Genomic DNA, 57,671 nt, shown 5'->3' on the forward strand with positions numbered 1-57,671 from the left:
TGCGCCGGTGCAGGCCACGTCGTCCATCGCCGAACCGAATCAGGCTTTGCAGGCTGAACTGGATAAATTTACCCAGGATTTAACGGCCAAAGCGCGCAGCGGCCAGATTGACCCGGTGTTGGGGCGCGACAATGAAATCCGCCAGATGGTGGACATTCTCTCCCGCCGCCGCAAGAACAACCCGATTTTGGTGGGGGAACCCGGCGTGGGGAAGACCGCCCTGGTGGAAGGGCTGGCGCTGCGCCTGGCCAGCGGTGACGTTCCGGCCAGTTTGAAAGACATCGCGATACGCGCCCTCGATTTGGGCCTGTTACAGGCGGGGGCCGGTGTGCGCGGCGAATTTGAACAACGGCTGAAGAACGTGATTGCCGCCGTTCAGCAGTCACCGACGCCCATCCTGCTGTTTATCGACGAAGCCCACACCCTGATTGGTGCGGGCAATCAGGCGGGAGGTGCCGATGCGGCCAACCTGCTGAAACCGGCGCTGGCGCGCGGTGAACTGCGCACCATCGCGGCCACCACCTGGTCAGAGTACAAACAGTATGTTGAGCGTGATGCGGCACTGGAGCGACGTTTCCAACTCGTCAAAATAGACGAACCGGACGATGCGAACGCCTGCCGGATGCTGCGCGGCCTGAAGGCCCGTTATGCCGCCTACCACGGGGTGCATATTCGCGATTCGGCGGTGAAAGCCGCCGTGACGCTCTCGCGCCGTTATCTGACGGGCCGACAGCTACCGGACAAGGCGGTCGATCTGCTGGATACCGCCAGCGCCCGGGTGCGCATGGGCCTGGATAACGAACCGCAGCAAATGGTGCATCTCAGAGCGGAACGGGCGGCGCTGACCCTCGAGCAACAGGCGATTGAACGCGACAAGGTGCTGGATCCGGCGGTTGACCCGGCCCGCCTGGCGGACATCAGTGACCGGCTGCGGGCACTGCAGCAGCATGAGGTCCGGCTGGCGGTGCAATACGAGGCCGAGCGTGCGTTAACCGAACAACTGTTGGCGGCACGTCAGGACGGCAGCCGCCGTGAGGCGTGTGACGCACTGCGGGCGCAGTTGCACGATATCCAGCGCTGCAACCCGCTGTTGTGGCTGGACGTGGATGCCCGGGCGGTGGCGACGGTGATCGCCGACTGGACCGGTGTGCCACTGGGCAGTCTGTTGAAGGACGAACAGAGCGAATTGCTGCAGCTCGAACGCCAGTTGGCCAAACGGGTGATCGGGCAGGAGGCGGCGCTGGGTGAGCTGGCACAGCGGCTGCGTGCCGCCCGCGCCGGGCTGACGCGAGACAACGGCCCGCAGGGCGTGTTCCTGCTGGTCGGCCCGAGTGGCGTGGGCAAGACCGAAACCGCGCTGGCCCTGGCGGACACCCTGTTTGGCGGTGAGGCGTCGCTGATCACCATCAACCTCTCCGAATACCAGGAAGCGCACACCGTCAGCCAGTTGAAAGGGTCGCCACCGGGCTATGTGGGCTACGGCCAGGGCGGCATCCTGACCGAAGCGGTGCGCCAGCGCCCGTACAGCGTGGTGTTGCTGGATGAAGTGGAGAAAGCGCACCGTGACGTGCTCAACCTGTTCTATCAGGTGTTTGACCGGGGCGTGATGCGCGACGGCGAGGGGCGCGAGATTGATTTTCGCAACACGGTGATCGTGATGACCTCCAACCTCGGCAGCGATACGCTGATGACGTATCTGAACCAGCACCCGGATGCGCCGGAGAGCGAGTTACACCAACGGCTGTACCCGCTGTTGCGTGACCATTTCCAGCCCGCGCTGCTGGCGCGTTTCCAGACCCTGATTTACCGCCCGCTGGGCGCGGTGGCGCTCAAACGCATCGTCGCCATCAAACTGGCGCAACTGGCCCAACGGTTGCAGCAGCATTACGGCCTGCACTGCGTGATTGAGGCGTGCCTGATCGACGCTCTGGTCGAGGTCTGCCAACTGCCAGACAGCGGAGCGCGCAATATCGACAGCCTGCTCAATCAGCAGGTCTTGCCTGCACTGAGCAGCCAACTGCTGCAACGGCAGGCGGCCTCACAACCTGCTCAGGGGCTGACGTTGGGTTACAACGACCACAACGGCATCACCCTGACCTTCACGGATACGGTTGTCACGACAGACAGCACGGAGGCATTATCATGGTAAGTACCGCCGGTTCACTGTTTTTTGACCACAGCCAGCACAAGCTAAAGGTGTGGGGCATTACCGCGCCACTGGATGTGCTGGCGTTCAGTGGCGAAGAACACCTCAGCCAACCCTTTGCCTACCAGATTGCGTTTACCAGCCCGGAGAAAGACCTGCAGCCTGCGCAGATGCTGATGCAGGACGCGAGCCTTACGCTCAACGCGCCGCCGGTCACGTTGCCCATGTTGGGATTCGCCGTGCCGGAGCCGATGCCGCTGCGTACCCTGCATGGGGTGATCAGCGGGTTTAAACGCCTTTCCACCTCGCGTGACGAAAGCCGTTATGAAGTGACGCTGGTCCCCCGTCTGGCGCTGTTGGCCAACAGCCATCAAAACCGTATTTACCAGCACCTGTCGGTGCCGGAGATTGTGGAAAAGGTGCTGCGTGAGCGACATGGCTTCAAGGGGCAGGACTTCCTGTTCACCCTGGCCCATACCTACCCGAAACGCGAACTGGTCATGCAGTACGGCGAGGATGACCTGAAATTCGTCAGTCGCCTGTTGGCCGAAGTGGGGATCTGGTTCCGCTTTACTGCCGCCCCCCGTCTCAAGATTGACGTGGTGGAGTTCTATGACGACCAGCGGCATTACCAGTTTGGCCTCACGTTGCCGCTGCGCAGCCCCTCAGGCCTGGACAGTCAGGGCTCGGAATGTGTCTGGGCCCTGGAAACGGCGCACAATGTGGTGGAAGGCAAGGTCAGCACCCGTGATTACAACTACCGTGACGCTGGGGCGGCGATGGATGCGGAGGTGGATGTCAGCCGGGGAGACAAGACCACCTACGGCGAAGCCTACCACTACGCTGACAATTACCTGACCCTCGGGGATCAATACGCGCAGGAGCCGGACCCGGAAAGCGGCGTATTTTACGCCCGGTTGCGCCACGAACGTTACCTGAACCAGCAGACGCAGCTGAGCGGCATGACCACCTCGGCCAGCCTGACGCCGGGGCAGGAGCTGAAGGTGGTGGGGGCAGATGCGCCTGCGGTATTCCAGAAAGGGGCAGTGATCACCGGGATACGCAGCCAGGCGGCGCGGGATAAAAGCTATGAAGTGGCGTTTACCGCCATTCCGTACTCGGAGACGGTGTGCTACCGCCCGGAGCCGAGCGCCAAGCCGGTGATGGCGGGGACAATCCCGGCGAGGGTGACCAGTACCCTGGTGAATGACACCTACAGCCATATCGACAAGGACGGGCGCTATCGGGTGTCGTTCAACCTGGATCGTGACGAGTGGCAAGCGGGGTATGAGAGCCTGTGGGTGCGACTGGCGCGCCCGTATGCCGGGGACGTTTATGGACTCCATCTCCCGTTACTGTCGGGTGTCGAGGTCGGGATTGCCTTTGAAGGGGGCAATCCCGACAGGCCGTACATCGCGCACGCCCTGCACGACTCGAAACACCCGGATCATGTGACGATTGCCAACTACAAGCGCAATGTGCTGCGTACTGCGGGTCTTAACAAGATAAGACTCGACGATGAGCGCGGAAAGGAGCATATCAAGCTCAGTACGGTCTTTGGTGCCAGCCAGTTCAGCATCGGTCACCTGGTCGACAGTGCTCGAGAACAACGGGGGGCGGGGTTTGAGGCCCGAACGGACCTGTTCGGGGCGATACGTGCGGCGAAAGGGATCTTCATTACGGCAGATGCGCAGCCGAAAGCGCAAGGGGCAGTGCTGGAGATGGGTGCTGCGCTGGGTCAGTTGAGGCAGGCGGGCGACCAGATGCAGAGCCTCTCGGAGGATGCACAGGCGGCGAATGCAGACCCGGCGAAGGTCAATGCCCAGTTGGCGATGCTGAAGCAGGACATCGATCAGTTGAAATCGGCGGTATTGCTGATGAGCGCGCCGAAAGGGATTGCGGTAACCAGCGGGGAGCACCTGCAGCTGGCTGCAGCGCAGAACCTGATGGTGAACGCCGGTAACCAGGCCGATATCGGGGTGGTGAAGAACCTGTTTGTGGGAGTAGGTCAAGCGTTCAGCCTGTTTGTGCGCAAGCTGGGGATGAAACTGATTGCCAATCAGGGGCCAATCTCGGTGCAGGCACAGAATGACCAGATGGAGTTACTGGCGCGTAAAGCGATCAATATCACCAGTACCGAAGATGAAATCTGTATTACAGCGAAGAAAAAAATCACGCTGAACGCCGGTGGTACATACATCACGCTGGATGCGAACAAGATTGAGTCGGGTACGGCCGGCGACTATCTGATTAAAAGTGCCAGTTTTGCTTATACCGGCCCGGCCACGCAGAGTGGAGAGACCCCGGTAATGCCAATGAAGGCGGCGGACCCGATAGTACGTTCGTCATTCTCTTGATATAAGGAACAAAGCAATGCTTATCAGCCCCCCGAGACTACGTAACCAGAACAGCGGTGAAAGCGATGCTGACTGGGTTGAACGGATGATCCCGATCGATGTCCAGCGTAACTTTCCGATCAATGCCAGCCAAGCCTGGCATGGTGGTGTTCACCTGATGCACAGCGATATTGGCAGTAATGTGGAGTATATCCGTGCCATTGCGGACGGCACGGTCATTTCCCTGCGCCAACCCGACCAAAAGAAACGGGATATAGCGCCCCTGAACTACAACGGGAGCACCGATTGTGGCTATGTGTTGATAAAGCACGAAACGGAAATTGGCAGCGGTGAGGAAGGTAAGGTTCAATATTATTCGCTGTATATGCATATGGGTAGCATCAAAAGTGAAGTGAAACAGGGGAGCACTGTTTCTCGTAAAGACCCTCTGGGCCAGGTGGGACATATTGATGGTCAGAACGGCATCCATTTCCAGATATTCTGTGACGATGCCAATTTGAAAAAACTGGTAGGCCGCGAAACGACAGAACTGGATACCAGCAAGAATGGTCGCACTAATATCGTCTACGGTGATATGCATTTTTATCTGCCCACAGGCACCAAGTTTTACCCGACGATACCGGCGAATGACGGGGCAACGGCGACAGAAAGTACCGAACCGCTATATGTCACTATGCGTTTTGAGAAAGGTAGCTGTAGCATGATTACCCGTCGCAAAGTGGTCTTGAACGGCAGTTATGTGACTGTGGGGGAGGCATTAGTCGATGTGGAAGGGGATGAGTATGAACATAACCTTTGTAGCCATGCAGAAAAACTATACCCGGATAGCCCCAGTGCTGGTTACGAACTGTTGCGTTTTGGGCGGGTAATTAATACCGAATATGAAACTCTGGTACCGGCCAATGCTCCTCTGTGGCGCACAGTAAACTATCCAGGTGGGAGAGGTGTCGTCAATCTGGCCGACAGTAAGATCACCAAATTCAGCGATGGCGATTTTCCCCACTGGACCGGTTGGATACTGATTGACGATGATGCGGATGACAACAGCCAGTGGAACTCACCCACACTCTTTGCCCTCAATGGGCAAGACTTAAGTCGGACGATTTGCAATTTTCCGCTGGAATGGGATGAAGCAACGGCGGAGGGTCGTTATAGCTGGTTAAAATCACCGACAGAGGCGATTTCACTGTCTAACCATCAGACGGACCTTTTGGGGAAAGACCGTGTAGGTAACAAACAAGAAACTTCATACACACAAAGCGAATTGCAAACGTTTGATCAGCCAGCACCATCAGCCTATGAACTAGCCGGTGAAACGATCTCATTGGCAGACAAAGATTGGGATGAGTTGATGGCGCATATCAAGGCGCTATGTTTTGACACCAAAGGGCTTGGCCTGCCTTCTGGGCGCGTATGGCACTTTGAGCCCCGGCAGTTTATTACACACTTTAGGAAATGTTTATGGCAGGATGCTACGGTGATAGCGATGGTTATGTCAAAAATGAAGAGAGACATCCCATCAAATTTCACTGAATTAGCGAAAAAATACCAACCTGCGCTGAATAAAAGTATGCTGAAATATATCATCAATACGCCTGTTCGGCAGGCCCACTTTTTTGGGCAAGGTGCGATTGAGTCCGGTTTTTTAGCCTCGATGCAGGAAATCAGTTTAAAGCAGATAATATTGGATGGTAGACAGAAGGGGGATGGCCCTCAACCACTATCAAAAATGAATGAGGCAGACCTGGGACATTGGTATGGCGAGATACCGACAGAACAGGATAACTATTTTTCTGGTGATAAATATACCAATTCAGGCAGATTTATAGCTCATTCTTATAGCTGGATCCTTGGTAACTGTGGCGATATTGATGCACAGAAATTTAGAGGTCGTGGTTTTAAAATGTTAACTGGGCGGTCAAATTATGCACCTTATTGGGTTTATCGTGGCTGGTTGGCAAAAAGTAGTTTTGATCAGCATTGGTGGACTGACCGCATGTATAGAGAAAGGCGTGTCGCACAAATGAGGAAAAGGCCCGCAATCATTGAACGCCCACAAAAAGTAACGGAAAATGAGTACAATTGTGTTGATACAGGGGGATATTTTATTCGTAGCATAAAGTCGGGAACTGTGAGAGCTATGGATAAAGATAGAGGGTATATTTCTCCAACACCGCAGAACAGAGCTGATGAGGCAGAAGTTGTGAGGGTGGTTACAAAAGAAATTAATGGCGGTGACATGGATTTAGACAAAAGAAAACTATACACGGCTTTTGCTAAGGTAATATTACTATGATTAAGAATATCATTTTTTTATTATGTGTATGTTGTTTATGTGTTAATTATGCTCTGGCAGATGACCTGAGTGAGTATAAGGCAGTTATTCTTGATGGGGATGTTATTTATCTTAGTTCAACTGATCTTTCAATTGTAAAAATAGAAAACAGTAAAAATGGAACGATTGCGAATTGTAAAATAGCTAACTTTATACCGGATGATGCCAGACAAGGTGTAGGGCTGTTAATTTTAACGAGCGATAAGAAAGCTATTATTTTTTATTCATCATCACGTTATATGATAGTTGATGAACTGAGAAAATGTAAAGATGGAAACGTGGAGTTATATAAAAGTCCAGACCCCAAAAAATACACATTAGTAGATATTAATTTTAAACGTAAACTCTATCTCTCACTTTTAAACAGCAATATTAATATCTATCAGGCTATTATTGCTCACTTTGGTAGCGATGAAAATTTGATCAAAGCACCTGGTTTTGCAGGTTTTGATGATAACCTAGATGCACAAGGGTTTCCTCTTCCATTCCATGGTCAATCTGTTATATCCCCTGATGGCAAGTATGTAGCGCCTGTCGGTATATCAGCACAATGTAGGGATAATAATATTCCTGATTATCTTCAAAGTTTTCCAGGTGTTTGGGATATTGAAAAAAAGAAAAGAGTTACATTTAAAAGTAAGTTGGATGACTTGGACCAGTTGGCTAATGAGCAAGAGATAAATGATAAATGTAACGATTTATTTTTTGGGAAAAAGACCTTAAAAGAGTTACAGGGTAAGCTTAAATAGTTACCTTTCTTCTTAGAGATAATTGACGGTGAGGAAAAGTGAGTGCAGTTTTTGACAAGGTGTTTTTACTATGATTAAAAGTATTCTTTATTCATTATGTTTGGGCCTTTTACAAATGTCTCCTGCTCATGCGGATGATATAGAACAATATAAAAAAGTAACTTTGGATGGTGAAACTATTTATCTCACCTCACCAGATCTTTCAGTTGTGACAATAGTGAATGATAAACAAAAAAAATTTTCCAATTGTAAAATAGCTAATTTTATACCAGATGATGCTAGGCAAGGTGTAGGGATGCTAATTTTAACGAACGATAAAAAAGCTATTATTTTTTATTCATCATCACGTTATATGATAGTGGATGATTTAAAAAAATGCGTAAATGGCAAAGTAATACTGCATGGAAGCCCTAATCCTGAAAGTCAGTATAACATGGTTGTTGATATCAATTTTAATAAAAGACTTTATCTTTCACTTTCTGTTTTTGATGTAAGAACTAATGAGTATGAAGCAATCATATCTCATTTCGGTAGCAGTAAAAATTTAATTAAAGCTCCTGGTTTTTTTCAACTAGGAAAAAAAGGGAAAGGTTTTTTTCAACCAGAGCTTGGACAACCAGTTATATCCATCGATGGGAAATATGTTGCACCTAGTGGTACGGATGGACAATGCTTTAAGGTTAATGCGCCTTTCTATGGGGATAATTTTCCCGGTGTATGGGATATTGATAAGAGAAAGAAAGTTATGTTTAAACCAGTGATGAGTGATTCCGGGCGACTGGTAAATCAAGACGAAATGGATAAAAAATGCGATGACTTATTTAAAGGTAAAGCCACTCTTAAAGAGTTGGGAGGCGAGTTGAAGTAGATATTAATGTCGTTTACTGATTTTTCGTGTAAGCAGAGTTAATGAAAACTTTTCATATGGGAAAAGCTGTTGACCTTGATAGTATTGTTGGTAAGTGTGCGGAGGTGAGTGATTAAATGAAGTGTTTTTTAATATTGCTTTCCATTTTTTTTATTGATTACACTTATGCTAATCAAAGCTATAAGGATGTACTTTTCAAAAGTGCTACATTAAGTATTCCTACTAAGTGGAAGGTTAAGGTAGAAAATAATTGTTTGAGTGTTAATGATCCGAGTGCGCAAGGCTCAGGGGATTTTACAGTATGTAAATACATATCAAGTGAAGACAGTGATTACTTTATCAAGAATGAAGATGATAAATGGGAGGCTATGACTGAGGGGGTTCCCGTTTTAGCCGATGTAAATGTTATTTCAAAACTCACCGGCTTGAGTGCTATAGTCGAATGTAGATATAAAGATGATGCAGGGTATCATGTGGATCAATGTTTTCAAGCAGAGATATTTTTACCAAAAAATGCAGGTTTCACTTTTGTAGGTAAAGGTAACCCACATTTTTACGATGCTTATAAGAAAATATATTTATCATTTAAATTGAAAGGTATTGATTAAATCTTTCCCAGCATTGCGATAACACTTATGAAAAGTGGATGCAATTTCATTGTGGCGACTTGGGGGCGTATTGGATGAAAACTCTCAAAAAATCGAGGTTGTAGTCAAATAAATGAAGGTATTATTAATCAGTTCGTTATTTTTCTTATTTACAATTAACCTATGCTATTCATCTCAACCCGATTTGGAGATTTCTATCTTAGAGTTAAATAAATTAAAGATAAAAGAAAATAAGTCAGAAAGAATTTATAAATTCAATGTGTCAATCAATGGTTATGAAGTCAATTGTTCTGGAGAAAAAATGGTGCTGTGGGGGTATCCATTAAAATTTAATGATCAGAGTCCTGCTGATAATGGTTATGTTATATTTGATCTGAAAGATAAGAAAACAATAAAAAAGTCTAATGAGCCATGGGATCTTTGGTGCTGTATTTTTGTCTGATAATTCCAGAGTATTACTTGAAACAGGGTTTGGATATATTGTAAACATCAAGTCTGGGCGTGAAGAGGGATTTGATAATAATACACTAGAGAAATTAGCTAGCATTTCAGAAAACTGTCAAAAGCCAAAAGGTTGGAAGTATAATAAATTTCCTGAATGATTTTGTGTATTTTTAATAAAAAGGCTTCTATATGCGTTTTTTTGTACTCTTTGCTCTGGGATTACTCGCCACCGGATCGTCATATGCCGCACCATTAAAAGGTTTTTTCTTTAGTCATAAAGACTGGGAAGTGGCCTGCGACAATACGGGCACTTGTCGGGCTGCGGGTTATGGCGCAGGAAGTGAGGAAAAAGTCAGTATTTTATTAACGCGTCATGCGGGAACCAATGACAATGTGGAAGTAGAAGTTGCTTTTAATCAGCAAGCTGTGGGAGACCCTCCTAGAAAAAACGTGAAATTGTTTATTAATGATAAGTCAGAGGACATATTAAAGGAAAAGCCTGGAGGGTATTTTTTACTCAATTATGAGCAGGGAAAGTCTATCATTACTGCATTGCGTCAGAGTGATAAAGTTGAGTTCCTCGCCAATGGAGAGCGTGTGGAGCTCTCGACGGCAGGTTCGGATGCCGTTTTTTTGAAAATGGATGAGTTTCAAAAGCGTATCGGGACACTCAGTGCATTGCTGCGCCCTGGGAAGAATAACAATGATCATGTGTTACCCTCCATCCCCAAGCCTGAAATTATTACCCGGCCAGTTATTGCATCTCCAGAAATTAATTCATTATCTCCAGCGCAGTTACAAAAAATAGGGCGCTGGATACAACCAACACCTGAAATGTATTGTAGGGAGCTTGAGGAGGGGTATGAAAGGGTTTACGACATCATCCCGGTAGATAAAAATTATTCATTAATAAGAACAGAATGCTTTGACGTCTCCCGTTTTGCAATGTGGTTGATTGATAATGATTTCAAATCGCGTCCACAATTTATCACCCGTGATGTTGGAGACTATAAGGAGGGTAAGCTCTGGGAGTTCAGTGGGCCGATTCGAGCCTGGGTCTGGGATGGCAGGCACTTTGTTTTGAGTGACCAATACTATGATACCGTTAGGCTTGGGTCTGGCCTGTCCATCGGTGGAGTTTGGCACCTCCCAACCTTTGTCAGCAAGGTCCGCACTCAAGAAGACGTCGAGCGTGACAACATTGCGCTGAAAAAATTTTATAACGCCGTTATGAAAGAGAAAATGGCAAACCCAGAACTACCGACTTTAAGCAAGATTACTGAACAGTTCCCATTAAAAAAACCAATGGCGAGTTTTGAGATTTCGTATGCGGAAAACGCTCAGTTACCGGCAACCAAACCTTCTGCCGATATCACTGACGACGAGTGGCAGGCGTTTTTGCACTCCAATATTTCCACTTATACGGAAACTGGTACGGTAAACTTTCGGCTGGTTGACCTCGATAATGACGGTAAACGTGATTTAATTGTTGACGCCTATGTAGGGGGAACCGGCTTATTCAGGTTTACAGGTGTTCTTAAACGCGGTGATACCGAGTTTTACTCCACCAATAATGATGTTGACGACAATGAATCCAGTCTATCAGGAGAGCTATTTTCAGAAAATGGACGTGGTGCCAATCAGTGGAGTCAGTGGATTGAAATCAATGGTCAGGTCTACGCACTTTGGTTTAACGGTATGTTCGGTGAGGATAATCTTTATCTGATACGCCCGTTTAACAAAGCTGATAAAACGGCTGTGATTACCCTTCGCTATCATTATCAGCTAGATGCAATTGGTCCTCAGGAAGAAGGGAAACCGCTCACACCTGCGCTGAGTAATAAAGGCCGAAAGGATCTGTTGAAATCGCTTGAAAAAATGCAAAGAAACTTGTTTACAGAGCAGCCGGTGGGGCAGATTAATCCCCCTATCTGTCCAGTCCCACCAGGAACATCGCCTGAAGAGGCCGAACGCTATAGCATGGGTTTCCCTCTTCATTATTCTTACGAGCCTGTTGCGAAAATCCCTGTTTGGCTCAATGGCCATTGTTATATAGGAACTGTTGCCAGCAGTTTTGGACATTACAATCATGGTGTTTATGGGGAGATTATTCTTTTGTCCCCAGAAAAGGATGAAGAATCTATCGGCGGCTATACAGTGACTGGTTTAAGGAAGGTGACGTCGGTGACTAGTGGCTATAAAGAACGTGAAGGTGATAACGGAGTACCCTAACTTGATACTGCAGGGCAAAGACAAATGATAACATGACTCTTTGCTCACGAATGTGCCCCATAAAATAAGATAATATCAACAAACGCTACTTTTTAATTTTAATTATCAACGTGATAGGGAAGTTAGGCGATGAAAGGAATTGTTCGCATCGGTGATAAAACCACCCACGGCGGTGCCGTCAAAGCGGGATCGTCCACCATGAAGTTCGGCGGCATTGGCGTTGCTCGCCAAGGAGATCCGGTCTCTTGTCCCAAGCACAAAGAGACAGTGATTGCCGAGGGTCATGCTACCTTCCACGATAACGGGATCCCGGTCGCTTTTCATGGCCATCGCTGTGCCTGCGGGTGCACGCTGATCTCTTCCCTGTCTCAAGCCGCCGCGAGTTAATCACTATGCCTGTCAGGTTGGATCGTCTGCCCGGGTTGGCTCCGCGTCCGGTGCCCCCTCGTTGGTGGCGCTGGTTAGGGGGGCTCCCTTGTTTCCTGCTGGTCGGCGTCGTGGTGACGGTATTGTGGGGCGGAGAGCCTATCGCCCGTCAACCGCTGCTGTTCTGGTCACTGGCGTTGGGGATCCCCGCTTTATGCTGGGGCTTGTTGGCGGCAGGACGCTGGCTGGTGTATATCGGCCAGCACCTGTTGGCCGATGGTTGGGATGCGCAGCGCTGGCAGGTGTTGCTACAGCAGACCCGGCAGGGCCGCCGCTCGTTGCAGGTTTTAGGGGCGGTATTGCACACGGCACATTCCGATGAGGAGCATCCTGAGAGGCAACTTTCGGCCCTGATGCACAATGAAAACGCACTATTATCACAACCCTCCTGGGAAGGCCAGGCAGCAGTAAGGCATAGTCGACTACCGCAGTTGGAAAATCCGTGGGGTGAGGTGGAAGAAGATGAGCCATCGGAAGCGGTGATTCAGCGTCTTCTGCTTTCCCTATTTACATCGTTTGCTGAGACATTATCTCCTCTGGACGAAACCGTTCCTCTAAAGCTGATTGTCGAATCGAATACCGCGTTATCTGACGAGGCATTGCAGCAGGTATGGCAAACCGCCTGGGACGATGCCGGCATGACTCACCCCATGAGCCGGATTGACGGTTCGGGATTGTCTGGCGTAGATGACTGGCTGGACAACCATATTCATGACGCGGCGCTGTTGGTTGTGGTGGCGTTGCAGATTCATCCTGAGCACCCCGAGATGACTGCCGAATCGGCCGTCGGGCTGATTTTTGGCAACCGTTTGACCCAGACAACGCTCTCCCCGCAGGCGTACCTGCACCGCCCGGAGTTCGCTCCCGAGAGTCGGCTGGAATACGCGGCCCGTCAGGCGCTGGACTGGGTGCCGATGGCTCCCGAATCCGTCAGCCATGTGTGGCTTTCTGGCCTGCGCGATGAGAGTACGGCCTTGCTCAGCACGGTGATGGAAACGCTGGCGTTTCCGGTGACGCGCGAACAGGGGATTTACGACCTGGGGGCCTCGTTGGGGCAGCCCGGTTGTGTCACCCCTTGGCTGGCCATTGCTGCGGCCACACAGGCCGCTCAGTTGACACTGGCACCCCAGTTTATCTTCAGTGGGATGCCAGCGCCTGACACGGGCGTATGGAGTACCGTGATTTCCCCCCCTTTATCCCCGCAGGAGATAACGCAGTGACGCGTACCTGGACCCGTTCTTACTTCTGGCCACTGGCCGTGGTTGTACTACTGATTACCGCCGTCCTGAGCTGGTTGCTCCGGCGCGAGCCGGGCCTGTTTGGCCTTACCCCTGGCAGTGATGCCCACCGTTACTGGCAATGGGGCGTGCCTGGCGTCGCGTGTCTCGTCCTGATGCTGATGGGCGTCTATTACGCAGTGGTTCGCCGCGCGGGTCGCCAGGCCTATGAGGTGCAGCGACAGGCCCTGAAAGGGGACGACCATAAGGAGATCCCCGACGCGGAACCGGTGTCTGAAGCGTCCACCGCTTTTGACGGGATGCGCCAACACCTGCGCCAACGCCAGGGTTTTTTCTGGCGGCGCAAGACCCGCATTCTGCTGGTCGTGGGGGAACCCGAGCAGGTTGAGGCACTGGTGCCGGGCCTGACCACGCAACACTGGCTGGAAGGGCGTCGTACCCTGTTGCTGTGGGGGGGCCGCCCGCAGGACGAACTGGCGGAACCTCTGCACCGTACCTTGCGCACGCTGCGTCGCCGTCGTCCGCTGGACGGGATTGTCTGGGCGCTGACCGAAGCACAAAGCCAGAAGCCTACCGCCCTGGATAACGCCTGGCGTCAATTCCAGCAACAGGGCCAGCGCTGGCACTGGCAGGCTCCATTGTACCTGTGGCAGGTGGTTGACAGTGACTGGTCACAGTGGGAACGGCCAACCCAGCCGGTGGGCTGTCTGTTGCCTTCACGCTGCACGCCAGAGCAGATGGCCGGTCACCTGCAAACCCTGGTGGCTCCGCTGCGCCGCGAGGGGATCACACAGATGCAGGAGAACATCACGCATGATTATCTGCTGCGCCTGTCCCAGACCCTGGCGCAGCGGGGGATTGAGCATTGGTCACGGGTTTTGACCCCGCTGTTGCGTGATTTCTCCCCAGCGTTGGCGTTGCGTGGTCTGATGTTCAGCCTGCCGGTGGTTAAAGCCGACGATGGCGCACCGCACGGCTGGTTGCCTGATACGGTCTGGCAGGGCGTTCTGGACGATAACCGCGCCCGTGGCCGGCGCGTCGGGTTCTCCTGGGAACAGAGTGTGTATACCGGTTTGCTGGGGTTGATGCTGTTGTGGGGGGCAGGCAGCCTGCTGTCGTTCTTAAACAACCGCCAGCAAATGGTGACTGCACAGGCTCAACTGGCGGCCATTCAACAACAGACGGCCCCGGATGAACAACTGCTGGCCTTGCGGCAGATGCAGACGGAGCTGGAGCGCCTGCAATACCGTGCTGAACACGGCACCCCCTGGTATCAGCGTTTTGGGTTGAGCCAGAATGAGGCTCTGCTGAATGCCCTGTGGCCGCATTTTACGCAGGCCAACAACCGGCTGATCCGTGATGGGGCCGCGGCCAGGTTGCACCAGCAACTCAGCAAGCTGGCCGCGCTGCCGCCTGAAACCCCGGAGCGTATCGCACTCGGGCCCAAGGGGTATGATCAGCTCAAGGCCTACCTGATGATGGCGCGGCCAGAGAAAGTCGATACCGCATTCCTCCTCCGCGTGCTGGCCGAGAACGACACCGCCCGCACGGGCGTAACGCCCGGGGTGTGGCAGGCGGTGGCCCCGGATTTATGGAGGTTCTATGCCCGCAATCTGGCCAGCCATCCCGAGTGGCATATCAAGCCTGACGCGGCCCTGGTGGCCCAGGTGCGGCAATTGTTACTGCGGCAGATGGGGCGGCGTAATGCCGATGGCGCGCTGTACCAGAAAATGTTGCAGTCGGTAGCCAATAACTATGCCGATCTGACGTTAGCTCAGATGGTCGGGGATACCGATGCCCAGGCGCTGTTTACCACGCAGGAAGTGGTGCCGGGGATGTTTACCCGTCAGGCGTGGGAAGGGCAGGTGCAAAAAGCCATCGAAACAGCCGCGACCGCACGGCGGGAAGAAATTGACTGGGTGCTGAGTGATAGCCAGCACCCGGTCTCTGACGATGTGTCGCCAGAAGCCCTGAAGGCCCGGTTGACCGAGCGCTATTTCAGTGACTTCAGCAATGCCTGGCTTAACTTCCTCAACAGTCTGCGGCTGAACAAGGCCGCCAATCTGTCCGATGTGACCGACCAACTGACCCTGATGGGCGATGTGCGTCAGTCCCCGCTGATTGCGCTGATGAACACCCTGGCCTACCAGGGGCAGACCGGCGCGCGCAGTGAGGCGCTGTCGGATTCACTGGTGAAATCCGCGCAAAATCTGTTGCACAAAGATAAGCAACCGGCGATCGACCAGGGCAGTGAGGGCCCGACCGGCCCACTGGATGGCACCTTTGGTCCGCTGCTGACCCTGATGGGGAAAGGCAATACCACCGGGGTGATGACCGCCGACAGTTCACTCAGTCTGCAGACCTTCCTGACCCGCCTGACCCGGGTACGTCTCAAGCTGCAGCAGGTGGCGAATGCCAACGATCCGCAGGAAATGACCCAGATACTGGCGCAGACCGTGTTTGAGGGCAAAAGCGTCGATCTGACCGATACCCAGGAGTACGGCAGCCTGATCGCCGCCAGCCTGGGTTCGGAGTGGCGCAACTTTGGCCAGACCCTGTTTGTGCAGCCGTTGAGCCAGGCCTGGCAGACCGTATTGCAGCCGTCTGCTGCCAGCCTGAACAGCCAGTGGGAGGCCTCGATCGTCACCAGTTGGCGTACCGCCTTCGACGGGCGCTACCCGTTTGCCGCGACGCGCAGCGACGCCTCGTTGCCGATGCTAGGGCAGTTTATCCGGGCGGATTCGGGGCGTATCGACCAGTTCCTGACCCGCCAGTTGGGGGGCGTGCTGCACAAGGAAGGTAACCGTTGGGTGCCGGACAAGGTGAACAGCCAGGGGCTGCGTTTTAATCCGGCGTTCCTGCAGGCGGTCAATCAGCTGAGCCAGTTGGCCGATATTCTGTATACCGATGGCGGCATGGGGATCCGTTTTGAACTGATGGGCAAGCCGGTGCGCGACGTGGTGGAAACCACCTTCAATCTGGATGGTCAGAAGCTGCGCTATTTTAACCAGATGGAAAGCTGGCAGAGTTTTAACTGGCCGGGGGCCACCGATAAACCGGGGGTCATGCTGACCTGGACCAGCGTCAACGGCGGGGCCAACCTGTTTGCCGATGAACAGGGCAACTGGGGGTTGATCCGTCTGTTGGAAAAGGCCGCCATCACGCCGCTGGATGATGGCGATACGCGTTATCGATTGATCCTGACTACCCCGGATGGGACGCCACTGACCTGGAATCTGCGCACCGAGTTGGGGCGCGGACCGCTGGCGTTGCTGAAACTGCGTGGCTTTACCCTGCCAACGCAGATTTTTGATGTTCAGGCGGAGGCCGTGCCGTTGTCGGGGGCTGACACAGTGGATAACCCGATCGAGGAGTAACCCGGAATGAAGACCCTGCATCTGGCTCAACGGGCATTTTATGCCATTGCCGAACCGAATCCGGCGGTGTTCAAAACGCTGGACAGTTGGCGTAAGCCCGACCCGGAACAACCCTTGTGCTTTATGAGTTTTGCGCAGTGCAATGGCTGGTTGAACGACTACCTGCAACGGCATCCGATCCCTGACACCGGTATGCTGTCGAAAGCCTCCCTGGAGCGTGATCAGCCGCATGTGGCATTTATGACGATTGCGGCCTGGCGCACCGGGAAATCCATCGTGCGTTGTGATGGCGATCTGTGGGATGCGTTGCAGAAGACCGGGTTGAGCGAGGATCTGCCCGGCTCGCTGCTGTGCCGTCTGCCGTTCTGGGGGGGGTATCTGGAACTCCCGGCGGAAAGCGTGCCTTTACCGTTGTTCGAAGGGGATGGGCTGTTTGCCGACGGGGTGTTTATTACCCTGACAGACCCCGCCAGTGAAGATTGGACGGCGGAACTGCTGGCCATGGTGGTCTCGGCCACCCCGTCGCCCCGAACCGGCGAGATCCCGATGGCCACGGTGGTACTGCCTCTGTCTGATCCGCTGGGGCCATTATTGGCCGAGGTACCAGAAGGAACGACCCGTGCCTTTTGGCAGGCTATTCTGCCGCTGCTGTTTTATCTCTGTTCGGAGGGGGCTGATTGGGGTGACCGCCAGGCTCCGCAGCGTCCCGAACCCAAGCAGGTCCGGCGGCAGGGGCCGCGTTTTTTTGCGCCACCCAATCCCGAAATCCTGGCTGTAGGTCCACGGGTCGGGGCGGCTCTGCGTCAACTGGGGGGCTGGTCGACGTCGTCGACGGCGGCGTCTGCCGGTCACACCGGACGCAAGGTGCGGCCGCATATTCGTCGTGCGCACTGGCACGGTTTTTGGCGGGGGCCGAAACAGGCCGACGCCGAGCGTCAATACAGTGTCAAATGGGTGGCGCCAGTGGTGGTGAATGCCCAGAATGACGAGGCCTTGCAGGCTGTGGTGCGTTACCTTAAATAGCCGCTGCCTCTGTTGAATGGGCGAGTTGGCTCCCACTCGAGCAGTTGTGTTATGTGGATAAATGGACCTTTATCGGAGAGGGAGAGCGATATGCTGATGATGGAAATTATCGAGAAAATCCTGATTGCTGTTGTCCCTACTGTGATCCTTGCCGGGATCAATAAGTTGACGGTTAAACGCAAGCATCGTTTTGATCACATGGACAGTGAAATACTATCTCGTGTGATTGGTGAGATAGCGTTGGAACAACAGAAGCCCATGACGGCTTTGGGCCGGCTCAAATTAATCGCTTTGTATGGGCAGATTAAGCTCACTTATCCGCTCCCGGCCTGTCAGGCTCTGTTATCGTTTATCTCGCGAAAGGCTCTGCCATTCTCTGATCCGCAACTGGTTGGTTTTTTGAGCTCTGAGCGAGTCATGACGCGCTCAGGGCAGACGCTGATGCTCAGTCAGGGTAAGTTCATGTTGCACCTTCTGCTCATGGTGCTGTGCTTTTTCGGTATGGCGGTATCAGTGGGGATGGGGGTGGCGTTGACGTGGCCAGAAATTACCATGCCTACCGGGAGCCAAATGCAGCATGGGGTAGCATTGGTTTTTTTTCTTAGGATTCGTGACCATTGGGGTGAGCGGACTTTATTTATGCATCAAAAACATCAGGGAGCTATACCATGCTCAAACATTCTGGGCAGAGTTCTCGCCCTATCTGCAGGAACGCTGTCGAACACGCTCTCCTGAAAGTTCCTCACCGGACGCCCTGTCTGTCAACATCACCCTGCGAGCACGTAATGTTGTGCCAACATTGGCCATCGCCACTGGCGTATTATTATTGAGGCGTTTATGGAAGATTTAACCCTGCGCTATTTTGAGGCTGAAATGCGCTACCTGCGTGAAGCCGGTAAAGAGTTCGCCCAGGCCCACCCGGATCGGGCGGCGATGCTGAACCTGGACAAGGTCGGGGCCAGCGACCCTTATGTCGAACGCCTGTTCGAAGGCTTTGCCTTTCTGATGGGGCGGCTGCGCGAAAAACTGGATGATGATTTGCCCGAGTTGACCGAAGGGCTGGTCAGCCTGTTGTGGCCGCATTACCTGCGCACTATCCCCTCGTTGTCGATCATCGAGCTGACGCCCGATCGGCAGCAGATGAAGCACAGTGAAAACCTGGGTCGCGGGTTTGAAGTGATGTCGCAACCGGTGGGGGTGCACCAGACCCGCTGCCGGTATACCACTACCCAAGATATTACGCTGACGCCGCTCAGCGTGGCCTCGGCGGGCATTGCCACCGAGTCTGATGGGCGATCGGTCATTCGGTTGCGGTTTGCCTGCGGGGCGTTAACCGACTGGAGTCAGACGGATTTGAGCCGCCTGCCGTTGTACCTGAATGCTGATGCGCCGGTGGCCTGCGCACTGCACCGGGCATTCACACTGCAGGCGCAGACGCTGTACCTGCGGCTCCCCGGGCAGACGGACCGCCAGCGCCTGGACGGGCACTTTTCCCCGCTGGGGTTTGGCGAACAGGATGGGTTATGGCCAAAAGGAGAGAGCGCGTTCAGCGGTTATCAACTGCTGCTGGAGTATTTCACTTTCCGCGAGAAGTTTATGTTTGTGGCCCTCAACGGGCTGGCATCCTCGACATTCCCGCCGGGCATGCCCTGGTTTGAAGTGGATGTGGTGCTGGACACTCTGTGGCCTCATGACTTGCCGTTCAATACCGACAATATCCGTCTGCACTGCGTACCCGTGATCAATCTGTTCCAGTTGGAGGCCGACCCGCTGACGCTTTCACCGCTGGAGAGTGACTACCTGCTGCGCCCGATGCGCCTGCAGGACGGCCATACCGAAATTTATTCAGTCAACAGCGTGACCTCGTCCAAACATACCGGCCATCAGCATTATGTCCCGTTCAGCAGTTTCCGCCATAAGGGCGGCATGTTGCGCTCCGAGGCCCCGGAGCGTTATTTCCATACTCGCGTCAAACGCGGTGTGAACGGGTTGCACGATACCTGGCTGATCCTCGGGGGCGAGGCGTTTGACAGCGACAAACTGGGGGCCGACGAAAGCCTGTCGCTGACGCTGACGGGCACCAACGGCCAACTGCCACGTACCGCGTTGCAGAGTACCCTGCTCGATACGGTGGTGCCGTTCGCCCAGACCGGGCTGAAGGTGCGCAACCTATGTCAACCGACACTACCCTGCTATCCGCCGAACCGTGACCGTTTCCACTGGCGGATATTGAGCCATCTGGGCTCGAACTTCCTGCCGATGATGGACAACGCCGAGGTATTGCGCGGTACGCTGGCGCTGTATGACTGGACGGAGAACGAAATGAACCGTCGTCGTCTGGCGGCGATCGTTGATGTCAAACACCATCTGATACAGCGCTTTGAAAGAGGCTTCCTGCTGCGGGGCGTGGACATTGAAGTCACCCTCGACAGCAACGGCTTTGCCGGCGACGGGGACATCAGCCTGTTTGGCGAGATGCTCAGCCGCTTCTTCGCACTGTACGCCGATATTCATCTGTTTAACCAGCTTACGCTGATACTGCAACCGTCAGGGACCTGTCTGCGATGGAAAGAGAACCACAGTCAGCGCATACCCGGCTGAACAACAGCGGGCTTGTTGAAGCCCTGGCCGGGCGGATGTCATATGCCAATGTCTACCGTTTCTGCCAGTTACTGGAGCAGGCGCTGCCGGATAACCCGCCACTGGGCAGCACCACCCACCCGGCGGATGATCCGGTGCGTTTTCGGCCGCACCCCGGCATGGGGTTCCCGGTCAGTGAACTGAAGGCACTGGAAACCGATCCGGATCATCCCGAACGGCCAGCCACCGTGCGCACGACGTTTCTCGGCCTGTACGGGGTGGATTCCCCGTTACCGACGTCGTATCTGGATGATATTGCCCAACGCCGGGAAGGGCATGAGGCGATTGAGGCGTTCCTCGATATCTTCAACCATCGGATCTTCACCCAGTTCTACCGCATTTGGCGTAAATACTCCTACCCGGCCACCTTCGCGTCGGGTGGGACGGACGCCACTTCCCAGTGTCTGCTGGGGTTGATTGGGTTGGGTATCCCAGGTACCGCCAACCATATCGCTACTCCGGTGTCGCGTTTTCTGGCGTTGCTTGGGGTGATGCGCTTGCCGACCCGCACGGCGGAAGGGGTGGTGGCGTTGGTCAAGTTGCTGGCCCCGAACACCGAGGCAACGGTGACGCCACACTGCCCACAAAAAATACGTCTGGCTCAGCCGGCCAGTTTGTCGAAAATCCCCTCAGTGAGCCTGTCTCAGGGGGCGGTATTGGGTGACACCGGGATTGATGTCAACAGTCAGTTGCTGTTGTTGCTGAGTACCGACGATCCGGCAGAAGCGCAGAGTTGGTTGCCGGGCGGGCAGTTACACCAGGATTTGTTGGTGCTGCTGCGGGTGTATCTGGGGTGGCGGTGCAATGCCCGCTTGCAGTTGCGGCTGCCGACCCGCAGTCTGCCAGCCCCGGTGCTGGGTGAACCACGGGTGTTGCTGGGGTTGACTGGCATATTGGGCGTCGGGATATCGCCGCCGCCGGCCGCATTGCCAGACAGTATCACGGTCAGTCTGGGCCGTTATCAGGGGTTACAGCTTAATACTCAAAACAGGGAGAGTCAGTATGTCAATTACCGCTTTTAAGTCGCCGTTTGCTCTGATAGTGGCCATTGCGCTGCTGAGCGGCTGCGGTTTGACGCAAAGCGTGGTGGAGGGGACCAAGTCGGCCACCAAATCGATTTTCTACAAGCAGATCATCACACTGCGACTGGATTTTACCGGGCGGGCAGCGCTGAACCGAGATGACCAGGATATGACGGCGTTATCGGTGCCGACAATGGTACGGGTCTACCAACTGCGTGACAGTAAAGCACTGGAGAAGGCAACCTACCAGAGTGTGTTGAACGAGGGTGATACTCTACTGCAGGCTGACCTGTTGGCCTGGCGTGAGGTAGTGGTAAAACCGGGGGAGGGCGCGACACTGGATATGCCGCTGGATAAGGACGCGAAATTTGTGGCGGTGGTCGGAATGTTCAGGATGCCGGACACGGTGAAGAACACCTGGAGGCTGGTGATCCCCCGCGAACAACTGGAGCCGGACCGTGCCCGGGTGATTGAACTGGGTGACAATACCCTCAAACTGCAACCGCTGAAGGAGTAGAGGATGCGCCGTCGCACACTGTCGCTGTATGAGACGTTGACGCAACAATGTGCGGCGCATCCTGAACAGCTGGGTGGGCACGCTCAGCCACCTGCCGGATAGGGGCAAGATTTTGCCCGGTACGGTGTGCTCTCTGTTGCTCACCCTCCCCGACACCCGGCTGAAATATGAACCGCGCCTGAAAAATCTGACCGTGGTGCTGTTGCAGCAATGTACGCCGGGGTATCTGGAATATGGCATCGATGCCGAGTTGAAAGGCCGTAGGTTGGTACGCTTTAGCACTGCGTTTATGCCAGAAGGCCAGGTTATTCTCCGCCACCTGAAACAGCAGCACGACGTCTGAGCTTCCTCTTCACGAAATTAGTCCGTAACACACTGACAAAAACCGCAGGAAAAGTACCATGATTTTACTTCCCGTCTGGTTCTTTGACGCCTTTGGCCATTTGGAAAAACAGGATGCTAATGCCCTGGAACATTTGTGGCAAACGGAACCGGCGCTGCGCGAAGCGGCGGTTCGGCTGGATAACCTCAACCCCTTACTGTACCCCACTACCTGTTGTCCGTACTGTGGCAGCGAACACTATGTGCCCAACACCAGAGAGTGGGAATATCGCTGCCTGGCGTGCCTGCGGCAGAGCTCCCCTGCAACGGGAACTCCGTTTGCGGAGCTGCATCGCAGAAAGTACTACATACTGTATGCGGTGCTGGTGACGCACTGGGTTAATGGCTATATCGAAGACGTGGTCTGGCTGTCAGGGTGCCACAACAAAACTAACTGGAAGGAGTATGCCTGCCGTCTGAAACCTGTGTTGCTTGACTTGCCCGTACCTGTTACTCCTTTCCCAAGGTATCTGCACGGGTTTACCCCTGAACAGCAAGGGATGACTTGCCCATCCTGTCACTCCCACCGGGTGATGTATCGTGAGCAGATGCCTGCCGCCAATCCGGATTTATCCTGTCAGGTATGTAGGCACAGCTTTGTGATGCATCCGCTTATGCCCAGGGGAGTGCTGCGCGATGGCTCGCAACCGGAGGTTCCCGCCTGGTTTGAAAAGGAATTTGCACACACATCGCATGCTGAATATGAACATCTGGTTACGGTCTGGCAGCGCGAGCCAGTACTGCGCGAACTGGTGGAGCGTTTGGATGAGCAGAACCCTGAGCTGAACCGTCTACAGGAGTGCCCGTATTGCCATAACAGCCATATTATCTTGTCTGGTGGTCATTCGGAGGGGTTTGCCTGCAAGGCCTGTGGCGAAAGCTTTGTGGCATCCACGGGGACGGTTTTTTATAAAATGCCAAAAGATCGTTATTGGGCACTTTATCGGGTGCTGGTGCTGCTGTGGGGGCAGTGGCAACGCCGAAGGATGCTCTCCGTGAGCCGGATATCGACAGTCGGGCAATTCCTGATATATGAAAGACGCCTTCAGCCGCTTTTTGCCGAACTGAATGGCAGACCGGTAACACCACGCCCACGTTGGCTGATGGGATTTACACCGGGAGAACAGGGTGTGGGATGCCTGCACTGCCTATCGTTGAATGTATACACTGAAGGGCGCACTGTGGCACCGTTGGATGATCCGAAAATTACCTGTGCGGTGTGTGGCCATTCTTTTATGCTGCGGAAGTGGTTCAGCACCAGGCTGATACCAGCGTGAAGTGGAATATCGGGCTGTGAAGAGGATCTCTGCTGTAGTAATGCCACAATTCCATCAATAGGTTTAAACACGCTATATCCAGGGACAAAATCGTTGTTGTCATCTGTCGATACGTAGCATACCGGCTATTTGAGACTTGAGCGCCAACACCCGTGCTAGAACAGGTGACCGGGGCATGAGTGGCTCTCGAACCGCCAGAATCTGCCTGTTCAATAAGGTCTGATGCAGCCAGTGTTTGATTATCCTCGCACAGCGCCACAGTAAATAATGTTAAGCATGTGAAATGACGAGACGATGAAAGAGCGCCTTAAATGATGACTGAAAATAAACGTATTACCCATCTCCATAAATTAATTATCACTCTCTTGGCATTTATCACACTTTATACCGGTGCGGTATCGGCGGCAGAGCGTTGTCTGAATTATGGCAAGCCCGTCAGCCTCAGCGGCATTGTCGAAATACGGGTGTTCTTTGGCCCACCCAATTTTGGTGAAGATCCAGAAACCGACAGCCGGAATATTCAAGGCATTCTTTTTTTAGATAAGCCAATTTGCACTGTTGAAGAAGAGTTTAATGATGCAGAAAAGGAGCAGATTGAGGTGACGCTGATACCTACGGGTTCTCTCGATCTCGCGGATTTTGCCGGTCGGCACGTTACCGTTAACGGTAGCCTCAGTCATGCACATAGCGGGCATCATAATACCGCACTGTTGTTGGAGCTTGCGGGTACTCCCAAGCCTGATGCCAAAGCGAATGCGCCAGAACCCAGCAAGAGTGAGCGGAAGCTTATTCTTGATGCCATTCGTCCTGCGGCGGCCAGCGAAGCGGGGCAGGCGGTGCTGATTAAGGTAGACCGGTTGAACGTCAGCCACGATTGGGGTGTGCTGATTGGCAAGCTGGTGGCCGCTGACGGTGGCGATCTCAACTGGACGCTGGCTAAGGACTGTGATGCGGATTTAGATAAAATGCTTTGGGTGGTGCTCAATAAATCCAGCAAGCAATGGAACGTGAAACAGATGGATATCTGTTCACCAGAACCGCCGTATTGGTATCTTGAGGATAAAGACCTGACGATGCCTTGTGAGGTTTATGCGGGTTTGAACAATGGGCAGAAAGACCTTGAAGAACGTTGCAGAATTCACAGCAACAAGCCGCGTTAAGCATGCCGATACGCAATGCTGACAAAGACAGGCGCTAAGCCCGGTATTCATCTAACGTAATGCTTTTTATTTATGATGAGTTTTTAAAAGCACATCGTATTCTATTTATGAATTACCCATGGCAACCTTACAGAGAGACTATCCTATGAAACTGGAATCGCTGGCTTTGCACCACGGCTATGTGTCGGAAGCGACCACCAAGTCGGCCGCTGTCCCTATCTATCAAACCACCTCTTATACCTTTGATGACACGCAGCATGGGGCCGATCTTTTCGACCTGAAAGTGGCGGGTAATATCTACAGTCGCATTATGAACCCAACAACGGCGGTACTTGAAGAACGGCTTGCTGCTATTGAAGGCGGTGTCGGTGCTCTTGCCGTGGCTTCTGGAATGGCGGCTATCACCTATTCCATACAGGCGTTGACCGAAGTCGGCGATAATATTGTCAGTACCAGTCAGCTCTATGGCGGAACTTATAATTTTTTTGCCCATACGTTACCGCGCCAAGGTGTCGATGTCCGCATGGCGAATTTTGACGACTTTGATGGCCTGGAAGCGCTTATTAACGATCGGACAAAAGCGTTATTCTGTGAATCTATCGGCAATCCAGCAGGCAATGTGGTCGATATTGCTCGCCTGGCACAGATTGCTCACCGCCATGGTGTACCGTTGATCGTGGATAACACGGTGGCAACGCCGGTACTGTGTCGGCCTTTTGAACACGGTGCGGATATTGTGGTTCACTCATTGACCAAATATATCGGCGGGCATGGCACGACCATTGGTGGGATTATTATCGATTCAGGGAAATTCGACTGGGTTGCTAACAAGTCCCGTTTTCGTCTGTTGAGCGAACCCGATCCTTCCTATCACGGCGTTGTTTATACCGACGCATTTGGTCCTGCGGCTTATATAGGCCGCTGCCGTGTCGTGCCATTGCGTAATACAGGTGCTGCACTCTCGCCGCATAGCGCCTTTTTACTGCTGCAGGGGCTTGAAACACTGAGCTTGCGTGTAGAAAAGCATTGCAGCAATGCGCAGGCGCTCGCTGTTTTTCTGCAAAACCACCCGTTGGTTAATTGGGTTAACTACGCCGCGCTTCCTGAGAGCCCCTATAGGGCTAACTGTGAAAAAATAACCTCCGGCAAGGCGTCAGGGATTGTGAGCTTTGGGATCAAAGGCGGTAAAGAGGCGGGTGGGCGCTTCATTGATGCGTTAAAGATGATCTTACGGTTGGTGAATATTGGTGATACCAAGTCCTTGGCGTGCCACCCGGCCACCACCACCCACCGGCAGTTGACCCCTGAAGAGCTGGCTCGCGCCGGTGTCAGCGAAGACTTGATCAGGATCTCTGTTGGCATTGAGAATATTGAAGACATCATAGCGGATGTTTCCCAGGCGCTTCAGGCAGCGCAAAAATAATCTCTGCTACTCTCCTGCGGGCACATCCTCCTTGAATGGAGAAACTAAAGGGGAGTGATGCCCATTAATGATTCAGGTGCTTGATGTTTACCTTGCGATGCCAATCGCTCGGTAGGGGTTAACGCACCTGAATCAGAGGATCTCTGTCAGTATTACACCCTGACCACAGGATTCGCCTGTATCAGCAAACCCCGCAACCGTGCCTAAACGAACACTTCCACCCGGTGATCCACGCCGTCGTCCCCAATCGGGATCCTGTCATCCGCCAGCACATTCCCATCCATCACCACCCGGTATTGGCTTTCACTGCGCCGCACGGTGATCTGATAACGGCTGCTGCCTTGCTGATAGCTCAGCGACACCTCAGGCCAACTGGCCGGGAGCCGGGTGTGGAGGGTGATAAATTCGCCGTGGCGCTCCAACCCCAGCAAGGATTCGGTAATCAAGCGATAGGTCCAGCCCGCGGAGCCGGTATACCAGCTCCAACCGCCGCGCCCGGCGTGGGGATCTACCGCGTAGATATCCGCACACATCACGTAAGGTTCGGCTTTGTAACGTTCGGCCTCGTCACCGTTCAGGCTGTGATTGATCGGGTTAATCATTGCCATCAACTGCCACGCCCGCTCAACCTCGCCCATCTCAGCAAAAGCCATCACCGCCCAAATTGCCCCGTGGGTATATTGGCCGCCGTTTTCCCGCACGCCGGGCAGATAGCCGCGAATATAGCCAGGGTTCGGGCCGTTGCCGTCGAACGGCGGCATCAGCAGTTTGATGATCCCGGCCTCTGCGTCAACCAACTGGCGATCCAACTGCTGCATGGCCTGCTGGCTGCGCTCGCTGTCGCCAGCGCCGGAAAGTATCGACCAGCTTTGGGCGATCGCATCAATCTGGCACTCATTGGCGGTGTGGGAGCCCAAAGGTTCGCCACCGTCGAAGTAGCCGCGGCGATACCATTCGCCATCCCAGCCGTGGTCGTGCAGATTCTGCTTGAGCGTAGCGGCCTGCTCCCGGCATAACGCCTCGGTTTCTCCATCACGCTGCTGCTGTGCCAGCGTGGCATAGCTTTGTAACACGCTGTAGAAGAAGAAGCCGAGCCAGACGCTTTCGCCACGCCCCTCCAGCCCCACCAGGTTCATGCCATCATTCCAGTCACCACAGCCGATCAACGGTAAGCCATGCTCACCAAAGGTCAGCCCATGCCTGATCGCCCGAACGCCGTGCTGCCACAGGGTTTCTTCAACCGAGCTGAGCGAAGGGTGCTCATAGCTGGACTCCTCCCCCGGGTTGAGCCTGCGCGCCTCAAGGTAGCCGACCTTCTGGTCGAGAATGGCGCTATCGCCGGTCACCTTAACGTAGTGGCAGATCGCCAGCGGCAGCCACAGGTAATCGTCCGAGCAGCGGGTGCGCACGCCGTTGCCCTGCGGCGGGTGCCACCAATGCTGCACGTCACCTTCAACAAACTGGCGCGATGCGCACAGCAGGATCTGCTCGCGCATTCTTTCCGGTGCGGCATGGGCCAATGCCAAACTGTCCTGTAACTGATCGCGGAAGCCATAGGCACCGCCAGACTGATAATACCCGCTGCGCGCCAGGATCCGGCAGGCCAGCGTCTGATACATCAGCCAGCCGTTGGTCAGCAGATTCAGTGCCGGATCTGGCGTGGTGACTTGGATTTTATCCAGCATCTGATGCCAGTGATGGTGAATACGGCTCAGCTCGGCGTTAGCCGCATCCTCATTGAGGAACTGGCGTATCAAGGCTTCCGCCTCTTGCGCGTCCTGGCCGATACCTAAGGCAAACACAAAGGTGCGCTGATCGCCATCAATCAGGGTGGTGGCAGACTGCACCGCACCGCACCGCACGGATCGAACCCCGCCCCGGTTTTATTGGAAAGCCGCAGGAGTTGCAGCGCGGCGGGAGCGGCCGGTGAACCGTTGCACCCGAGGAATTCACCGCGATCGCCGCTGATGGCACAATGAGCGCCGCTCACGGCAAAGAACGCGGTGCGCTCCGAACCGTTGCTGCCATAATAGTTGTTGGCCAACACGCCGCAGCCGTTAGCCACGCTGGCGGCAGAGGTCACCACATGGCGGGCAGAGGTCGAACGCAGGTTGCCGAGCACCCATTCCACATAGCCGGTCACCAACAGTTTGCGGGTGCGGCCCGAGTTATTGCTTAACGTCAGGGTGAACAATTTCACCGCCGCATGTTCAGCCACCATCACCGTCAGTTCGCTGTCAATGCCGGTTTCCTGATGCTCAAACACGCTGTAGCCAAAGCCGTGGCGTGTGAGGTAGCTGCCTTGCCCGCGCAGCGGCAGGGCCATCGGCGACCATAGATAACCGCTCTCTTCATCGCGCAGATAGAACGCCTCGCCGGAGCTGTCGCATACCGGATCGTTTTCCCACGGCGTCAGGCGGTATTCATGGGCATTCTCATACCAGGTATAGGCTTGGCCGCTTTCAGAAAGCACGGTGCCGAAGCTGGCGTTAGCGATCACGTTAGACCAGGGCGCAGGAGTATTTTTGCCTTCTTCCAGCAGGATTTGATATTCACGGCCATCGCTTGAGAAGCCGCCAAAACCGTTAAAAAATGCCAGATGCTCGGTCGCAAAGCGCCGCTGCGGCTGCAGGTTGCGCGGTAAGTTCACTTTCGGGATCAGCGGTTGCTGAATCGACAAGGTAGGCTGCATACGCTGTGTGATCTGCTCCAGCAGGCCGCCGCTCTGATCGTCGAGCACAATGTGTGCCACGCTCAGCAACAGCGTGCGATCTTCCGACGAAACCTGCTCGCCGTTACGGATAAAGATCCCGCCGGATTTATCGCGCTGGTTGGTTTGCGCATCCTCGGCAATCAGATCGACAATCTGATTGTGCAAATCTTGGCGGTAGCCGCCCATGCTGTCGTTCAGGATCACCAGATCGGCGCGCAACCCTTTTAAGCGCCAGTAGTTATGAGCGCGGATCAGCGTGGTCACGATCCCCATGTTCTGATCGTCGGTGACGGTGAGCAGCACAATCGGCAGGTCGCCAGAAATAGCATGCCCCCACAGGCCAGATTGCCCACGGCGATTCTGCATGATCAGCCGTGATTCGGCCCGCAGTTCGTGCGAGGGGAACAGCACGGCAGCGGCCAGGCGGTTGAACAGGCTGGCATCGTCTTCGCTGGCATTGAGCTGGCGTAACACTACTTGGCTGTGGGACCTGACCATGGCAAACACCCGGTCGGCAAGATGGCTGTCACGGTATTTTTCGATCAACGCCAGCGTCGTTGGGCGATCTGGGCTGACGCCGTAAATCGCATCAATAATCACCGGCACACCGGGTTCCAGGCGGATGCGCTGGCGGATGGCGATCACCGGGTCCAGCACCGGGCCGCAGGTGTTGCTCAACGCGCCACCCTGTTTCAGCGCCTGCGGGTTGCCCGGCGTCTGTCCACGGCCAATAAACTTCGCGCGATCGGTCTCAAATGAGGTTTCCCGCTGAATATCGCCGTGGATCACCATCATATGCAGCAGCCATGGGCAGTGCTCGTGAGGCTCCCGCGGGCGGCGATGGCAGAGGATCGCTTCGTGCTTGGGCAACAGCTCGGTTTGTATAAACAGATTATTAAACGCCGGATGGGCCAGTTCGTTGGCGGCAGGCGCCAGGACCACCTCGGCATAGGTGGTGATCTCAATCACTCGGGCATGACGGCCGCGGTGGATGAGGGTCATGCGGCGCAACTCAACGTCGTCTTCTGGCGAGACCACGATTTTAGTCTGTACGCTGAGAGTGCCTTCCGTGCGGTTAAATTCAGCACCGGCGTCGGTCAAGAGCACATGGTAATGCTCGGCGGTTTGGCCTACCGGCTGCCAGGTGGTGCTCCACATTTCGCCGGTTTTCGGGTCGCTCAGGTAGCAGAAGGTGCCACGGTTATCGCGGGTGGTGTCTTCACGCCAGCGGGTCAGCGCGATGTCTTTCCAGCGGCTGTAGCCGCCACCGGCCTGGGTCACCATCAGGTGATAGTGGGTGTTGGACAGCAACTGAACTTCAGGGATCGGGCTGCTAACGTCGTTGAATTCACGGGTTTGGTAGTCGACGGATTTCAGGCGGCCTTCATAAGATTCGAACTGGCGGCGCGGGCTGTAAAGCTCAACGGCATCCGGCACCCGTTCCTGCAATAGCAAGCGAGCCGATTGGAATGAAGGATTGGCGGCAAAGCGATCGACCATTGGCGCCTCGAGCAGCAGGTGGGACAAGGCCAGGAAGCCCATTCCCTGGTGGTGCGCCATATAGGATTGCACGATCGCATAGACCTGGCCGCGAGCCAGTCTGGAGGCGGTATAATCCAGCGCCTCATAAAACCCGAACTGGCCTTTGGCCCCGTTTTTCTCCAGCAACCGCAGGTTGGCATAAGCTTGCTGAGGCGCGATCATCAGCGCCATCAACGTGGCATACGGAGCGATAACAACATCGTCACTCAAGCCACGGCGCAGCCCCAAGCCGGGCACGCCAAAGGCGTGATACTGGTAGTTCTGCTGCGGATCAAACGAGAAGTAACCGGATTCTGAAATGCCCCACGGCACGCCGCACTGTTTACCCCACTCGATCTGGCGCTCAACCGCCGACTGACACATGCGGGTCAACAGCGTATCGGGGTAAGCGGGCATCACCAACTGCGGCATCAGATATTCAAACATCGAACCGCTCCACGACATGAGCGCGGGCTGTTTATCGATCAGGGTAAACAGCCGCCCCAGCGCAAACCAGCTTTTCATCGGCAGTTGATTGGCGGCAATGGCAAAGAAGTTGGTCAGGCGAATTTCCGAGGGCAGCAGATCGTACTTGCCGCTGTCCATTTTGGTGATATCGCAGTTATAGCCCACGCTAAGCTGCCTGCTGGCCTGGTGATAGAGAAACTGGAAATCCATGATCGCATGTTCGTTCAACCGCTCTTCCAACTCGGCCATAATCGCCAGCCGCTGACGGGCTTGCTCAATGGCGGGCTGCATGCTGGCCAACTGTTGCGGGCCGATGGCTGAAGAGGGCCGATCGGCCTGCGCCAGCCACAGGGTGGACGGCAGGGTGGTCAGCTCGGTGTCGGGGGTGATCCAGCCCAATAACAGCGTCCACTCTGCGCACATCAGGCTCAGCTGTTTATCGAACTTTTCCAGCCAGTCGGTTAATACGCTGTCTTTGCTGCCCGCCAGGTTTTGCAGACCGCTGGCCAGCGTCATCGTCAGGCTCAATGGCGCAAAGAGCGTATTGAGCGGCAGCGAGGTGAGATCGTTCAGGGTGTTACGTACCTGCCTGAGCAGGCTGGGGGCGGCCTCACCCCAACGTTCTTCGATAATGTATAAGGTGTCGTTAAGCCCGGCAATCAGGCGGGGAGCTTCCAGGATCGGCTGATTTTTCAGCCGCTTTAAGCCTGAGCTGAGCGTCAGCAGGTGCCCGGCCAGATTGCCGCTGTCGACGCTGGAAATATAGCGTGGGCTGAGCGGTGCCAGCGTGCGGGTGTCGTACCAGTTATATAAGTGGCCGCGATAGTGCTCCATCTTATCCAGCGTATCCAGCGTCAGGGAAATGCGCTGCAACGCTTCACCCTGGGGAATATAGCCAAAATCCCAGGCGGTCAGGTTCGCCAGCAGCGACAGGCCGATATTGGTGGGTGAAGTGCGATGGGCGATGGTCGGCAGCGGGATTTCCTGGTAGTTATCCGGCGGCAGCCAGTTCTCCCGCTGGTTGGCAAAGGTTTCAAAAAACGACCAGATCTCGCGGCTGGTCTGGCGCAGAAAACGGCGCTGCCGATCGTGGATCGCCACCGGGGAACGCACCGGCTGCTGGCTTAGCCAACTGAGCAAGCGGGGAGCGATAAACCACAGCAGGCCGAGCGCGAGGGCAAACGGCAGCAGGGCGGGGTTAAGGCGTGCGCTCAGCAAAGCCAGCACAATCCCCGCAACCGGGTTCAGCCACATGGCCCGGTAAAAGTTGCTTGGCTGCGGCGCAAAGCCGGATTGGCTCTGAGCAAAGCTTGTCCACTCATGCAGATTGCGCTGGCTGACGGCCAGCCGCCACAGCGTCACGGCAATCGCCCGCACGGAATAGCAACTTTCATGCGGCAGCGTGGCCAGATGCAGGCCAATGTGGCTCAGGCGCTTTAGCGTGCCATTCAGCACAATGCTCACGTGCAGCAGCAGCGGGCGGCGGCGCGGTTTGCTGATGAGCCCTTGCAACAGCATCAGCAGCGTTGGTAACAGCAGCATTATGGCGAGCGCCAATAGGCAGAACAACGGATTAGGCGCGATAGTTAAGCTGTAAAACAGCAGCATTAACAGGCTGGGTGCCACCAGGCTGCGGCGCAGGTTATCAACCAGTTTCCAGCGCGACAGCACGCTGAGCGGGTTGGCGATGCGGCTATTGTCAGCCTGCCGTACCCGCAGGCGCAGCCAGTTCAGCAGTTGCCAGTCGCCACGGATCCAGCGGGTGCGCCGAGCCACGTCCACCAGATAGTTGGCCGGATACTGCTCATACAGCAGTACGTCGCTCAGCAGCCCGGAGCGGGCATAGCAGCCCTCCAGCAGATCGTGGCTGAGCACCAGGTTTTCCGGGCAGACGCCGCTGGTGGTGCAGATAAACATATCAACGTCATAGATCCCCTTACCGACGAAGGAGCCTTCTTTGAACAGATCCTGATAAAGATCGGAAGACATCAGGGAGTAGGGGTCATTACCGGCAACGCTGCTGGACATCGCCGCGTAGCGGCTCTGCCCGTAGCGCGGGATCTCTTCCGCCAGGCGCGGCTGCAAAATGCTATAGCCGCTGACGACCCGTTTGCTTTGCGGATCATACACCGGGTAGTTAAGCGGGTGCGCCATAGTGGCCACCAACTGGTGCGCGGCCTCACGGGGCAGCACGGTATCGGCATCCAGCGTAATCACATACTTAACGTTGCTCAGCACTTCAGGATGGTTGCCCGCCACGGTGGCAAACTGCTGTTGCTGGTGGCGCAGCCACTGGTTCAGCGCCGCCAGCTTGCCGCGCTTGCGTTCGTAACCCATCCACACCCCTTGCTTTGGATTCCATGCACGCTCGCGGTGCAGCAAAAAGAAAGAGGTGCCAAGATGGGCTGGGTAGCGGCGGTTAAGCTGAGCGATCTGATACACCGCATAGTTCAGCAAATCGGCATCTTCAGGCATCGTCTGCGTGGGCGCATCGGGGAAATCGGTTAACAGTGCAAAATGCAGGTGCGGCATCGCGTTACCCAGATAGCACACCTCCAGGCTGTTAATCAGTTCATCGATACCTGCTCGGCTCACCAGCATACTGGGCATCACGATCAGTGAACGAAACCGGGGCGGGATCTCGCAGGAGAAATCCATGCGCGGCAGGGGTTTGGGCGTTTTAAGCCGGTTGATGACCTCACTCAGCAGATTGATGGCAAACTGGCTGACGACGATCGCCGTCGGGATGGCTAACAGCCAAAGCAATTGGGGGGCATCGCTGCGATAACTTTCAGAAAGAATATAGAGGCTACCCACCGCCGTTACCAAACCCAAGCCGCCGAGCCAGGATGAGAGCGAGGCTTGCTTCAGCGCGTCGCGCAGCCGCAGCAACGGAGGGCGACGAATGGCAAGGCTCTGCTCCAGATCATCCCGGCCTTTATCCACCAGATAGTAACCCACGTGGCGCATACAGCCCTGATCTGCGGCACTTTGTGCCAGCGCGAGCACCTGCTTGGCCACCTCGCCTTCACTGTGCGCGCACTGGCGAGCCAGGGCCTCAATAATATGCCGGTAATGGTCGCGGGTATCGAAGTGCATTTTGCCGTAAATCTGCGCCGGGTCCTGGTTCAGGGTGTGTTCCACCAGGCTCATGGTTTCGGCAAACTCTGCCCAGTTCATGTCGCTCAATTGGCGCAGGCTGGAGATGCTATTGCTGACCGAAAGCTGGCTGTTGGCCAACTGTTGGTTAAAGCGGAGGATGATCTGATCGCTGGTTAACCCGACTTCCGCTAACCGCTGTTCTACCCAGGTCAGCGGCAGGGCCAGCATCTTGCCATGGCCTTTCAGGCAGCGCACCAGTTCGGCCACGAAGGCGCTGGCGCGCGGCGGATTGGAGCTGGCCATCTCGGCGATCACCACGATCAGGTTGGCCGGATCGTTCTCGGCGCTGTCGAGCATTTTATTGACCCAGCGAGTGGCCAGGTTGCGTTCCTGCTGGGTTTCTGCCACTTCAATGCTGACGCGCCGCAGGTTTTCAATCAGCGCCAGGCGCAGCATGCCCGGCAACGCCCACAGCTCCCCCAGCGTCAGAACCGAGACTTTCTGATAGGCGGCGATGTAACGGGTCAGGCTGGCGGTATCCCAGCGCCCATCGCCGTGAGCGATGGCTTCGGTGGCAATGTCATAAATTCGTGGGCAGTTATGCGGCGCAGAGAGCTGTGGTAGCCCTTTACCAAAGTTCTTCGGTAAATGGTGGCGCACCAGCCGGATCTGTTCTTCCACCAGATAAAAGTTATCCAGCAGCCATTCGCCAGCCGGAGCAATGCTGACTTTGCCGCCGGTGCTTAGAAGATGGCAACTGTGGGTTAATACTGCTTCGTTGTCATCTAGGCGTTTTAATAAAAAGTAGGGCGTTTTTTTGCTGGCCAGTTTGTGCGAGCGCGCCAGCTTTTGGCCGTAACGTTCCATTTGATCGATGGAAAAGAGCTCGGCATTGATTGTGGCCTCGTCCCGGCGTTTGTCTGTTGCGGGCTGACGTTCTTTTGCTGCAAGGGGCAGTTTGGGCTTACGGCTAAACCAACGATTAAAATTTATTTTCACTCATACACTCCGTAGCGTAACAGACACCGAGAGGCAGTCGCTGAAACGGAAAAATGGTGCGAACACAGTGAAGTGGGAAGCGTGGAGAACTTCACAGAAGGGTGGGGATGTGGGCAAGATATGCACTGACTATAGCAAAATTTGTGGCGAAAAAGTGATTTATTAGCTAATGAAATGCCAGTTATATTGAAAAATAGAATTTTATATCGCCATAAGCGCTGGGCATCAAACCTTTACCACGCCATCCAACGGGTGCCACAGAGCCAGCTAGACGGGCTGTCGTGTGGCATGTCCCAGCCTTTCTGAAAGGTTCATAAAATAATAAAAATATAAGATAGCGTGGTTTGGCCACAGACTCTTTATGCTCTGTGCAGTTGTTGTCTTCATGTTTTCGCCGAGATCACCCCGAAGGGGCTGTTTGCCGCGTCCATTTGTCACTCCATTCCTGATTAATCCAGACCTTGGCTTAATTATTAACCGATGATGTGCCTGCGTGACTAAAGCGTCATGAGCCATCGTCAGGGTAACGCGATGTTAATTTCTTCCTCCGCCCACATTGCCCGTGGCAGCGTGATTGAACCGGGTGCGGTGATCGGTGCACAGGTGTATATCGGCCCTTTTTGTGTGATTACTGCCGGTGTCGAGATTGGCGAAGGCACGGTGATCGCTTCGCACGTGGTGATTAACGGCCAGACCCGCATCGGGCGCAACAACAGCATTGGGCGGTATTCGTCGATCGGTGAAGTGAATCAGGATCTGAAATATGCTGGCGAAGCGACCGATGTGGTGATCGGCGATCGCAACCACATTGGGGAAAAAGCCACCATTCATCGTGGCACTGTACAAGGCCGGGGCCGCACGGCGATCGGCCATGACAATCGTATTTTGAACAGCGTCCATATTGGGCATGATTGCGTGATCGGCAATGGCACGCTGATTGGTAATAACAGTGGTCTCGCGGGGCATGTCGAGCTTGATGATGCGGTCCAGATCGGGGTGATGTGTGCGATCCACCAATTTTGTATTCTGGGGGCCTATGCGCAGATCGCCGATCGCTCGGGCGTGGTACAGGATGTGCCGCCATTTGTCTGTGCCAGCGGGAACCACGCTTTACCTACCGGGTTTAACCAATGGGCCGTTGCTTTTCTGGCGGCGGATATTCAGCAGCAGCAAGAGATCCGTACTCTCTACGATCGTATCTATCACTTGGCAATGCCATTCGACGAGGCAAAGAAAGAAGCTGCGCGTTTGGCCATTCACTATCTGTTACTCAGGTTATTTAATCAATTTTTCTCACGCTCCACACGCGGCATTATTCGCTGATACTGAGGTGATATACCCTAAATAATTCGAGTTGCAGGAAGGCGTGCAGGAATCCCCAGGAGCTTGCTCAAGTCAGTGACTGGGGTGAGCGAGGAAAACCAACGCACCTGCAACTTGAAGTATGAGGGGTATGTCTCATTATGGCTTGTGAGAGCCAGTGATGAGATCGCGTCCGTTAGCTCAATCAGAAATGCCGCCCTGCTCTAATCGCATTAATGTGAAAATATCACGGATATAAAAATCATATTTATTCCTATGTTTTTATTAATATTTATCAGATTACTCAATACGGTTTTCTCTATGACCATTAAATCCCTAACTATTGAATAATTAATCTAATTTTAATCTTGCTGTTTTATCAAAAAACTATGTTTCACAAAATTATCAGCATAAAACTCCACTCAAAGGGGGGCGAGATATGTCAGGTTGGTGGTTTTGGTGTTTTTGTTATAAAAATCAATAAATTAATTATATTTTTCCAGCCAAAGGTCATTATTGACAATGACTCGGCATTAATGAATATTAGCGGGGTTCCGCGAGGGCGAGTACATCAAGGGGGCGATGATTCCTCCACAATCTTATCTGCTATACACCAGCTTAAAAACCAACGTGGGAACTTTAAGGATTTCCTTATATAACAGGGATGATAAATTTGGATAATACCTCCTCATTGAGCAGGGTACAGATTGATTGAGCAGTTAACTCTGTATTCAGCACAATATCATTAAATCTTCTACGAATTAATGAATGCCCAAGTGGTGATCGTTTTTATGGTCGCCTTTTGGCTAAATGCCGATATTTTCAGTTCTCTCTATCAAGAGATAACTGAAAGTATTAAGCGTAAATGTACGTTTTATTTAAATATGAAAATATATACATAAAGGAAGAGTATCATGCGTAAAGTTATTTTCACATTGGCTCCTGCTGCCCTGTTATTAGCGGTTGCCACCGGGAATGCCCAAGCGGCTTCGAATGCGCAATTAACCGTAACGGCTAACGTTGTTGCTGCCACCTGTGACGTTTCCCTGTCAACTAACAACCTGGATTTGGGTAACTATGCACCTACTCAATTTACCGGGGTAGCAACGCCAATTCCAGCCAGCCAAAAAACCTTTACCGTTGGCCTGAATAATTGCCAGGTGCCTGCTCAAGCGGCAGATACCGCCAATTTGGTCGTTAGCGGCCAGACGCTGGGGGGCAACCCTAATATGTTCAACTCTACCGGTACCAATACCGGCATCATGTTGAACCAGGTGGCGACCCCAACCACCTATATCACCAGCGGCCAGAAACTCCTGGTGGCTACTGCGGGCGCAACGCCAGCAGCCAGCGACTTTAATACCAAGACACTGAGCTTGCAGGCGGGTCTGGCATCGACCACCACCACGGGTATCAACATTGGTGCCGTCAGCGCACCAATCCTGTTCAGTTTTTCTTATAACTAAGCCCCTATGCAGGCAGCCTCGCTGCCTGCAGTTTTTAACCCTCAGGAGCCTATTCATGAAGCGCCTAAACCTGTTTTTTCTCACGACGATGGCGCTGCTGTCTTGTTCATCAGCCGCCATGGCGGATGGCTTTGGTATCAATGCTACCCGTCTGATTTACCCGCAGGGGGCGGACAGTATTTCTGTCTCGGTACGTAATACACAACCGGTGATGCCTTATCTGGTTCAGGCTGCTCTCAGCAAGAGCCCTGACAGCCGTGAAGCAACGCCTTTTATGGTGACACCGCCTATTTTTCGCTTGGAACCCAAGAGCGTGAACCAGATCCGCATTGCCGGTAATGGCAGCGCCTTGCCGCAGGATCGCGAGTCCGTATTTTATTTTCACGCTACGGCGATACCGGCGAGCCAGGCACCAACCGCCAAGCAGCCGAACACGGGCGTACAGGCGGCGGTGCAGTTTGGCGTCGGCAACATCATCAAAATGTTTTATCGCCCGGAAGGTTTGCCATCAACCTCCGCCGAGGCGCAGAAAGGCCTGAAATTCTCACGGGTCAACGATGGGCTGCAGGTTAACAACCCGTCCCCCTATTTTGTCAGCCTGGCCGGTATCAAATTTGGTGGGCAGGCGCTGAAGCTGGATTCTGCTGCGGCGTTGATGATTGCGCCATTTGGTTCTCATACCTATTCCACCCAGGTAAGAAAAGGAACCATTGAATGGCAGACGATTAACGATCAGGGAGGCGTCGATGCATTTAAACAGGTTCTCCCTTAAGGCGCTGTTTTTACTGATCCTGAGCCTGAGCCTGGGCAGCTTGGCGGCACAGGCGGTGACATTGAATTTTTCTGCGTCGATTGTGCAAGAAACCTGTTCGCTGAGCCTGGACAAAAGCGTGCTGTCCCTGGGAGAGGTGCCGCAGACCAGTTTGCGCAGCGGTGCCTTGGTTAACCTGCAGCCGTTTAGCCTCAGAGCCGATTGCAGCCCAGTTTCCAGCGGCTTGCAGCAACCGGTGATTGAGATTACTGGGGCGGGGGCTAGTCAAGACGGTAAGTGGCTATTTCGCAGCAGCGATTCTACGGCGGGGGGGGCGGGAGTGATGCTGGTACAGAGTGCTACTGCACCGGCCTATGCGGCGACAGAGATGAAGTCCAACGCCATTTTACCGCTGGCAGGCGTGGGGCAGAGCCCGAACAGCCAGGAACTGCCGTTTTTTGCTGGCGTCAGCTGTGGTGGTAGTACCGGTTGTGCCACGGTGAAACCGGGGGCGTTGACGGCCAACGTGATGTTCATTTTTGCTTATCGGTGAAGGGGTTATGACATTCGTACAAGGTTTACTGACCACGCTGTTGTTAATGGTTTTTTCTGCGGGAGCCGCGAGCGACGGTGTCAGTTTAAGTCAGACGCGGGTGATTTTTTCATCCGAGGATAAAGCCCAAACCATCAAAGTAAAAAATACCGGGGCGAAAAATTACCTGATTCAAAGCCGCGTGCAGCGGGATCCGAACAGTGCCAGCGCGGCTCCTTTTGTGGTGACGCCGCCGCTGTTTCCACTGGGGGCAGAGAGCAGCCAACTGCTGCGCATTCTTAAGCAGGATCAGGCGCTGCCAACCGATCGTGAGTCGCTGTTTTATCTTGCGGTGTCGGCTATCCCGGCACAGTCCGCACCAGTGGAACAAGAAGCACGTTTATCAATGGGGTTTCAGTTTGTCATCAAGCTGTTCTACCGCCCGGCAGGGTTGAAGATCGCAGCCGAGAAGGCCTATTGCCAACTGAAAATAACCCCAACGGCGCAGGGGATACGTATTGAGAACCCAACGCCCTATTTTCTCTCATTCGGGGCTTTGACGTTTGACCAAAGCGCCGTGGATTTAGACGCACAGCCGGCAATGATTGCGCCGCTGAGCAGTGAGATTTACCCGGCAAGCAAACGGGTCAAGCAGGTGCATTGGCAAGCCATTAACGATTTCGGTGGCTTATCGGCTCCCTGTCAGTACGCGTTGTCGGCTTAACAGGAACAACCATCATGAAACGTGTAATTCAAGCAGCCATGCTGCTCCTGTGCAGCCTGTCGGCACTGGCTGCCGCGCCGGAATCAACCGGCCTCTCTTTTTACGTGCTGCGGGTGATTTACTCGGAAAGCGATCAGAAAGGCGTGACGTTAACCGTCAATAACAAGAGTGCGGCACCGTACCTGATGCAGTCCTGGATCCGGCCGGTCGATCCCAATACCGGTGATGTCGATCTGAACTACAGCGGGCAACAGAAGATGCCTTTTATTGTTACACCGCCCTTGGCGCGGTTGGAGGCCAATAGCGAACTGACGCTGCGCATACGGCGCAATGGTGAGCCACTGCCCACCGATCGGGAGTCGGTATTCTTTATCTCGATGAAGGCGGTTCCGGCAAAAAAGGAGGCTACTGAACCGGGGGATTCCGGCCAGATGGCACTTACGGTAGTCAGCAACATGAAACTGTTCTACCGCCCTGCGGGCTTGGCTAAGCATGCGGTAGCGGATGTGGCCTCACAGCTGCAGTTTCACCGCGAAGGCGACACCTTGATCGCCAATAACCCAACGCCCTATTGGCTCACCTTTTCGCAACTGAAGGTCGGCAATGTGGAACTGGGTAAACCTGCTCTGCGCCTGATGGTGCCGCCTAAAGGGCAACAGCGCTATGCGCTACCTACGGGGGCCAACGGCAAGGTGGCGTGGCAATTAATTGATGAAGACGGCTGGGATACCCCTGTTCAGCAACAGACTCTGTAATTTTGGGGTTATTCAGGACGGACATCAAATGGACAAAACAATAATGAAGAGACGTCTTAATAACTCAGCGATTTCCCCGGTGCTGACAGGGGCTTTATTGCTGACGGGCACATTACCTGCTTCGGCGCGTGACTATTTTGATCCCGCCTTACTGGCTTTGGCTGGGGATCAAGCCGTGACCGCCGATCTGAGCTCTTACGAAACTGCCGGTCGCGTACCTGAGGGGAGTTATCTGGTTTCGCTGTGGGTGAATCAGGCCGATCAGGGGCCACATACCCTGGTGTTTAAAAAGAATGCGCATGGAGAGGTGCAGCCTGAGCTGACGCCCGCGCTTCTGCACCAGTTAGGCGTCAATACAACGGCTTTGCCACAGTTTAAGGGCTTGCCGGAAGAAGTCGCGGTTAACGATCTGACGATGCTGATTCCTGAGGCTCAGGTGCATTTTGACTTAGCCCAACTGCGGTTGGATCTCAGTATTCCGCAGATCGCGATGCAGCAGAACGCCAGAGGTTCGGTTGATCCGGCGCAGTGGGACGATGGGGTGCCAGCCATTCTGATGAATTACAGCCTGAACGGCAGCCGCAGCCGGCAAAGTGCTCAGGCGGAGATGAGCAGCAGCGAACAGACCAACCTGTTTGCCAGCTTGCGCGGGGGGCTGAACTGGCAGGCATGGCGCTTGCGCAGCGATATGACGTATGTACGCAACCAGAGCAGTGGTGATTCATCTGCCCCCACGACGCAGAGCACCCGCTTTACGCATACCTATTTACAGCGCGATATCCGCGCCTGGCGTTCAGAGATACTGGCAGGTGAAAGCAGCACGGGCAATGAGGTGTTTGACAGCATTCCCTTTCGTGGCGTCAAGCTGAACTCCAGCGAAGAGATGCTGCCTAGCAGCCTGCGCGGTTTTGCACCGGTTGTTTCGGGGATTGCCCAGACTAACGCCCGGATCACCATTAGCCAGAACGGCAACGTGGTGTATCAAACCTATGTCGCGCCGGGGCCGTTTCGCATCGACGATCTGTATCAGAGTGGGCAGGGTGGCGATCTGACGGTGACCATTAGCGAAGCAGATGGCAGCGTGCGTACCCAAACGCTGGCGTTCTCTTCGCTCCCGGTGATGCAGCGCCCTGGTGCATTCAAATATGAGCTCACCACCGGGCGTTACAACGGCGGGTTTACACAAGCATCACGGGAGGCGAGCTTTGGGCTGGGCACCTTGATGTACGGCTTGCCCCATGACGTTACCCTGTATGGCGGCGGGCTGATCGCACAAGACTACGCCTCGCTGGTGGCAGGGAGCGGTTTTTCGCTGGGTGAGTGGGGTGCCTTATCGGCGGATGTGACCTTCTCCAGCAGCCAGTTGGGGGGGCAGGCGGGTCGGCAGCAGGGGGCCTCCTATCGGGTGCGCTATGCCAAAAGCCTGTTGAGTACCGGAACCTCGGTGGATCTCACCGCTTACCGCTACTCCACCCGTAATTACTACAGTTTTGCGGATTTTAACAACCAAGGCTTTCAACTGAATGACGGGCAGATGCCGTGGTTGCTGGATCGCCAGCGCTCTGATTTTCAGATGCGCATCAGCCAGCAGTTAGGCTCATGGGGAGCGCTGTATCTGTCGGCGTCACGTAACGACTACTGGGGCAGCGATCGCGTGAACAACACTCTGTCTGCCGGTTACAACGGCAGCTTTCGTGGCGTGAGCTATGGGCTGGCCTACAGCATTGACCACATTAAGGGTGACGGCAGTTGGCCTGAGAACCGCCAGCTATCGCTGAATATGCAGGTTCCCTTTAGCTTGTTCAGCTCAAGCCAGGCGCTGAGCCGCAACTATGCCAACTACCAAATGACCCATACCAATCAGGGGGAGGTGCAACAGCAGGTCGGCATCAGTGGTAATGCCCTGGATGAGCGTCTTTCTTACAGCGCCATGCAGGGATGGTCGAACGGCAAGAGCAGTGATAACGGCACCTTGAACGCGGGTTATCAGGGCAGCAAGGGGCAGGTAAACATGGGGTATAGCTACGGCGGCGCATTTCGCTCACTTAACCTCAGCGCTAACGGTGGCGTTGTCGTGCATCCAGAAGGCGTGACGCTGGGGCAAATGTTGGGCAATTCGGTGGCTGTCGTCAGCGCGCCGGGTGCTAAGGACACCAGCGTAATGAACGGCAACGTGCGCACCGATAGCCGCGGTTATGCTCTGGTGCCCTATTTGTCGAACTACCAGAACAACAGTATCAGCCTGAACCCGGCCACCTTGCCGGATGACGTAGAGGTGACACAGTCCAGCCGCAACGTTTACCCAACTAAGGGGGCGGTAGTGATGGCCAGGTTTGATACGCGCGTCGGTTATCAGGCATTGGTGACGTTACAACAGGGTGAAACCCGCATCCCGTTTGGCGCGTTGGTCACGGTGGAGGGCACGCCCGCAGGTGAACACAACACTGGCATTGTTGGCGACGCAGGGCAGGTGTATCTGAGCGGGTTGCCGGAAAAAGGCCAGTTGACGGCGAAATGGGGCAAAGAAGCCAGTCAGCAATGCCGTGCCGCGTTCAGCTTTGTTGAGAGTGCCCCCCCTGCGGCGGGCAACCCGGTGCGCCAGTTAACGGCGCGCTGTGAAACGAGTCGGTAGCGCAGTGATGACAGCAAAGCAACTTGGTAGGAGAAGAGACTCAATGAAAAAGACAGCTCAAACGCTATGGCGTATTGTGCAGCACAACGTTACGGGCTTGTGCCTGCTGGCGTCACTATTAGCGCAGGGGCAATCAGCATACGCTGTTACTACTATCACAATAGGTAAAGGTAGTGGCATTGTGTGGGAGGGCATGCCGTTTAATGTGACTAATAATGGCATCGTGGGCACGCCTAATCCTCAAACTAATAATAACTCTAGCCGTCCCTTGGCGTATATTTCAGCGTTGAATAATTCGCTTGATTGCCAATCCAGTAGCGATTTAACGACGATTGCTGGGTATCAAGTTATTAAAATTGCACCTGGTGTCGGGTTACTCCCTAGAGCGAATATCAATGTTAGCTATGTGCTGGCTGATGGCTCGTCAGAGACACTCACCGGTACGATTGGGTTGCCAAACACAAAGGGAAGCATATCACCGGGTGGGAATTCAATCACTAGCCCTCCTGGTTATGCCTGGTGCTTAGCCCCCAGAATGACTGAGGTAATTAACTTTTACAAAATCGGCAGCACGATAAGCGCAACCGCAACGGGAAGCTGGGTGATGGTGGCGGACGGTACGCAAACCAGCCAAAACAATATCACATTACCTTTTTACTCATCTTTTTGGACACAAACACCTACAGCTATTTTAAACCAACTGATTTTACCCAGTAATATCTCTTTACGTATTTCGACCTTGGAGTGCACGGTGAATACGCCGGTGCAGATTGATTTTGGTGCCGTCGCTAAAATTACCCAGAGCGGCGCTGAGTTGGGCTCAAAGACCAATACGTTGACGACCCAGTGTTCGCAAGACAGTTCAAGGGGAATTAATGCCAATATCAACGTGCAATTCAGAGCGCTAACCGGCCTGTATGGCAGTACGCCGAGCCGTTTAGCACTCAGCCAGGGCGGCGGCTATATTACCGGTGAAATCAGCGGTGGCGTCACCGGCAGTGGCAGTTGCTCTGCTACCAGCGGCGTGCCATTTGATAATACCCAACTCAAAGTGGGCAATATTACCAGTGTGCAATCCACCAACAATACCACTAACCAGATCACCTGGCGTTTGTGCTCAGGGGGCAGTGATTTGCCAACCGGCAATGTGAGCGCCTCTGCCGAAATGTTAGTGACATTTAATTGATTTATTGATGACGGAGCTTGTTTGATGAAAATAAAAATACTTATAGCGGATGATGATAAATATTTCACGCTAGGGTTGCAGTATTTATTGACTGATTACTTTAAAGAAAAAGCCATTACCGTTGAGTTTGATAAAATCATAAATCCGCACACGCGTTATTTTATGGCTTTTGTGGATGCTGAGAAATTGGCGCACTATCGCTATGTTAAAACCATGATCAATGCGGATACGATATTTATGATTCAATCAGACTCAGGGATAATGAGTGCGGAGGGTGGTGAGAACCTGGAAAGTATCCCGCGGCACCATTCTGCCAGCGCTGTTCTCGCGCAGATTGATACAGCGTATGTACCATCGGCGGTTCGGCCTTATGTCGAATCAACGATGGAACTGACGCAGCGGGAAAAAACGGTGCTGGCCTATTACTCCAACGGTTACACCAATATTCAAATTGGACGTTTGCTGGGTATTCATCAAAAAACGGTGAGTGCACACAAGGTAAAAGCCATGACAAAATACAACTTTAAACACAAAGGTGATTTTAGATGTTGGCTAATCGCCAACTCAGGTCATGAGGAATAAATTCAGCTTCGAACTGCCAGTTTCACTCTGTGACTTTCTGCTTCCCTATGGCAAATAGGTTATGTATTGCTTGGGTTTTATCATTCCAATTTATTGTAGTTGTAGAATAGTATGAAGTATATCATTAATGAGAAATTAGTATTTGATTGCGATGAAAGAGCGCTGTATTTAAAAGAATCACCAGAGAAATGCGTAGAGATTGGGGCAGTCTCGGCTCGCCTACTGGAGGCAATGCTCGAAAATATTGCCGGGGTCGATCGTGAATACCTGCTGGATACCGTATGGTCGGATCACGGTTTAAGGCCATCAAATAACAATCTCAATAATCACATCAGCCTATTGAGAAAAAGTATTTCCAGTATCATAGATTTTGACGATCTGATCATTACGCTGCCCAAAAAAGGGTTTATGGTTAACAAAAGGTATACGATTAACAGCATAGATGAGCCGGCGACGAAGACGTCTCGTATGAGGTTGGCAAAGGACGGTCAGGTGGAGAGTTACCCAGTGGCTTTATGGTTGCTCTCAATCATGGTGGTTATTCTGACTTCACTGCTAGGCTATGTGGTGTGTCACGATCATTATTCTATTTTCGGGCTGTGCTGAGCGCCAAACAGCGCTACGTTATGGCACCGGTGGATGACAGTGAATCGCTTGTGGTTGTGCTATCTCGCTCCTGGTAAAGGTGTATCAGAGAGCGGAACTGGCAACCTTTTGAGTTGGTTAACCCTTTTGACAGGTGGCCGTATCCCATGCAGGAAACACCTTTCGGTAAGATTACGCATACGTCGCGCAGGCAAAACAAGGTGCTGTTTGCCCTTGTTACGCTGGCGGTGATCCTGACCGCAGGCCTGTATTGGGGCACTCAGCGCATCATCAACCAGGAGCGTGGCCGATTCACTCTCGATTTCTCAACGCTGGTGGGGTATATCCATGAACAAGAGATATTCCTGCGCCGGTTGCGCAGCCAAAATGAGCAACTCTCTTATCTGCCAATTCCCCGGGTAAATAACTTTCGGGAAGTCACCACCTCGTCCGAGTGGGGCGGCCGGTTGTTTGCTGGCCGAGAATCCCCCGTTAACATGCCTTTTTCGCTCTTTTGCGAAAAACAGGCCGACTGCCCCAACGCTCCCGGCATGCTGTTTTCGTTGGGGAGCTATCTCGCCGATTTTTACTCGTCATTTTGGGCGGCGTCCTACTTTCCAGCCGCCGCCGTATTCTTCGTTAATGAAGGCAATGGGATCAGCGTCAGCGTGCCTGCGGTAAACGTTGGCGCCGGTTATGAACCTAGCAATATGCAAACTTACCGGGCGGTGACGGATGCCGTGCGCGAGCGCTTGCATAACAGAGCGGCGATGAACGATTGCCAGCAACAGAGCGGGGATAAGCCTGCCGTTGGGAATGTGATCTGGTTCCGTGAAACGGCGTTACCGAATCAAATGATTGGGTTGATTCCGGCCGGGTTCCCCCCCAGTATCTGGAAAGGAACACGCAAACGCCCGACCACCTGTATTTACGCCGCTACCTTATTCAGCCGCGAGCGTTTCGGGGTGTTGGAACGCAGCGTCAATCCGGCACCGAAAAACGCATTCTGGTTGCAGCGTTTCGATCAGGTGTGGCTGAGCCATCAAGAGTATGGCTTGCTGATGGGGCAGGAGCCAGCCCCGGATGTTGAACAACAGGGGTTGCACTACACCCTGAATGGCGTGGTGTTCAAAATTGTGGAGCTGAACGGTAAGTGGACAGGGTACTACTATGTCAGCTATGCCAGCTTCTTCCAGGATAATCTGTGGCTACCGCTCGGGGTGCTGTTGCTGCTGCTGGGCAGCGTATTTGGCGGCTTGGCGTATACGCGCTGGTACAACCGCCGCGTGATCGCCCCGGCACAAGAAGCCCAGCGTGAGCTTCTCGAAAGCGAGGCTTTTAACCGAACCTTGATACAGACGGCGCCGGTGGCAGTATGCCTGATCGCCCGTTCTGACGGCCATCTGGTATTCGGTAACGCACTGGCGCTGGATTGGTTAGGGGCTAGTGCCGGCCAACGCTTGCCGCCTGCGCCTGCCACCACTACCTTGTTGAGCCAGGTGCTGCCCGCACAGCACGCTGGTGCCATTGAACAACTGGCGGTGGCCGGTGGAAAAACCCTGTATGTCGCCTACGCGCCAACGCGTTATATGCAGCGTGATGTGATTTTGTGTGTGTTTGCTGACGTCAGCGCCCATGCGGAAATCGAGCGTCAACTCGCGCGCGCCAAATCAGCCGCAGATGAGGCCAGTGAGGCCAAATCGACCTTCCTGGCGACCATGAGCCACGAAATACGCACGCCGCTGTATGGCGCGCTCGGCACGCTGGAACTGTTGTCCATGACGCAACTGGATCGTCAGCAGCGCCAGTATGTCGATCGGATCAACGATGCCTCACAAATGTTGCTGCAATTAATCAGCGATATTCTGGATATCAGTAAGATTGAGGCGGGGCAACTGCAACTGGAGAAGGTTGAGTTCAACCCGCGTGAATTGCTACAGAGCGCGACCGGCACCTTTGCGGCCATGGCTTATCGCAAAGGCTTGCTGTTGTTCTCGGTGGTCGGCCCCGAAATCCCCGAATGGGTGGTGGGCGATCCGGTGCGCATCCGGCAGATTCTGAACAACCTTATCAATAATGCGATCAAATTTACCGAGTCTGGTCAGGTGATCGTGCGGCTCCACCAGGTTGCAGGCTCCTCGGCCGAAACCCACCTGCGGTTGGAGGTGTGTGATAGCGGGGTTGGCATCAGCTCAGCGCAGCAGGAGAAACTGTTTACCCCGTTCTATCTGGCCGATGCCAACCGCAGCACCCTGGGGGGCGCTGGCTTGGGATTATCTATCTGCAAGCGGCTGGCAGGCCTGATGGGGGCAGAAATTCAGCTCCACAGCCAACCGCAGCGCGGCAGCCAATTTTATCTGACGCTGGTTCTGCCCGTGGCCGCTCACCCCACAATAGCCGAACCGCAACTGCAAGGTGCTACCGTCTGGGTGCGAACTCCGCATCCAGAACTGACCGATAATCTCTGTGCTTGGCTACGGCGCTGGGGCGCGCAGGCCTCAGCGTTCACCACGCCTGAGCCGCTGGGCCATGAGCACGATATTCTGTTGGATATGCAGGCGCAGCGGCAACGTGCTGTCATCGAATGGCCCGGGCGCACCTTGGCGATTTCTTTGTCGGGTGAGGTGGCGAATTATTCTGCTATCGATGCTTACAGCCTGAGCAGCATTGGTTTTGGCATCGATAGCCTGCTGCATGGGCAACTGATCAACGAACGGTGCGAGGCGGTGTTACCGCAATTTAAGGCTCGGGTGCTGGTTGCTGAAGATAATCCGCTCAATCAGATCACGCTGCAGGGGCAACTCGAGCTGTTAGGCTGTGAGGTGACGTTAGCGGATGATGGTGAGGAGGCGCTGGCGCTGTGGGACAGCGCGCCTCAGGATCTGCTGCTGACCGACGTGAATATGCCTTATCTGAATGGTTATGAGCTGGCTCGCAGGTTGCGCAGTGAAGGCATTACGATGCCTATTATTGGCGTGACGGCCAACGCAATGCGGGATGAGGAGCAACGCTGCGTTGAGGCCGGTATGAATGCCTGGCTGGTGAAGCCGATTGAGCTGCGCACGCTGGCAGATATTCTGCGCAAGTTTATGCCTGCAGGCCAATTGCCGCCTGCTGGAGAAGTTAACGACCATTTCGAACGGCTCGAGCCTAACGTACTCGATAAACATCGCGATATTTTCCTCAAAAGTATGACGGATGACCTGAACCAATTGGCGCAGGGGTTGGCGCAAGGTGAAGCCGACAGAGCCGAGAACGCCTTGCATCGCATGCGTGGGGCGCTGGTTCTGGTGCAGCGCCGCGAGTTGGCGGCCAGCATGGAGGTGTTAGAAGTACATATACAAGCGCACGGTCTGGACGAGCAGGGGAAAGCCGGTTTGGCCGCTATTATGGTTGAGCTGCGCCAGTTTCTGGCCAGCATTGAATCAACCGCATAACAGGGGATAACACCATGGAAAAACTACGCGTAGTTCTGATGGACGATCATCAGGTAGTCTTGGCCGGGCTGAAAGATTTTCTGGAACATAGCCCCAATATTGAAGTGGTCGCCACCTTTTCCGCCACCTCAGAATTGGTGAGCTATGTTAAAGCCAGCCCGCCGGATGTGATTATTACCGACTACAACATGCCTAATGATGAAGTGTATAAAGATGGCCTGCGCTTCGTCGACTTTCTGATTCGCACTTTCCCACAGGTGAAACTGCTGGTTTTGACGATGATCTCCAACCCGATGATCGTATCCGCACTGTACGACGCCGGAGTGGCAGGGGTGGTATTCAAGCAGGATCCCCTCAGCGAGGTGCACTCCGCTTTGCGCGCCTTGCGTGCTAACACGCGCTATTATCCGGCTTCATTTCAGAGCGCCGGTCGCCGTGACGAGCGTGAGGTATTTCTGCAGCAGCGTATTAATAGTTTGTCTCCCAGAGAGTTTGAAGTGCTGCGTTATTTCGTGGAAGGGGAGTCGATCGCGCATATCGCCGAACGGCTTAATCGCAGTGCTAAAACGGTGAGCCTGCAGAAGAATTCGGCTATGCGTAAGCTGAACGTGGAAAGTAATCAGGAACTGATCCGCTTCTGCGTCGGCAACCATATTTTTGACTGAGGACTTAGGCAAGTGGATCGCCAGCGTGCCGACATCCACCTACGGCGCTTTTTTCGTCTATCGCTGAATTTTAGCCGATCTATCCATTCCTGTAGCATTAAATAGATTTAAGTTCTGACATTGGCGAGGCTAATAGTTTTTTTTATTTATTCATTTTGCTCTCCGCTTTGGCTATTTTAGATGGCGATGTTTTATTATTTTTTATATGAATTTTTTAATATTTTAATTGCTTTTTTTATCTGCATTCTAACCTGGCCCCGATGGGCGAGTGCTTGATAAAAAAGAATTTCTGTTAGACTATGCGTTTGCAAATAGAACTTGCACGATGGCCTTTTTCATCAATTACCTGACTCAGTGTAGAGATATTTTTTAAGCTGCCCCTCCAATGCTATTACGCCTGATGAAATCATAGGTGAAGAAATGAAGTATATAATTAATGAAACATTGATGTTCGATACGGAAGAGAGCACGTTATCAACGGCAGACAATGACAAAAAATTAGAGATGAGCACTATTTCTGTCCGGCTGTTTGCCGAATTGTTGACGCACAGTTCGGGCGTCACTCGAGAACATTTATTGAACACGGTATGGTCAGAACATGGATTAAAGGCATCAAATAACAACCTGAATAATCATATCAGTTTGCTAAGAAAGTATTTGGAGGAATTGGCAGGCTTGGAAGATCTGATTAAAACACTGCCTAAAAAAGGGTTTATTCTCAATAAAAATTACCGGATTGAGATCCAGGATGAGAGTGACAGCAAAATCCCTGAGGAAGCCAGCAGCACTCAGGTTGATAAAAATCGACATTTTAAGATTAACAAAAAATACATCGCGGCACTGTTGGTTGCATCACTCTTATTGGTATCTTCACTCTATGGTAATGAAATATATCATTTATTTATCTCTGCGAATGCTGAAAAAATTTATACTTACAAACAATGTGCATTGAGAACCCTGCAAGAGGTTCCTGAGAATAAACGAGGGAAGATTGTTTCAACGGTGATTGACACCATAAAAAATAACGATATAGATTGTGACAATGATAATTACGATGTGTTTTTCTATCTTAGTGGTAAAGAGCAAAGTAAAAATGAATTTAAAATGTTCTCTCTGTGCCGCAATGGTGGTGATGGCTATTACTCTTATTGTTACAGCATCAAAATGGTTTAATCAGTATGAAGAATAAAAAATGGATTTATTCTCTTGCCATCGTCCTGTTATTGCTGGTGTTGGGTTTGGCCTATTTGATAATTTTCAAGACTCAAGACAGGTTTTTTAAATGTAATACTGAGATTCATTTTGAAAGTTCGAAAAATCACAGCATGATAGAGGCCAATACCTCCCTTCTTCTGACAAGCAACAGCATGGCGATTCTGGATGTCAACGGTGTGATCACCAAAGATGGGGTAGATTTCAATGTCAATCGCAAGATTTACTTTATCTATAGCCGCGAGTCTCGGGGGGAGTTTTATTACTTTAAACGAGTCAAAGAAGAGGATTACGCCAACGCCAACAGTGCGCCAAGTGAGCTGTTTAATCACATCATGTTCGGTAATAAAAAGGATTTTTACATGTCCATCACTCCCGTCGGCAACGGCGGCTATGAACTCAGCGAGATGATCTTCCCAGTGGTGGTCTGCTATACCAAGAGAATTTAGCAGCCAGACGGTGCCGCGTCATTGCCCCATTGGCTTCCTGAACCTTCGCCCGGCAAACAGCGTGCTGCGGGCGGAGTTCAGCCTCGTTTCTCGGGTCATCAATTTGATGACAGTTCGTACTTCTTTATTTTGCGATACAGCGTCGCGATCCCGATGCCTAATTTTTCTGCCACCAACTTCTTGTTGGCGTGGTGGCTGAGTGCTTCCTCAATCATGCGTTTTTCCATATTTTCCAGCCCTAACGTATCCTGGCTGCTACAGATCTCGGTGGTTTTGCTCACCGCAGAAGTGTGGGGCTGATGCAGATACTGGCCGCGGGTTAAGTTGGGTGGCAGCAGATAGGTATCGATGATTTCACCGCTGGGGACCACGTTAACCAGATATTCGATTAAATTACTCAGTTCACGCACGTTGCCCGGCCAGCGATACTGGCGCAAGATTTTGAGCACTTCCGCTGAGATCCCGGGGTAAATAATGCCGATTCTTTTGGTGTGCAAACTGAGGAAATAGTGAACCAGCAGCTCAATGTCCCCTTCACGCTCGCGCAACGGCGGCAGCGAAAGGGGGATCACGTTCAGGCGATAATAGAGATCCTCACGGAACTTCCCCTCGGCGATATATTGCTCCAGATTTTGGTTGGTCGCGGAAATGATGCGGATATCTACCGGGATCGGCTTGCTGGAGCCAATCGGCAACACCTCGCGCGACTCCACCGTGCGCAGTAATTTTGCCTGCAGCAGCAGCGGCATATCGCCAATCTCATCCAAGAATAGCGTGCCCTGATTGGCAGCCTGGATAAGCCCCACCTTGCCATTGGCCGAAGCGCCGGTAAATGAGCCTTTCAGGTAGCCAAAGAGTTCACTTTCCAGCAGTTGATCCGGGATTGCCGCACAGTTAATGGCGATAAAAGGCTTGTCACTGCGGTTGCTCAGCCGGTGTATGGCACGTGCCACTACTTCTTTGCCGGTGCCGCTTTCCCCCACCACCAGAACGCTGGAAGGGCTGGGGGCGATACGGGTGATCAGATTCTTCAGCAAGCGCATCGGCTTGCTTTCCCCGGCCAAATGCTCAATACGCGGATCTTTATGGCCGACGTGGTCATTAAGCGAGGAGTGCGACTGATGAAAAGCCATCAAAAACAGTTGATGATCCTGGATTTGATGCAATTGGCCAATCATGATCTCCTGGCGGTCATCGAAAGAAACAATATGCTGTAAATGCCCGCTGGTGTAATTCTGATGGAAGGTCAGGGCGTGGATATTAAAGGTTTTACCGATAATCTCTTCTTGCGCTAAATTAAATTCTTTCAAGGCCATTGCATTGGCGAATTTAACCTGGTTTTTCTCATTGAGAATTAAAACCCCCTGGTCCATATTTTCAATCAGGCTGAACAGCACTTTATTCAGCCCACTGTTGCTGCCCTGAGTTTCTAAGAGATTGGAGACGAAAACATGGGATATATTGCGCACGTAGTCAGAAAACTCTTGCAGGTTATCGCGTAATCTCTGCTGTTGTTCCAAATTAAAGGCCACCAGGCTGATCACACCAATGCAGGTGTGCTGGAACAGAATCGGAATACCGAGGAATGCCTTCTCCTGACATTCGTCTTTGTTGCTGCATCCGTCACATACCGGATCAAAACGGGAGTGGGTGACTATTTTTTCTTGTTGAGTATCAATAACATGTTTCAGTAAGCCGGAGTTGCTGCCGAGCTTTCTGCCAAAATTTTTGCCATAGGGGCCGGTCCCTGCCACTCGCACCAGGTTGGCATCGACAATCTCGACCTCCAGCAGCAGCACGCTGGAGAGCATTTTGGTGAAGCGCAAGATTGTCGGTTGGATCTGCATCAGCGCAGATTGAGTATTTACCGGTGCTATCATCAAGAGTCTCTCTTTTTTCATCATAGAAAAAAGAAACGATAATACATTAATGCTTATGGTTATTTGATTATCATCAAGCTAATCCTTCAGATAAAATATATTCGTCATCCTTCAAGTTGCATGTGCGTTGGCTGCGCTTGCTCAGCCCAGTCAACGAGTTATCTAGGCTCCTGGGGGGTCTCAAGCTTGCCGCCTTCCTGCAGCTCTCATTATTTAGAGTATAGATTGTGCCATTAGCATCACATTTTATTATCAAAATGATACTCGGCGGTAATTGCTATCATTTTGGGTTGCGATATTGGCTGATAATTATAAATCCCCCTGCGATGGCCGCTTGAGATTAGCGCTTTACCCGCAACGCTGTTTGAGATCCCTTGATGAAACTAGCGGATTATGTGACCGAGGTCATGTTATGTAGTGGTTTCCTACGCTACCGGATCTCTTGGCATGCTTATTGATTACCTGATAACAGACGCTGAAAAAGCGTAACGGACATTCTGGGGTCAACCATCGGTTATTTAGGGGCAAAGATGAGAACAGTCAATCAGTTAATTAAGGACATAAAAGCATTAAAGTCCAACTTACATCAGAAGGACTTTTTACTGACGTGGGAACAGAGCCGCGAAGAGCTGGAACTGGTGCTTAAATTGGCTGAAGCGCTGAAAACCATGCGCTCAGAAAATATCGCGACCAAGGTATTCAACAGCGGTTTAGGTATTTCTATTTTCCGTGATAACTCCACGCGCACCCGTTTTTCTTACGCGTCGGCCCTAAATCTGCTGGGCCTGGCCCAGCAGGATCTGGACGAAGGCAAATCGCAGATCGCCCACGGGGAAACGGTGCGTGAAACGGCGAACATGATCTCATTCTGCGCCGATGCCATCGGGATCCGTGACGACATGTTCCTGGGGGCCGGTAACGCCTACATGCGCGAAGTCGGGGCGGCGCTGGATGAAGGTTTCCAGAAAGGGGTGCTGCCGCAGCGGCCAGCGCTGGTTAACCTGCAATGCGATATCGATCACCCAACGCAGGCGATGGCCGATCTGGCCTGGCTGCAGGAGCACTTCGGCAGCCTGGACAAGCTTAAAGGTAAAAAGATCGCTATGACCTGGGCTTATTCCCCGAGCTATGGCAAACCGCTGTCGGTGCCGCAGGGCATTATCGGCCTGATGACGCGTTTTGGGATGAAAGTCACCCTGGCGCACCCGGAAGGCTACGACCTGATCCCGGATGTGATTGAGGTAGCGAAAAACAACGCGGCGGCCTCTGGCGGCAGTTTCCAGCAGGTGACCTCAATGGCCGAGGCTTTCCAGGGGGCCGACATCGTCTATCCGAAATCCTGGGCTCCGTACAAGGTGATGGAACAACGCACCGATCTGCTGCGTGCCAACGATCACGCCGGCCTGAAAACCTTGGAGCAACATTGCCTGGCGCAGAACGCGCATTACAAGAACTGGCACTGTACCGAAGAGATGATGAAGCTGACCAAGGGCGGTGAAGCGCTGTACATGCACTGCCTGCCTGCGGATATCACCGACGTGTCGTGCAGCGAAGGGGAAGTCAGCGCCAGCGTGTTCGAGAAATACCGCATTGCCACCTATAAGGAAGCCAGTTGGAAGCCTTATATCATCGCCGCCATGATTATGGCGCGCAAATTCTCCAACCCGGGTCTGACGTTGGAGCAATTACTGCAAGAAGCGGAAAGACGCATTAAATAACCTCTCTGTGGCCGGGAACACCCAGGGGTGTTCCCGCGCAGTGCAAGGCTAATGCGATCAAAGGAGATCACAACAATGTCGGTTTTTTCATTGAAAGTGGATATCGAGGATAACCGTTATTTTAACGGCGAAACCTCGCCGCTATTCTCTCAGGCAGAAGCGCGGAAGGCGCGGGCGTTTCATCAAAAAATCACGGGGTATCAGCCAACGCCATTATGTGCGCTGGACGAACTCGCACATCTGTTTGGCGTAAAGAAAATCCTGGTCAAAGACGAGTCCAAACGCTTTGGCTTAAACGCCTTCAAAATGCTTGGCGGCGCTTATGCCATCGCCCGGTTACTGTGCGAAAAATATCAGATCGATATTAATGCGTTTTCCTTCGAAAAATTCAAATCCACGCTGAGCGGGAAAATGACCTTTGCTACCACCACCGACGGCAACCATGGCCGGGGTGTCGCCTGGGCGGCGCAGCAGTTGGGGCAACATGCGGTGGTGTATATGCCAAAAGGCTCGGCGCAGGAGCGGGTGGATCACATCCTCAATCTGGGGGCCGAGTGTATTGTCACCGACATGAACTACGACGATACCGTGCGCCTGACGATGAAAACGGCGCAGGAGCGCGGCTGGGAAGTGGTGCAGGACACCGCCTGGGAGGGGTACACCAAGATCCCGACCTGGATTATGCAAGGCTACGCCACGCTGGCGGATGAAGCCGTGGAACAGATGCGGCAAATGCAGATTGAACGGCCAACCCATGTGCTGTTGCAAGCCGGGGTAGGGGCGATGGCGGGTGGGGTGCTGGGTTATCTGGCGGAGGTGTTTGGTGCCAGACAACTGCATTCCGCGATCGTGGAGCCGGAATTGGCGGACTGCGTTTATCGCTCCGGTAAGAAAGGCGAAATCGTCAACGTTGGCGGTGATATGGCCACCATCATGGCGGGCCTGGCCTGCGGGGAGCCGAACCCGTTGGGCTGGCCGCTGCTGCGCAACTGCGCCACACAGTTTATCTCCTGTCAGGACAGCGTGGCGGCATTGGGCATGCGCGTGCTGGGGAATCCGTTGGGCAACGATCCGCGCATTATCTCCGGTGAGTCTGGGGCAGTCGGGCTCGGCGTGCTGGCTGCCGTGCATTATCACCCGCAACGCGCACAACTGATGAAGAGGCTTGGCTTGGATAGCCAGTCGGTGGTGCTGCTGATCAGTTCGGAAGGCGATACCGACGTTAAGCATTATCGCGAAGTGGTATGGGAAGGGAAATATTCAGTCTGAAAATACCCGTCGTCAAAAGATTGGAGAACAGAACACAATGGCAAAGCAAATTCCTTTTGAAATGGTGTTAGAGAAAGCCTACCAATACAAAGATGAAATGACGCGTTTCCTGCGGGACATGATTGCGATCCCGAGTGAAAGCTGTGATGAAAAATTGGTGGTGCAGTGTATCAAGCGGGAAATGGAAAAGGTGGGGTTTGACAGGGTGGAAATTGACCCGATGGGCAACATCCTCGGCTATATCGGCCACGGCCCGCACCTGATTGCGATGGATGCACACATTGATACCGTCGGCATTGGCAATATCAAGAACTGGAACTTTGATCCTTATCAGGGCATGGAAAATGACGAGATTATCGGTGGCCGCGGCGCATCGGATCAGGAAGGCGGCATGGCCTCGATGGTCTATGCGGGCAAGATCATCAAAGATCTGGGCCTGGAGGATCAATACACACTGCTGGTGACCGGTACCGTGCAAGAGGAAGACTGCGACGGCCTGTGCTGGCAATACATCATCGAACAATCGAAGATTCGCCCGGAGTTTGTCATCAGCACCGAACCCACCGACTGCCAGATCTATCGTGGTCAGCGGGGGCGCATGGAGATCCGCATCGATGTGCAAGGCATCAGTTGCCACGGTTCGGCACCGGAGCGCGGCGATAACGCCATCTTCAAAATGGGGCCGATCCTCAACGAACTGCAGCAGTTAGCCAGCAACCTGGGTAACGATGAGTTCCTCGGCAAAGGCACGCTCACCGTTTCCGAGATTTTCTTCACCTCCCCGAGCCGCTGCGCGGTGGCCGATAGCTGTGCGGTATCGATCGACCGCCGCCTGACCTGGGGCGAAACCTGGGAAGGGGCGCTGGAAGAGATCCGCGCGCTGCCGGCGGTGCAGGCAGCGAAAGCGGTGGTATCGATGTATGACTATGAACGCCCGTCCTACACCGGCCTGGTGTATCCGACCGAATGCTATTTCCCAACCTGGAAAGTGGAAGAGGATCACATCACGGTTAAAACCCTGAGCAAAGCCTATCAAGGATTGTTCAAGAAAAAACCGGTGGTGGACAAGTGGACGTTTTCCACCAATGGCGTGTCGATTATGGGCCGTCACGGTATTCCGGTGGTCGGTTTTGGCCCTGGCAAAGAGCCGGAAGCCCATGCGCCGAATGAGAAAACCTGGAAGGAGCACCTGGTGATCTGCGCAGCTATGTACGCCGCCGTGCCGTTGGCCTACTTGGAAGAGTTGGAAAAGTAACAAGCTAATCCTAACCCTAAGGGAGGGGGGAGGAACTCAGAGCGCCGAGTCAAAGCCCCTCACCCTGCCCCTCGGGGAGAGGGGGCGCACGGTTCAGGATTATGGGGATGTTGATGCCCAGCTAACCCGTGCGGCGAACCAGTCCCCTCTCCCTGTGGGAGAGGGTTAGGGTGAGGGGGAACCCAGAACACCGAGCTAAAGCCTTTCTCCTGGTTTTTCCTATTAGGAGAGCGGGATATTTTCTC

38 protein-coding genes and 2 pseudogenes are annotated in these 57,671 nt (G+C 53.5%); 38 read left to right on the plus strand and 2 right to left on the minus strand.

The features are described 5' to 3' along the window. The 21 genes and pseudogenes from tssH to WG891_RS22140 form a co-directional block, all read left to right on the plus strand. The coding region (gene tssH, locus WG891_RS22040; protein ID WP_337264492.1) for a type VI secretion system ATPase TssH at positions 1 to 2,149 on the plus strand (2,149 nt) is incomplete at its 5' end. Next, entirely contained in the window at positions 2,143 to 4,503 is a 2,361-nt protein-coding gene (locus WG891_RS22045; protein WP_337264493.1) for a type VI secretion system Vgr family protein, read from the plus strand. The genes tssH and WG891_RS22045, both read left to right, overlap by 7 nt. A 16-nt stretch (positions 4,504 to 4,519) precedes the next feature. Beyond that, on the plus strand, positions 4,520 to 6,799 hold the full coding sequence (locus WG891_RS22050; RefSeq protein WP_337264494.1) for a M23 family metallopeptidase: 2,280 nt from the start codon (positions 4,520 to 4,522) through the stop codon (positions 6,797 to 6,799). Then, on the plus strand, positions 6,796 to 7,587 hold the full coding sequence (locus WG891_RS22055) for a hypothetical protein (protein ID WP_337264495.1): 792 nt from the start codon (positions 6,796 to 6,798) through the stop codon (positions 7,585 to 7,587). The genes WG891_RS22050 and WG891_RS22055 overlap by 4 nt, the downstream gene beginning before the upstream one ends. A 70-nt stretch (positions 7,588 to 7,657) precedes the next feature. Beyond that, the gene (locus WG891_RS22060) at positions 7,658 to 8,455 is read left to right on the plus strand and encodes a hypothetical protein (protein WP_337264496.1); all 798 of its coding nucleotides are present in this window, start codon (positions 7,658 to 7,660) and stop codon (positions 8,453 to 8,455) included. Positions 8,456 to 8,571: 116 nt separating this feature from the next. Next, a complete protein-coding gene (locus tag WG891_RS22065) occupies positions 8,572 to 9,063 on the plus strand; it encodes a hypothetical protein (protein WP_337264497.1) in 492 nt (163 codons plus the stop codon). Between the two features lie 112 nt (positions 9,064 to 9,175). After that, on the plus strand, positions 9,176 to 9,505 hold the full coding sequence (locus tag WG891_RS22070; RefSeq protein WP_337264498.1) for a hypothetical protein: 330 nt from the start codon (positions 9,176 to 9,178) through the stop codon (positions 9,503 to 9,505). Further along, positions 9,498 to 9,665, plus strand: a complete 168-nt coding sequence (locus WG891_RS22075; protein ID WP_337264499.1) for a hypothetical protein — start codon at positions 9,498 to 9,500, stop codon at positions 9,663 to 9,665. The genes WG891_RS22070 and WG891_RS22075 overlap by 8 nt, the downstream gene beginning before the upstream one ends. 31 nt (positions 9,666 to 9,696) lie before the next feature. Continuing rightward, the gene (locus tag WG891_RS22080; protein ID WP_337264500.1) at positions 9,697 to 11,739 is read left to right on the plus strand and encodes a DUF1176 domain-containing protein; all 2,043 of its coding nucleotides are present in this window, start codon (positions 9,697 to 9,699) and stop codon (positions 11,737 to 11,739) included. Between the two features lie 129 nt (positions 11,740 to 11,868). Then, complete coding sequence (locus WG891_RS22085) at positions 11,869 to 12,126, plus strand: PAAR domain-containing protein (protein WP_337264501.1); 258 nt, start codon at positions 11,869 to 11,871, stop codon at positions 12,124 to 12,126. Positions 12,127 to 12,131: 5 nt separating this feature from the next. Further along, entirely contained in the window at positions 12,132 to 13,385 is a 1,254-nt protein-coding gene (locus WG891_RS22090; RefSeq protein WP_337264502.1) for a hypothetical protein, read from the plus strand. Continuing rightward, positions 13,382 to 16,780 carry an ImcF-related family protein gene (locus WG891_RS22095; RefSeq protein WP_337264503.1) on the plus strand — a complete coding sequence of 1,133 codons (3,399 nt, stop codon included), beginning with the start codon at positions 13,382 to 13,384 and terminating at the stop codon, positions 16,778 to 16,780. The genes WG891_RS22090 and WG891_RS22095 overlap by 4 nt, the downstream gene beginning before the upstream one ends. A 6-nt stretch (positions 16,781 to 16,786) precedes the next feature. Continuing rightward, positions 16,787 to 17,803 carry a hypothetical protein gene (locus WG891_RS22100; RefSeq protein ID WP_337264504.1) on the plus strand — a complete coding sequence of 339 codons (1,017 nt, stop codon included), beginning with the start codon at positions 16,787 to 16,789 and terminating at the stop codon, positions 17,801 to 17,803. 90 nt (positions 17,804 to 17,893) lie between these two features. After that, a complete protein-coding gene (locus WG891_RS22105; RefSeq protein ID WP_337264505.1) occupies positions 17,894 to 18,538 on the plus strand; it encodes a hypothetical protein in 645 nt (214 codons plus the stop codon). Between the two features lie 102 nt (positions 18,539 to 18,640). Then, positions 18,641 to 20,404 carry a type VI secretion system baseplate subunit TssF gene (gene tssF / locus WG891_RS22110; RefSeq protein ID WP_337264506.1) on the plus strand — a complete coding sequence of 588 codons (1,764 nt, stop codon included), beginning with the start codon at positions 18,641 to 18,643 and terminating at the stop codon, positions 20,402 to 20,404. Beyond that, positions 20,368 to 21,465, plus strand: a complete 1,098-nt coding sequence (gene tssG / locus WG891_RS22115) for a type VI secretion system baseplate subunit TssG (RefSeq protein WP_337264507.1) — start codon at positions 20,368 to 20,370, stop codon at positions 21,463 to 21,465. Before tssF ends, tssG begins: the two co-directional genes overlap by 37 nt. Beyond that, complete coding sequence (tssJ, locus tag WG891_RS22120; protein ID WP_337264508.1) at positions 21,446 to 21,982, plus strand: type VI secretion system lipoprotein TssJ; 537 nt, start codon at positions 21,446 to 21,448, stop codon at positions 21,980 to 21,982. Before tssG ends, tssJ begins: the two co-directional genes overlap by 20 nt. A 43-nt stretch (positions 21,983 to 22,025) precedes the next feature. Then, positions 22,026 to 22,325 (plus strand): annotated as a pseudogene (locus WG891_RS22125) (type VI secretion system baseplate subunit TssE); the annotation flags it as partial. A 58-nt stretch (positions 22,326 to 22,383) separates the two neighbouring features. After that, the gene (locus tag WG891_RS22130) at positions 22,384 to 23,640 is read left to right on the plus strand and encodes a hypothetical protein (RefSeq protein WP_337264509.1); all 1,257 of its coding nucleotides are present in this window, start codon (positions 22,384 to 22,386) and stop codon (positions 23,638 to 23,640) included. 311 nt (positions 23,641 to 23,951) lie between these two features. Next, positions 23,952 to 24,800 carry a DUF4431 domain-containing protein gene (locus WG891_RS22135; RefSeq protein WP_337264510.1) on the plus strand — a complete coding sequence of 283 codons (849 nt, stop codon included), beginning with the start codon at positions 23,952 to 23,954 and terminating at the stop codon, positions 24,798 to 24,800. Between the two features lie 145 nt (positions 24,801 to 24,945). Next, positions 24,946 to 26,223, plus strand: coding sequence for an O-acetylhomoserine aminocarboxypropyltransferase/cysteine synthase family protein (locus WG891_RS22140; RefSeq protein ID WP_337264511.1), 1,278 nt, complete (start codon positions 24,946 to 24,948; stop codon positions 26,221 to 26,223). Between the two features lie 203 nt (positions 26,224 to 26,426). On the opposite strand, the pseudogene WG891_RS22145 reads toward WG891_RS22140, so the two are convergent. After that, positions 26,427 to 35,026, minus strand: a pseudogene (locus WG891_RS22145) (GH36-type glycosyl hydrolase domain-containing protein). A gap of 531 nt (positions 35,027 to 35,557) precedes the next feature. On the opposite strand from WG891_RS22145, the gene lpxA reads away from it, so the two are divergent. The 14 genes from lpxA to WG891_RS22215 all read left to right on the plus strand — a co-directional run bounded on the left by lpxA (position 35,558) and on the right by WG891_RS22215 (position 51,304). Continuing rightward, the gene (gene lpxA, locus WG891_RS22150) at positions 35,558 to 36,349 is read left to right on the plus strand and encodes an acyl-ACP--UDP-N-acetylglucosamine O-acyltransferase (protein ID WP_337264512.1); all 792 of its coding nucleotides are present in this window, start codon (positions 35,558 to 35,560) and stop codon (positions 36,347 to 36,349) included. An 893-nt stretch (positions 36,350 to 37,242) separates the two neighbouring features. Then, complete coding sequence (locus WG891_RS22155; RefSeq protein ID WP_156294178.1) at positions 37,243 to 37,794, plus strand: fimbrial protein; 552 nt, start codon at positions 37,243 to 37,245, stop codon at positions 37,792 to 37,794. A 55-nt stretch (positions 37,795 to 37,849) separates the two neighbouring features. Continuing rightward, on the plus strand, positions 37,850 to 38,566 hold the full coding sequence (locus WG891_RS22160) for a fimbrial biogenesis chaperone (RefSeq protein ID WP_337264513.1): 717 nt from the start codon (positions 37,850 to 37,852) through the stop codon (positions 38,564 to 38,566). After that, on the plus strand, positions 38,541 to 39,098 hold the full coding sequence (locus WG891_RS22165; RefSeq protein ID WP_337264514.1) for a fimbrial protein: 558 nt from the start codon (positions 38,541 to 38,543) through the stop codon (positions 39,096 to 39,098). The genes WG891_RS22160 and WG891_RS22165 overlap by 26 nt, the downstream gene beginning before the upstream one ends. A gap of 7 nt (positions 39,099 to 39,105) precedes the next feature. Beyond that, a complete protein-coding gene (locus WG891_RS22170; protein WP_337264515.1) occupies positions 39,106 to 39,801 on the plus strand; it encodes a fimbrial biogenesis chaperone in 696 nt (231 codons plus the stop codon). Between the two features lie 14 nt (positions 39,802 to 39,815). Continuing rightward, positions 39,816 to 40,556: a fimbrial biogenesis chaperone gene (locus WG891_RS22175; protein ID WP_337264516.1), complete on the plus strand. Its 741-nt coding sequence runs from the start codon at positions 39,816 to 39,818 to the stop codon at positions 40,554 to 40,556. A gap of 43 nt (positions 40,557 to 40,599) precedes the next feature. Then, on the plus strand, positions 40,600 to 43,188 hold the full coding sequence (locus WG891_RS22180) for a fimbria/pilus outer membrane usher protein (protein WP_337264517.1): 2,589 nt from the start codon (positions 40,600 to 40,602) through the stop codon (positions 43,186 to 43,188). Positions 43,189 to 43,231: 43 nt separating this feature from the next. Continuing rightward, positions 43,232 to 44,374, plus strand: a complete 1,143-nt coding sequence (locus WG891_RS22185; protein WP_337264518.1) for an adhesin — start codon at positions 43,232 to 43,234, stop codon at positions 44,372 to 44,374. 24 nt (positions 44,375 to 44,398) lie between these two features. Continuing rightward, entirely contained in the window at positions 44,399 to 44,956 is a 558-nt protein-coding gene (locus WG891_RS22190) for a helix-turn-helix transcriptional regulator (RefSeq protein WP_337264519.1), read from the plus strand. 111 nt (positions 44,957 to 45,067) lie between these two features. Beyond that, positions 45,068 to 45,562 carry a winged helix-turn-helix domain-containing protein gene (locus WG891_RS22195; protein ID WP_337264520.1) on the plus strand — a complete coding sequence of 165 codons (495 nt, stop codon included), beginning with the start codon at positions 45,068 to 45,070 and terminating at the stop codon, positions 45,560 to 45,562. 146 nt (positions 45,563 to 45,708) lie between these two features. Next, entirely contained in the window at positions 45,709 to 48,978 is a 3,270-nt protein-coding gene (locus tag WG891_RS22200) for a hybrid sensor histidine kinase/response regulator (RefSeq protein WP_337264521.1), read from the plus strand. Positions 48,979 to 48,992: 14 nt separating this feature from the next. After that, positions 48,993 to 49,643, plus strand: a complete 651-nt coding sequence (locus tag WG891_RS22205; protein ID WP_076942157.1) for a response regulator transcription factor — start codon at positions 48,993 to 48,995, stop codon at positions 49,641 to 49,643. Positions 49,644 to 50,090: 447 nt separating this feature from the next. Continuing rightward, positions 50,091 to 50,816 (plus strand): winged helix-turn-helix domain-containing protein, encoded by a 726-nt coding sequence (locus tag WG891_RS22210; RefSeq protein ID WP_337264522.1) that lies wholly within the window; start codon positions 50,091 to 50,093, stop codon positions 50,814 to 50,816. A gap of 5 nt (positions 50,817 to 50,821) precedes the next feature. Further along, a complete protein-coding gene (locus WG891_RS22215) occupies positions 50,822 to 51,304 on the plus strand; it encodes a hypothetical protein (protein ID WP_076942155.1) in 483 nt (160 codons plus the stop codon). 98 nt (positions 51,305 to 51,402) lie between these two features. Here WG891_RS22215 and WG891_RS22220 read toward each other — a convergent pair whose 3' ends face one another. Further along, positions 51,403 to 53,181, minus strand: a complete 1,779-nt coding sequence (locus WG891_RS22220) for a sigma 54-interacting transcriptional regulator (RefSeq protein ID WP_443006259.1) — start codon at positions 53,179 to 53,181, stop codon at positions 51,403 to 51,405. Positions 53,182 to 53,714: 533 nt separating this feature from the next. On the opposite strand from WG891_RS22220, the gene ygeW reads away from it, so the two are divergent. The 3 genes from ygeW to WG891_RS22235 all read left to right on the plus strand — a co-directional run bounded on the left by ygeW (position 53,715) and on the right by WG891_RS22235 (position 57,426). Beyond that, positions 53,715 to 54,902: a knotted carbamoyltransferase YgeW gene (ygeW, locus tag WG891_RS22225; RefSeq protein ID WP_337264524.1), complete on the plus strand. Its 1,188-nt coding sequence runs from the start codon at positions 53,715 to 53,717 to the stop codon at positions 54,900 to 54,902. A 75-nt stretch (positions 54,903 to 54,977) separates the two neighbouring features. After that, positions 54,978 to 56,171, plus strand: a complete 1,194-nt coding sequence (gene dpaL, locus WG891_RS22230) for a diaminopropionate ammonia-lyase (protein WP_076942153.1) — start codon at positions 54,978 to 54,980, stop codon at positions 56,169 to 56,171. A 37-nt stretch (positions 56,172 to 56,208) separates the two neighbouring features. Continuing rightward, positions 56,209 to 57,426, plus strand: coding sequence for a YgeY family selenium metabolism-linked hydrolase (locus WG891_RS22235; protein ID WP_337264525.1), 1,218 nt, complete (start codon positions 56,209 to 56,211; stop codon positions 57,424 to 57,426). Positions 57,427 to 57,671 lie beyond the last annotated feature (245 nt).

The organism is Serratia sp. MMO-28 (genome assembly GCF_037199905.1).
Lineage (GTDB): Bacteria > Pseudomonadota > Gammaproteobacteria > Enterobacterales > Enterobacteriaceae > Chania > Chania oryzae.

Excerpts from the sequence above, each read along its gene's own strand:
- WG891_RS22050 (WP_337264494.1), top strand. The coding sequence starts at position 4,520 with ATGCTTATCAGCCCCCCGAGACTACGTAACCAGAACAGCGGTGAAAGC.
- WG891_RS22170 (WP_337264515.1), top strand. The coding sequence starts at position 39,106 with ATGACATTCGTACAAGGTTTACTGACCACGCTGTTGTTAATGGTTTTT.
- WG891_RS22210 (WP_337264522.1), top strand. The coding sequence starts at position 50,091 with ATGTTCGATACGGAAGAGAGCACGTTATCAACGGCAGACAATGACAAA.
- WG891_RS22065 (WP_337264497.1), top strand. The coding sequence starts at position 8,572 with ATGAAGTGTTTTTTAATATTGCTTTCCATTTTTTTTATTGATTACACT.
- WG891_RS22155 (WP_156294178.1), top strand. The coding sequence starts at position 37,243 with ATGCGTAAAGTTATTTTCACATTGGCTCCTGCTGCCCTGTTATTAGCG.
- WG891_RS22140 (WP_337264511.1), top strand. The coding sequence starts at position 24,946 with ATGAAACTGGAATCGCTGGCTTTGCACCACGGCTATGTGTCGGAAGCG.
- WG891_RS22100 (WP_337264504.1), top strand. The coding sequence starts at position 16,787 with ATGAAGACCCTGCATCTGGCTCAACGGGCATTTTATGCCATTGCCGAA.
- WG891_RS22175 (WP_337264516.1), top strand. The coding sequence starts at position 39,816 with ATGAAACGTGTAATTCAAGCAGCCATGCTGCTCCTGTGCAGCCTGTCG.
- WG891_RS22185 (WP_337264518.1), top strand. The coding sequence starts at position 43,232 with ATGAAAAAGACAGCTCAAACGCTATGGCGTATTGTGCAGCACAACGTT.
- WG891_RS22055 (WP_337264495.1), top strand. The coding sequence starts at position 6,796 with ATGATTAAGAATATCATTTTTTTATTATGTGTATGTTGTTTATGTGTT.
- ygeW (WP_337264524.1), top strand. The coding sequence starts at position 53,715 with ATGAGAACAGTCAATCAGTTAATTAAGGACATAAAAGCATTAAAGTCC.
- WG891_RS22205 (WP_076942157.1), top strand. The coding sequence starts at position 48,993 with ATGGAAAAACTACGCGTAGTTCTGATGGACGATCATCAGGTAGTCTTG.
- tssF (WP_337264506.1), top strand. The coding sequence starts at position 18,641 with ATGGAAGATTTAACCCTGCGCTATTTTGAGGCTGAAATGCGCTACCTG.
- dpaL (WP_076942153.1), top strand. The coding sequence starts at position 54,978 with ATGTCGGTTTTTTCATTGAAAGTGGATATCGAGGATAACCGTTATTTT.
- WG891_RS22060 (WP_337264496.1), top strand. The coding sequence starts at position 7,658 with ATGATTAAAAGTATTCTTTATTCATTATGTTTGGGCCTTTTACAAATG.
- WG891_RS22215 (WP_076942155.1), top strand. The coding sequence starts at position 50,822 with ATGAAGAATAAAAAATGGATTTATTCTCTTGCCATCGTCCTGTTATTG.
- WG891_RS22090 (WP_337264502.1), top strand. The coding sequence starts at position 12,132 with ATGCCTGTCAGGTTGGATCGTCTGCCCGGGTTGGCTCCGCGTCCGGTG.
- WG891_RS22160 (WP_337264513.1), top strand. The coding sequence starts at position 37,850 with ATGAAGCGCCTAAACCTGTTTTTTCTCACGACGATGGCGCTGCTGTCT.
- WG891_RS22085 (WP_337264501.1), top strand. The coding sequence starts at position 11,869 with ATGAAAGGAATTGTTCGCATCGGTGATAAAACCACCCACGGCGGTGCC.
- WG891_RS22130 (WP_337264509.1), top strand. The coding sequence starts at position 22,384 with ATGATTTTACTTCCCGTCTGGTTCTTTGACGCCTTTGGCCATTTGGAA.
- tssJ (WP_337264508.1), top strand. The coding sequence starts at position 21,446 with ATGTCAATTACCGCTTTTAAGTCGCCGTTTGCTCTGATAGTGGCCATT.
- lpxA (WP_337264512.1), top strand. The coding sequence starts at position 35,558 with ATGTTAATTTCTTCCTCCGCCCACATTGCCCGTGGCAGCGTGATTGAA.
- WG891_RS22200 (WP_337264521.1), top strand. The coding sequence starts at position 45,709 with ATGCAGGAAACACCTTTCGGTAAGATTACGCATACGTCGCGCAGGCAA.
- tssG (WP_337264507.1), top strand. The coding sequence starts at position 20,368 with ATGGAAAGAGAACCACAGTCAGCGCATACCCGGCTGAACAACAGCGGG.
- WG891_RS22105 (WP_337264505.1), top strand. The coding sequence starts at position 17,894 with ATGCTGATGATGGAAATTATCGAGAAAATCCTGATTGCTGTTGTCCCT.
- WG891_RS22045 (WP_337264493.1), top strand. The coding sequence starts at position 2,143 with ATGGTAAGTACCGCCGGTTCACTGTTTTTTGACCACAGCCAGCACAAG.
- WG891_RS22195 (WP_337264520.1), top strand. The coding sequence starts at position 45,068 with ATGAAGTATATCATTAATGAGAAATTAGTATTTGATTGCGATGAAAGA.
- WG891_RS22070 (WP_337264498.1), top strand. The coding sequence starts at position 9,176 with ATGAAGGTATTATTAATCAGTTCGTTATTTTTCTTATTTACAATTAAC.
- WG891_RS22180 (WP_337264517.1), top strand. The coding sequence starts at position 40,600 with ATGAAGAGACGTCTTAATAACTCAGCGATTTCCCCGGTGCTGACAGGG.
- WG891_RS22135 (WP_337264510.1), top strand. The coding sequence starts at position 23,952 with ATGATGACTGAAAATAAACGTATTACCCATCTCCATAAATTAATTATC.
- WG891_RS22165 (WP_337264514.1), top strand. The coding sequence starts at position 38,541 with ATGCATTTAAACAGGTTCTCCCTTAAGGCGCTGTTTTTACTGATCCTG.
- WG891_RS22080 (WP_337264500.1), top strand. The coding sequence starts at position 9,697 with ATGCGTTTTTTTGTACTCTTTGCTCTGGGATTACTCGCCACCGGATCG.
- WG891_RS22235 (WP_337264525.1), top strand. The coding sequence starts at position 56,209 with ATGGCAAAGCAAATTCCTTTTGAAATGGTGTTAGAGAAAGCCTACCAA.
- WG891_RS22190 (WP_337264519.1), top strand. The coding sequence starts at position 44,399 with ATGAAAATAAAAATACTTATAGCGGATGATGATAAATATTTCACGCTA.